The organism is Streptomyces sp. NPDC005576 (assembly GCF_042871745.1).
Taxonomy (GTDB): Bacteria; Actinomycetota; Actinomycetes; order Streptomycetales; family Streptomycetaceae; genus Streptomyces.
The window spans coordinates 1-54,252 of the sequence record NZ_JBIAJC010000015.1 but is presented as its reverse complement, the minus strand read 5'-3'; the positions used below and the strand labels follow the sequence as shown (position 1 = coordinate 54,252).

Annotated in this window: 57 protein-coding genes and 1 riboswitch (1 of these 58 only partly in view); of the genes, 26 read left to right on the top strand and 31 right to left on the bottom strand. The window is 71.6% G+C overall.

Annotated elements, in window-relative coordinates:
- Positions 1 to 1,635: the 3' portion of a diguanylate cyclase CdgB gene (cdgB, locus tag ACFYPN_RS25690; RefSeq protein ID WP_389301327.1), read on the top strand. The gene continues 21 nt to the left of window position 1, outside the view; the window shows 1,635 of its 1,656 coding nt (coding positions 22-1,656); its start codon lies beyond the left edge, outside the window; it ends in the stop codon at positions 1,633 to 1,635.
- 142 nt (positions 1,636 to 1,777) lie between these two features.
- Entirely contained in the window at positions 1,778 to 2,794 is a 1,017-nt protein-coding gene (locus ACFYPN_RS25685; protein WP_389301324.1) for a CBM35 domain-containing protein, read from the top strand.
- 221 nt (positions 2,795 to 3,015) lie between these two features.
- Here the strand turns inward: ACFYPN_RS25685 and ACFYPN_RS25680 are convergent, their stop codons facing one another.
- From ACFYPN_RS25680 to ACFYPN_RS25665, 4 genes are all read right to left on the bottom strand, one after another.
- Complete coding sequence (locus tag ACFYPN_RS25680; protein ID WP_389301321.1) at positions 3,016 to 3,942, bottom strand: 1-phosphofructokinase family hexose kinase; 927 nt, start codon at positions 3,940 to 3,942, stop codon at positions 3,016 to 3,018.
- A 196-nt stretch (positions 3,943 to 4,138) separates the two neighbouring features.
- Positions 4,139 to 4,627 (bottom strand): GNAT family N-acetyltransferase, encoded by a 489-nt coding sequence (locus ACFYPN_RS25675; RefSeq protein ID WP_358759424.1) that lies wholly within the window; start codon positions 4,625 to 4,627, stop codon positions 4,139 to 4,141.
- 72 nt (positions 4,628 to 4,699) lie between these two features.
- On the bottom strand, positions 4,700 to 5,854 hold the full coding sequence (gene nagA / locus ACFYPN_RS25670) for an N-acetylglucosamine-6-phosphate deacetylase (RefSeq protein ID WP_389301318.1): 1,155 nt from the start codon (positions 5,852 to 5,854) through the stop codon (positions 4,700 to 4,702).
- Positions 5,854 to 6,786, bottom strand: coding sequence for an ROK family protein (locus ACFYPN_RS25665; protein ID WP_358759422.1), 933 nt, complete (start codon positions 6,784 to 6,786; stop codon positions 5,854 to 5,856). The genes nagA and ACFYPN_RS25665 overlap by 1 nt, the downstream gene beginning before the upstream one ends.
- A 132-nt stretch (positions 6,787 to 6,918) precedes the next feature.
- Here ACFYPN_RS25665 and ACFYPN_RS25660 point away from each other — a divergent pair, with 132 nt between their 5' ends.
- Positions 6,919 to 7,224: a DUF3263 domain-containing protein gene (locus ACFYPN_RS25660; RefSeq protein ID WP_358759420.1), complete on the top strand. Its 306-nt coding sequence runs from the start codon at positions 6,919 to 6,921 to the stop codon at positions 7,222 to 7,224.
- 122 nt (positions 7,225 to 7,346) lie between these two features.
- Here ACFYPN_RS25660 and ACFYPN_RS25655 read toward each other — a convergent pair whose 3' ends face one another.
- Positions 7,347 to 7,802, bottom strand: a complete 456-nt coding sequence (locus ACFYPN_RS25655) for a MarR family transcriptional regulator (RefSeq protein WP_358759418.1) — start codon at positions 7,800 to 7,802, stop codon at positions 7,347 to 7,349.
- A 132-nt stretch (positions 7,803 to 7,934) separates the two neighbouring features.
- Between ACFYPN_RS25655 and otsB the strand changes: the two genes are divergently transcribed.
- A complete protein-coding gene (gene otsB / locus ACFYPN_RS25650; protein WP_358759416.1) occupies positions 7,935 to 8,786 on the top strand; it encodes a trehalose-phosphatase in 852 nt (283 codons plus the stop codon).
- Between the two features lie 82 nt (positions 8,787 to 8,868).
- On the opposite strand, the gene ACFYPN_RS25645 is transcribed toward otsB, so the two are convergent.
- A complete protein-coding gene (locus ACFYPN_RS25645) occupies positions 8,869 to 10,254 on the bottom strand; it encodes a trehalose-6-phosphate synthase (protein WP_389301315.1) in 1,386 nt (461 codons plus the stop codon).
- A 73-nt stretch (positions 10,255 to 10,327) separates the two neighbouring features.
- Positions 10,328 to 11,302, bottom strand: coding sequence for a glucosyl-3-phosphoglycerate synthase (locus ACFYPN_RS25640; protein WP_358759522.1), 975 nt, complete (start codon positions 11,300 to 11,302; stop codon positions 10,328 to 10,330).
- Between the two features lie 154 nt (positions 11,303 to 11,456).
- Positions 11,457 to 11,584: riboswitch (SAM riboswitch) on the top strand.
- Positions 11,585 to 11,602: 18 nt separating this feature from the next.
- On the opposite strand from ACFYPN_RS25640, the gene thrC reads away from it, so the two are divergent.
- From thrC to groL, 4 genes are all read left to right on the top strand, one after another.
- Positions 11,603 to 12,895, top strand: coding sequence for a threonine synthase (gene thrC, locus ACFYPN_RS25635; RefSeq protein WP_358759413.1), 1,293 nt, complete (start codon positions 11,603 to 11,605; stop codon positions 12,893 to 12,895).
- A gap of 29 nt (positions 12,896 to 12,924) precedes the next feature.
- Positions 12,925 to 13,203, top strand: a complete 279-nt coding sequence (locus ACFYPN_RS25630; protein WP_358759411.1) for a MoaD/ThiS family protein — start codon at positions 12,925 to 12,927, stop codon at positions 13,201 to 13,203.
- Positions 13,204 to 13,631: 428 nt separating this feature from the next.
- The gene (locus ACFYPN_RS25625) at positions 13,632 to 13,838 is read left to right on the top strand and encodes a cold-shock protein (protein WP_003967346.1); all 207 of its coding nucleotides are present in this window, start codon (positions 13,632 to 13,634) and stop codon (positions 13,836 to 13,838) included.
- Positions 13,839 to 14,191: 353 nt separating this feature from the next.
- Positions 14,192 to 15,814 (top strand): chaperonin GroEL, encoded by a 1,623-nt coding sequence (gene groL / locus ACFYPN_RS25620; protein ID WP_358759409.1) that lies wholly within the window; start codon positions 14,192 to 14,194, stop codon positions 15,812 to 15,814.
- 195 nt (positions 15,815 to 16,009) lie between these two features.
- On the opposite strand, the gene ACFYPN_RS25615 is transcribed toward groL, so the two are convergent.
- On the bottom strand, positions 16,010 to 17,137 hold the full coding sequence (locus ACFYPN_RS25615) for a MerR family transcriptional regulator (protein ID WP_358759407.1): 1,128 nt from the start codon (positions 17,135 to 17,137) through the stop codon (positions 16,010 to 16,012).
- A 148-nt stretch (positions 17,138 to 17,285) separates the two neighbouring features.
- Between ACFYPN_RS25615 and ACFYPN_RS25610 the strand changes: the two genes are divergently transcribed.
- The 3 genes from ACFYPN_RS25610 to ACFYPN_RS25600 all read left to right on the top strand — a co-directional run bounded on the left by ACFYPN_RS25610 (position 17,286) and on the right by ACFYPN_RS25600 (position 20,016).
- Positions 17,286 to 17,792, top strand: a complete 507-nt coding sequence (locus tag ACFYPN_RS25610) for a hypothetical protein (protein ID WP_358759405.1) — start codon at positions 17,286 to 17,288, stop codon at positions 17,790 to 17,792.
- Positions 17,793 to 18,436: 644 nt separating this feature from the next.
- A complete protein-coding gene (locus ACFYPN_RS25605) occupies positions 18,437 to 18,844 on the top strand; it encodes a YciI family protein (RefSeq protein ID WP_358759403.1) in 408 nt (135 codons plus the stop codon).
- A gap of 20 nt (positions 18,845 to 18,864) precedes the next feature.
- Positions 18,865 to 20,016 (top strand): DUF6596 domain-containing protein, encoded by a 1,152-nt coding sequence (locus ACFYPN_RS25600; RefSeq protein WP_358759520.1) that lies wholly within the window; start codon positions 18,865 to 18,867, stop codon positions 20,014 to 20,016.
- A 76-nt stretch (positions 20,017 to 20,092) separates the two neighbouring features.
- Here ACFYPN_RS25600 and ACFYPN_RS25595 read toward each other — a convergent pair whose 3' ends face one another.
- The 4 genes from ACFYPN_RS25595 to ACFYPN_RS25580 all read right to left on the bottom strand — a co-directional run bounded on the left by ACFYPN_RS25595 (position 20,093) and on the right by ACFYPN_RS25580 (position 24,523).
- Positions 20,093 to 21,388: an MFS transporter gene (locus tag ACFYPN_RS25595; protein ID WP_358759401.1), complete on the bottom strand. Its 1,296-nt coding sequence runs from the start codon at positions 21,386 to 21,388 to the stop codon at positions 20,093 to 20,095.
- The gene (locus ACFYPN_RS25590; RefSeq protein ID WP_358759400.1) at positions 21,385 to 21,924 is read right to left on the bottom strand and encodes a winged helix-turn-helix domain-containing protein; all 540 of its coding nucleotides are present in this window, start codon (positions 21,922 to 21,924) and stop codon (positions 21,385 to 21,387) included. The genes ACFYPN_RS25595 and ACFYPN_RS25590 overlap by 4 nt, the downstream gene beginning before the upstream one ends.
- A 73-nt stretch (positions 21,925 to 21,997) precedes the next feature.
- Positions 21,998 to 22,891, bottom strand: coding sequence for a hypothetical protein (locus ACFYPN_RS25585; protein ID WP_389301307.1), 894 nt, complete (start codon positions 22,889 to 22,891; stop codon positions 21,998 to 22,000).
- A gap of 726 nt (positions 22,892 to 23,617) precedes the next feature.
- A complete protein-coding gene (locus ACFYPN_RS25580) occupies positions 23,618 to 24,523 on the bottom strand; it encodes a helix-turn-helix transcriptional regulator (RefSeq protein WP_389301304.1) in 906 nt (301 codons plus the stop codon).
- A 158-nt stretch (positions 24,524 to 24,681) separates the two neighbouring features.
- On the opposite strand from ACFYPN_RS25580, the gene ACFYPN_RS25575 reads away from it, so the two are divergent.
- A complete protein-coding gene (locus ACFYPN_RS25575) occupies positions 24,682 to 25,464 on the top strand; it encodes an SDR family oxidoreductase (protein WP_358759394.1) in 783 nt (260 codons plus the stop codon).
- A gap of 247 nt (positions 25,465 to 25,711) precedes the next feature.
- Positions 25,712 to 25,942 (top strand): tautomerase family protein, encoded by a 231-nt coding sequence (locus ACFYPN_RS25570; protein WP_389301300.1) that lies wholly within the window; start codon positions 25,712 to 25,714, stop codon positions 25,940 to 25,942.
- Positions 25,943 to 26,304: 362 nt separating this feature from the next.
- Here ACFYPN_RS25570 and ACFYPN_RS25565 read toward each other — a convergent pair whose 3' ends face one another.
- The 8 genes from ACFYPN_RS25565 to ACFYPN_RS25530 form a co-directional block, all read right to left on the bottom strand.
- Positions 26,305 to 27,039, bottom strand: coding sequence for a hypothetical protein (locus tag ACFYPN_RS25565; RefSeq protein ID WP_358759391.1), 735 nt, complete (start codon positions 27,037 to 27,039; stop codon positions 26,305 to 26,307).
- 326 nt (positions 27,040 to 27,365) lie between these two features.
- Positions 27,366 to 28,112, bottom strand: a complete 747-nt coding sequence (locus ACFYPN_RS25560) for an SDR family oxidoreductase (protein WP_389301297.1) — start codon at positions 28,110 to 28,112, stop codon at positions 27,366 to 27,368.
- Positions 28,113 to 28,504: 392 nt separating this feature from the next.
- Positions 28,505 to 28,993 carry a GNAT family N-acetyltransferase gene (locus ACFYPN_RS25555; protein ID WP_389301294.1) on the bottom strand — a complete coding sequence of 163 codons (489 nt, stop codon included), beginning with the start codon at positions 28,991 to 28,993 and terminating at the stop codon, positions 28,505 to 28,507.
- A gap of 143 nt (positions 28,994 to 29,136) precedes the next feature.
- Positions 29,137 to 30,195 carry a threonine/serine dehydratase gene (locus ACFYPN_RS25550; protein WP_389301291.1) on the bottom strand — a complete coding sequence of 353 codons (1,059 nt, stop codon included), beginning with the start codon at positions 30,193 to 30,195 and terminating at the stop codon, positions 29,137 to 29,139.
- Positions 30,196 to 30,698: 503 nt separating this feature from the next.
- Entirely contained in the window at positions 30,699 to 31,175 is a 477-nt protein-coding gene (aac(6'), locus tag ACFYPN_RS25545; protein WP_358759383.1) for an aminoglycoside 6'-N-acetyltransferase, read from the bottom strand.
- A gap of 27 nt (positions 31,176 to 31,202) precedes the next feature.
- Positions 31,203 to 32,138 (bottom strand): hydroxymethylbilane synthase, encoded by a 936-nt coding sequence (gene hemC / locus ACFYPN_RS25540; protein ID WP_358759381.1) that lies wholly within the window; start codon positions 32,136 to 32,138, stop codon positions 31,203 to 31,205.
- A 166-nt stretch (positions 32,139 to 32,304) separates the two neighbouring features.
- A complete protein-coding gene (locus tag ACFYPN_RS25535) occupies positions 32,305 to 32,517 on the bottom strand; it encodes a DUF397 domain-containing protein (protein WP_358759379.1) in 213 nt (70 codons plus the stop codon).
- On the bottom strand, positions 32,492 to 33,340 hold the full coding sequence (locus ACFYPN_RS25530) for a Scr1 family TA system antitoxin-like transcriptional regulator (protein ID WP_389301288.1): 849 nt from the start codon (positions 33,338 to 33,340) through the stop codon (positions 32,492 to 32,494). Before ACFYPN_RS25530 ends, ACFYPN_RS25535 begins: the two co-directional genes overlap by 26 nt.
- Positions 33,341 to 33,454: 114 nt before the next feature.
- Here ACFYPN_RS25530 and ACFYPN_RS25525 point away from each other — a divergent pair, with 114 nt between their 5' ends.
- Positions 33,455 to 33,745: a hypothetical protein gene (locus ACFYPN_RS25525; RefSeq protein WP_389301285.1), complete on the top strand. Its 291-nt coding sequence runs from the start codon at positions 33,455 to 33,457 to the stop codon at positions 33,743 to 33,745.
- Positions 33,726 to 33,962: a hypothetical protein gene (locus tag ACFYPN_RS25520; RefSeq protein WP_358759373.1), complete on the top strand. Its 237-nt coding sequence runs from the start codon at positions 33,726 to 33,728 to the stop codon at positions 33,960 to 33,962. The genes ACFYPN_RS25525 and ACFYPN_RS25520 overlap by 20 nt, the downstream gene beginning before the upstream one ends.
- 343 nt (positions 33,963 to 34,305) lie before the next feature.
- Here ACFYPN_RS25520 and ACFYPN_RS25515 read toward each other — a convergent pair whose 3' ends face one another.
- A complete protein-coding gene (locus ACFYPN_RS25515; protein ID WP_389301282.1) occupies positions 34,306 to 34,659 on the bottom strand; it encodes a PRC-barrel domain containing protein in 354 nt (117 codons plus the stop codon).
- 264 nt (positions 34,660 to 34,923) lie between these two features.
- Complete coding sequence (locus ACFYPN_RS25510) at positions 34,924 to 36,009, bottom strand: protein kinase family protein (protein WP_389301543.1); 1,086 nt, start codon at positions 36,007 to 36,009, stop codon at positions 34,924 to 34,926.
- Between the two features lie 357 nt (positions 36,010 to 36,366).
- On the opposite strand from ACFYPN_RS25510, the gene ACFYPN_RS25505 reads away from it, so the two are divergent.
- Entirely contained in the window at positions 36,367 to 36,828 is a 462-nt protein-coding gene (locus tag ACFYPN_RS25505) for a GNAT family N-acetyltransferase (protein WP_389301279.1), read from the top strand.
- A gap of 147 nt (positions 36,829 to 36,975) precedes the next feature.
- Entirely contained in the window at positions 36,976 to 37,431 is a 456-nt protein-coding gene (locus tag ACFYPN_RS25500) for a DUF5707 domain-containing protein (protein WP_358759367.1), read from the top strand.
- Positions 37,432 to 37,535: 104 nt separating this feature from the next.
- On the opposite strand, the gene ACFYPN_RS25495 is transcribed toward ACFYPN_RS25500, so the two are convergent.
- The 5 genes from ACFYPN_RS25495 to ACFYPN_RS25475 all read right to left on the bottom strand — a co-directional run bounded on the left by ACFYPN_RS25495 (position 37,536) and on the right by ACFYPN_RS25475 (position 42,127).
- Positions 37,536 to 39,128 carry a PTS transporter subunit EIIC gene (locus ACFYPN_RS25495; protein WP_389301277.1) on the bottom strand — a complete coding sequence of 531 codons (1,593 nt, stop codon included), beginning with the start codon at positions 39,126 to 39,128 and terminating at the stop codon, positions 37,536 to 37,538.
- Between the two features lie 91 nt (positions 39,129 to 39,219).
- Positions 39,220 to 40,161 carry an N-acetylmuramic acid 6-phosphate etherase gene (gene murQ, locus ACFYPN_RS25490; RefSeq protein WP_389301274.1) on the bottom strand — a complete coding sequence of 314 codons (942 nt, stop codon included), beginning with the start codon at positions 40,159 to 40,161 and terminating at the stop codon, positions 39,220 to 39,222.
- A gap of 142 nt (positions 40,162 to 40,303) precedes the next feature.
- The gene (locus tag ACFYPN_RS25485) at positions 40,304 to 41,221 is read right to left on the bottom strand and encodes a MurR/RpiR family transcriptional regulator (RefSeq protein WP_358759361.1); all 918 of its coding nucleotides are present in this window, start codon (positions 41,219 to 41,221) and stop codon (positions 40,304 to 40,306) included.
- A 195-nt stretch (positions 41,222 to 41,416) separates the two neighbouring features.
- The gene (locus tag ACFYPN_RS25480) at positions 41,417 to 41,695 is read right to left on the bottom strand and encodes a GlsB/YeaQ/YmgE family stress response membrane protein (RefSeq protein WP_358759360.1); all 279 of its coding nucleotides are present in this window, start codon (positions 41,693 to 41,695) and stop codon (positions 41,417 to 41,419) included.
- Between the two features lie 228 nt (positions 41,696 to 41,923).
- Complete coding sequence (locus tag ACFYPN_RS25475) at positions 41,924 to 42,127, bottom strand: cold-shock protein (protein WP_358759358.1); 204 nt, start codon at positions 42,125 to 42,127, stop codon at positions 41,924 to 41,926.
- A gap of 306 nt (positions 42,128 to 42,433) precedes the next feature.
- Between ACFYPN_RS25475 and ACFYPN_RS25470 the strand changes: the two genes are divergently transcribed.
- Positions 42,434 to 42,802, top strand: coding sequence for a hypothetical protein (locus tag ACFYPN_RS25470; protein WP_358759356.1), 369 nt, complete (start codon positions 42,434 to 42,436; stop codon positions 42,800 to 42,802).
- Entirely contained in the window at positions 42,799 to 43,086 is a 288-nt protein-coding gene (locus ACFYPN_RS25465) for a DUF4031 domain-containing protein (RefSeq protein WP_358759355.1), read from the top strand. The genes ACFYPN_RS25470 and ACFYPN_RS25465 overlap by 4 nt, the downstream gene beginning before the upstream one ends.
- 16 nt (positions 43,087 to 43,102) lie before the next feature.
- On the opposite strand, the gene ACFYPN_RS25460 is transcribed toward ACFYPN_RS25465, so the two are convergent.
- Positions 43,103 to 44,374: a Cmx/CmrA family chloramphenicol efflux MFS transporter gene (locus tag ACFYPN_RS25460; protein WP_358759353.1), complete on the bottom strand. Its 1,272-nt coding sequence runs from the start codon at positions 44,372 to 44,374 to the stop codon at positions 43,103 to 43,105.
- A gap of 273 nt (positions 44,375 to 44,647) precedes the next feature.
- Here ACFYPN_RS25460 and ACFYPN_RS25455 point away from each other — a divergent pair, with 273 nt between their 5' ends.
- From ACFYPN_RS25455 to ACFYPN_RS25435, 5 genes are all read left to right on the top strand, one after another.
- Positions 44,648 to 44,821, top strand: coding sequence for a CsbD family protein (locus ACFYPN_RS25455; protein WP_358759351.1), 174 nt, complete (start codon positions 44,648 to 44,650; stop codon positions 44,819 to 44,821).
- A 181-nt stretch (positions 44,822 to 45,002) separates the two neighbouring features.
- On the top strand, positions 45,003 to 46,055 hold the full coding sequence (locus ACFYPN_RS25450) for an acyl-CoA dehydrogenase (protein ID WP_389301268.1): 1,053 nt from the start codon (positions 45,003 to 45,005) through the stop codon (positions 46,053 to 46,055).
- Positions 46,052 to 46,906, top strand: a complete 855-nt coding sequence (locus ACFYPN_RS25445; RefSeq protein WP_389301265.1) for a PIG-L deacetylase family protein — start codon at positions 46,052 to 46,054, stop codon at positions 46,904 to 46,906. Before ACFYPN_RS25450 ends, ACFYPN_RS25445 begins: the two co-directional genes overlap by 4 nt.
- A 65-nt stretch (positions 46,907 to 46,971) precedes the next feature.
- Positions 46,972 to 47,559: a methyltransferase domain-containing protein gene (locus tag ACFYPN_RS25440; protein ID WP_389301541.1), complete on the top strand. Its 588-nt coding sequence runs from the start codon at positions 46,972 to 46,974 to the stop codon at positions 47,557 to 47,559.
- Positions 47,556 to 48,332 (top strand): glycosyltransferase, encoded by a 777-nt coding sequence (locus tag ACFYPN_RS25435; RefSeq protein WP_358759345.1) that lies wholly within the window; start codon positions 47,556 to 47,558, stop codon positions 48,330 to 48,332. Before ACFYPN_RS25440 ends, ACFYPN_RS25435 begins: the two co-directional genes overlap by 4 nt.
- Positions 48,333 to 48,381: 49 nt before the next feature.
- Here ACFYPN_RS25435 and ACFYPN_RS25430 read toward each other — a convergent pair whose 3' ends face one another.
- A complete protein-coding gene (locus tag ACFYPN_RS25430; RefSeq protein WP_358759343.1) occupies positions 48,382 to 49,245 on the bottom strand; it encodes a hypothetical protein in 864 nt (287 codons plus the stop codon).
- Positions 49,246 to 49,412: 167 nt separating this feature from the next.
- On the bottom strand, positions 49,413 to 50,084 hold the full coding sequence (locus ACFYPN_RS25425) for a helix-turn-helix domain-containing protein (protein WP_358759341.1): 672 nt from the start codon (positions 50,082 to 50,084) through the stop codon (positions 49,413 to 49,415).
- A 350-nt stretch (positions 50,085 to 50,434) separates the two neighbouring features.
- Here ACFYPN_RS25425 and ACFYPN_RS25420 point away from each other — a divergent pair, with 350 nt between their 5' ends.
- Positions 50,435 to 52,087, top strand: a complete 1,653-nt coding sequence (locus ACFYPN_RS25420) for an MDR family MFS transporter (protein ID WP_389301539.1) — start codon at positions 50,435 to 50,437, stop codon at positions 52,085 to 52,087.
- Between the two features lie 96 nt (positions 52,088 to 52,183).
- Here ACFYPN_RS25420 and ACFYPN_RS25415 read toward each other — a convergent pair whose 3' ends face one another.
- The gene (locus ACFYPN_RS25415) at positions 52,184 to 52,846 is read right to left on the bottom strand and encodes a hypothetical protein (protein ID WP_389301262.1); all 663 of its coding nucleotides are present in this window, start codon (positions 52,844 to 52,846) and stop codon (positions 52,184 to 52,186) included.
- Positions 52,847 to 53,166: 320 nt separating this feature from the next.
- On the opposite strand from ACFYPN_RS25415, the gene ACFYPN_RS25410 reads away from it, so the two are divergent.
- Complete coding sequence (locus tag ACFYPN_RS25410; RefSeq protein WP_358766335.1) at positions 53,167 to 53,607, top strand: SsgA family sporulation/cell division regulator; 441 nt, start codon at positions 53,167 to 53,169, stop codon at positions 53,605 to 53,607.
- The last annotated feature ends 645 nt before the right edge of the window (positions 53,608 to 54,252 follow it).

Below are 54,252 nucleotides of genomic sequence, written 5' to 3'. Positions count from 1 at the left end.
TACGTCCGTCTTGCGACCATGCGGCAGCTGCACCAGGCCGTCGCTGATCTCAATTCGGCGCGCAGTCTTGCCGACACGCTGCAGACCGTGGCGGACGGAATCGTCACCGGTCTCGGCTACGAGCTGGGCTGCGTCAATCTCGTCCAGCCGGACGGTGAACTCGTCGTGGCCGCGTTCGCGGGCAACAACGCGGCCGAGGCGCTGATCACCGGTCGTACCGGTTCCCGCGATGCCTGGGAGCGCCGGCTGTCCATGGGCGAGGCATGGGAGGACCTGCGGTTCATACCGCACACCGAGGGCTGGGTCCTCCTCGACGACGACGTGCCGCAGTGGCACACCGAGGGCCCCGAGCCCCGCTTCGAGGACGAGTGGCACCCGCTGGACCGGCTCTACGCCCCGATGTACACGAACAACACGGGCCGCGACCGCCACGACCGCCGGGACCTGCTCGGCGTGCTCTCCGTGGACCGCCCGCGCAACGGCCGCCGACCCGGCGCCTGGGGCCGTGAAGCGCTCCAGATGTACGCCTCGCAGGCCGCGATAGCGATAGGCAACGCCCGGCTCCGCGCCAACATGCAGCGTGCGCTGGTCCGTCTCGAACGCGAGCAGCAGGCGCTGCGGGCCAGTGAGGAGTCCTTCCGCCAGGCCTTCGAGTACGCCCCCAGCGGCATGGCCATCGCGGAGGTGGGCGGTGAGCAGCACGGACGGCTGCTCCGTACCAATGACGCGCTCTGCCGGCTGCTGGGCCGCCCGGCCTCGGTGCTGCGCCGCCACTCCTTCGCCGATCTGGTCCACCCCGAGGACCTCGGCACCCTGCTCCGCACGTCCGCCGAGGGTGGCCGGGCCGAGCTGCGGCTCGGGCGGCGCGACGGTACGTACCTCTGGGTCTCGCTCCGGAACTCGGTGGTCGCGGACACCACGGACGGGCCGCGCTTCCTCCTCACGCACGTCGAGGACATTGAGGAGCGCAAGCGGCACGAGCTGAACCTCGCGCACCGTGCCTCGCACGACGCCCTCACCGGACTGCCCAACAGCGCGGAGCTGCGTTCCCGGCTCAGCGACCGGCTCTGCGAGCGCCCGCACGCCACGGCGGCCACCGCCATCGAGGCGCTGGACGCGGCGTACGGGGACGTGGAGGTCCGGGGGCACGGGTACGACGTCGATCCGGGGCTCGGCGGCATCCCCTACGACCACCACGTCCACACGGCGGCGCCGGACCCTGCGCGCGACGACGGAGCGAAGGGGCTCGCGGTCCTCTTCTGCGATCTCGACGGCTTCAAGTCCATCAACGACCGGTTCGGTCACACGACGGGTGACGCGGTGCTGATCGAGGTGGCCCGCCGCCTCAGCCAGTGCGTGCGGGACGGGGACACCGTCGCCCGTCTCGGGGGTGACGAATTCGTCGTGCTCGCGGACGGGCTCGGCGCGGCGGACGCCGCCGACCTCGCGGTACGCCTGCGGAACGCGATCATCCCGCCCATCAGGGTGGACGGCCGGGCGGTCCGGGTCGGCGCGAGCTTCGGCATCGGCTGGGCCGAGTGCGGGATGAGCGTGGAGGAGATCCTTGCCTCGGCGGACCAGCGGATGTACGTGGAGAAGCGGTCGCGGGCGAAGGTTCACCGCAGAGCCGGATGACGTTTACTGGATGGTTCGCCGTCCGTTCCCGAACCGGGGAGGGCGGGGGAGCGGGCCCCGGGATCCATTCGGCGGTTGCTCCGTACGAGGTAGGCTCGCCCGGTCGGCGACGGCTGGCGACATGGTGAGGAGTGACCCAGGGATGACGGCCGGACACAACGGCGAGAGCAAGCCCGAGGACGACGATCCGTTCGGCTACCTGTACGAGGACGGGCAGGCGGCGGGCGCACAGCCGCCACGCGGTGGCGGCTACGGCTACCCCGGACCGGCAGCTCAGCCCGGCATCCCCCGGACCTCCTACAACCAGGTGCGGGCCGTCGGAGAGCGCCAGTACGGGCAGGTTCCGCAGCAGTACGGCCAGCCCCAGCAGCCCTACGGTCAGCAGCCGCAGCAGTACGGGCAGCAGTCCTACGGTCAGTCCACCGCCCAGTACGCGGCCCCCGAGACCTACCCCGGCGGCGGCGTCACGACGGCGTCCGGTTCGGTCGGACACGGTGGCGGCGGTGCCGGGCGGGGCAGCAACGGCGGCAGCAGCGGCCGGGGCGGTCCCAACACCAAGGCCATCCTCGGTGGCGCCATCGCGGTCGTCGCGGTCGTGCTGATCGGTATCGCCGCCGCCCTGACCACGGGCGACGACAGTGGCAAGAACGACAAGAAGAACGATGCCTCGGCCTCGGCCGCGCCCAGCGGCGACACCGGCAAGTCGGCGTCGCCCGAGCCCTCCGGCTCGGACGAGCCGGCCGAACTGCCGAAGCAGGACGCGGCGGTGCTCGCCCTCGGCGGTACGGCCACCGTGGAGAGCTCCGTCAAGGGTGCCGAGGGTGCGAACGAGTCGTACGTCGCCGGGTTCAATCAGGTCGGCTCGTCGGTGACCTGGCAGGCGAGCATGGAGAGCGGGGGCTCGTATCGTCTGACCGTGCGGTACGCGATCCCTGCCGTGGACGCCAATGCCACGCTGACGGTGAACGGGAAGAAGAATACCCAGCCCATCGGGCTGAAGAATTTCATCAACTCGTCCGACACGGACTTGGCGAAGAACTGGCAGACCACATGGGCTCCGGTCACCTTGCAAAAGGGCCAGAACGAGATCAAGTTGTCGTGCGAGACTGGAAACCAGTGCAACGTCATTCTTGACTGGGTCGAGGTCGTTGCGTCCTGAAGCGTCCGTGAAAGACCGAGCGGGCCAGGCCGGCGCGCAGGGCGCTCTGGTGGGGGTCGGTCGGGTTTGCCCACACCCCGCAGAACCGGCGATGGGCCGGACGCGTCTCGGAGCGGGCAACGGCGTCCAGGCAGCGCGTAAGACGCTCAGAGCCGCGGACGCATGATGTGCAGCCGGGCAGCAGCAGTAGGCGCGGGCTTCATGGGCGCCGCGTCGGCGGTTCAGAGCTCCGGTGCGAGCGGTTCCACGGTGACGCGGGGCAGCAGCTCCGCGTAGGCGTCCGCGTCGAACTCCCCGGCCGCCGGGGCCAGTACGGTCGCGGCGGACAGGGCCACCGCGCGGGCCAGCCGGTCCGGCCAGCTCAGCCCCTCGGCGAGCCCGGACAGCAGTCCGGCCACCGCCGAGTCGCCCGCACCCGTCGCGTTTCCCCGTACGGCGGACGGTGGCGCGGCGCGCCAGGTACCGGCTTCGGTGGCGGCGATCAGGCCGTCCGCGCCGAGCGAGGCGACCACCGAGCGGGCACCGCGGCGGCGGGCGTCGCGGGCGGCGCGCAGGGGTTCCCGGGAGCCGGTGAGGCGGGCGAGTTCGTCGGCGTTCGGCTTCGCGAGGTCGGGGCGGGCGGCCATCCCCCGGCGCAGCGGTTCCCCTCCGGTGTCCAGGAGCACGGGCGTCCCGGCGGCGCGGGCGCGGCGGACGAGTTCGGCGTAGGCACCGACGTGGATGCCCGGCGGCAGGCTGCCGCAGAGGGCCACGGCCGTGGCTTCGCCGAGGAGCGCGTCGTACGTGCGCAGCAGGGCGGCCCAGTCGTCGGGGCCGACCTCGGGGCCCGGTTCGTCGAGCCGGGTGACGCGGCCGGTGGAGCGTTCGACGACGGTCACGGTGCGGCGGGTCTCGCCGGCGACGGGTATGAGCGCGTCGTGCGGTCCCAGCGGCGCGAGCAGTTCGCGCACCACTGTGCCGGTACGGCCTCCGGCGAACCCCGTGACGACGGTGGGGTGTCCGAGCGCGGCGAGCACCCGGGCGACGTTGACGCCCTTGCCGCCGGGCCGCTCCAGGACCTCGCTCACCCGGTGGTGGCCGTGCGGGACGAGGTCCGCGACGGTGTAGGTCACGTCGAGTGCGGTGTTCAGCGTGACGGTCAGGATCATCTGGACTCGCCCCCCGTCCCTTCTCTCGTCGCCGGGCCGCTTGCCGGTCCCGCGGAGTGGAATGCGGCGTTCCGGCGGTGGGGCGTGTCGTGCCGGGGGAGCGCCGTTCCCGTGATCATGCCAAAGAGAAGGCCGTGGGCCCAGAGGGCGTCCGGAAAGCCTCACGCGGGGCCGCAGGGGCCGCACGTCGGGCCGCTCAGAGCCGCAGGTGCATGATGTGGAGCCCGACGTACCCGTCCCTCGGGTGCAGGAAGCCCTCGGGCAGGGTGCCTATGACCTCGAATCCGAGTGATTCGTAGAGCTTCACGGCGTGGACGTTCGTCTCCACCACCGCGTTGAACTGCATGGCGCGGTACCCCTGTTCGCGCGCCCACTCCACGGTGTACGCGCACAGCGCCCGCCCCACGCCCTGCCCGGAGTGCGCCGGGTCGACCATGTAGCTGGCGCCCGCGATGTGCGAGCCGTTGCCCTGGTGGTTGCGGTTCATCTTCGCGGTGCCGAGGACGGTCCCCGTGTCGTCCACGGCGACGACCGTGCGGTTCGGGTGGGACAGCAACCACCAGCCGCTGCCCTGTTCTTCGTCGAGGTCGGTGGGAAAGGTGAAGGTCTCGCCGGCGGCGACGATCGTGTGGAAGAAGGGCCAGATGGCGGGCCAGTCCTCCGCGGTGGCTTCCCTGATCAGCATGGGTACAGCGTGTCCCAGGGGGACGGCGGTGACAACGCCGTTTCGCCGTCCCCGTTGGGAGGACCACAGGTTTCAGACGCTCTTGGGCTCGACGATCCACTCGCCCTTGCGCATGACTCCCTTGAGGGCGAACTCCTCGTCGAGTACCACCAGGTCGGCGTCCTTGCCGGTCTCCAGCGAGCCGATCCGGTCGTAGAGGCCGAGCAGCCGGGCGGGGTTGACGGAGAGGGACCGGACGACGTCCTCGACCGGGATGCGGTCGATCGTCACGGACCGTCGGAACGCGGTGTCCAGGGTGAGGGTGGACCCGGCGATCGAGCCGCCCTCCACCAGCCGGGCGACGCCGTCCTCGACCTCGACCGCGAGCGGACCGAGCTGGTACGTGCCGTCGCCGAAGCCGGCCGCGTCCATGGCGTCGGTGATCAGCGCGACCCGGGCGGCGCCCGCGTGGTGGTACGCCATCTCCAGGGCTGCCGGGTGCAGATGCGTACCGTCGTTGATCAGTTCGACGGTGATCCGCTCGTCCTCCAGCAGCGCCGCGATCGGGCCGGGCGTGCGGTGGCCGAGGGCGGGCATCGCGTTGTACAGGTGGGTCGCGACGGTGGCGCCCGCGTCGATCGCCTCGACGGTCTGCTCGTAGGTCGCGTCGGTGTGGCCGATCGCCGCGATGACACCGTGCTCGGCGAGGAGCCGCACCGATGCGAGCCCGCCGGGCAGTTCGGTGGCGAGCGTCATCATCTTCGCGGTGCCGCGCGCGGCCTTCAGCAGGGCGAGGACGGCGGCGGGGTCGGGGTCGCGCAGCAGCGCCTCGCTGTGCGCGCCCTTGCGGCAGGGCGAGATGAACGGCCCCTCGAAGTGGATGCCCGCGAGCTCGCCCTGTTCGACCAGCTCGGAGAGGACCCCGGCCCACCGGCCGAGGAAGTCCAGGCTGTCGGTCACCGTGGAGGCGACGACGGTGGTGGTGCCGTGCTCGCGGTGCGTGCGTACGCCCGTCAGCACCTGGTCCACCGAGCCCGCGGTGAAGGAGGCGCCGCCGCCGCCGTGGTTGTGCATGTCCACGAACCCGGGGACGACCCAGTGGCCGGTCAGGTCGATGGTCCGGGCGTCCTCGCGGGCCCCGTCGGCGATCCGCGTGCCCTCGACGGCCAACCGGCCGCTCTCCTCGGTGCCACCGGGCCGTACGACCCGGGCACCGGTGAGAACTGTGCTGTGTGCGCGTCCGGCCATCAGACGGATACCTCCGTGGCGAGTAGATCCCAGGCGAGCAGCCCCGCGCCCAGGCATCCGGCGGTGTCCCCGAGGGCCGCGGGGACGATGTGGGGCAGCGTCTGGAACGTGATGCGGTCCTCGACGGCCGCACGCAGTGGTGTGAACAAGGTTTCCCCCGCCTCGGCGAGACCGCCACCGATGATGAGCGTGCGCGGGTCCAGCAGGGTGATCGCGGTGACCAGCCCGGCGGCGAGTGCGTCGACGGCGTCCGCCCAGACGCTCAGGGCGGCCGGATCGCCCGCCTCGACGGCCCGCGCGCAGTCCGCCGCGTCCTGGGAGGGGTCGCCGCAGGCGGCGGCCCAGGCGCGGGTGACGGCGGCCGCGGAGGCGAGCATCTCCAGGCAGCCGCGCTGTCCGCAGCCGCACTCGGGGCCGTCCGGCCGGACCACGACGTGCCCTATCTCCCCCGCGCTGCCGTGCGCGCCCGCCTCGACGACCCCGTCGATGCCGATGGCGCCGGCGATGCCGGTGCCGAGGGCGACGAAGAGGAAGCGGTCGGCACCGCGTCCGGCCCCGCCGCGGCCCTCGGCCAGCCCTCCGGTGCGGACGTCGTGGCCGAGCGCGACGGGGACGGAGCCGAGCCGTTCGGCGAGCAGGTCGCGCAGCGGCAGGTCGCGCCAGCCGAGGTTGGAGGCGTAGACAGCGATCCCCCGCTCGACGTCCACGATGCCCGGAACGGCCACGCCGGCGGCGACGGCCGGCTCCCCGAAGTGCTTCTCGCCGTACGCCCGCAGATCGGTGGCGAACCCGAGGATGGTCTCCACCACCGCGTCGGGACCGCGCTCCCGTCCGGTGGCCCGTCGCTCCTCGTGCAGGAGGGTGCCGTCGGCTCCGACCAGCGCGGCCTTCATTCCCGTGCCGCCCACATCGAGGGCGATGACATGTCTCACGGGGGACAGTTTCGCCTCCCGGCCTCAAAAGGTCTAGTCCACTATTCCGCTTTGTTTCCTGTGCATACAAAAATCCCCAACCGGTGGGACGCCCGGGTGGCACTGTCCGGGGCGCGCGTTACGTTGGTCGGCATGACCGCCCCCGAGAACGGAAACGGAACCCCCGGCTCAGAGGAAACCCCCGCCACCAGCCCCGATGCGGCCGCAAGCGGGGGAGCGCTCTCTGCCCGGGACCGTGCGCTGCTCGCCCTCGAACGGCGGTCCTGGGCGAGTCCCGGCGCGAAGGAACGCGCCATCCGCGAGGAACTGGGCCTCTCCCCGGTCCGGTACTACCAACTGGTGAACGCCCTGATCGAGGACCGCCGCGCCCTGGAGGCGGACCCCGTGACGGTCAACCGCCTGCGCCGCGTGCGGGACGCCAAGCGACACCGGCGCTGAGGAGGGGCCGCCGCGCCCCCGGCTCACCCGCACGAGCGACCCGCACGAGCGACCTGGACGAGCGACCCGCACGAGCGACCCGCCCGACCCGGACCGGAGCGGAGAGAGCGCCCCCGGCTCCCCTACGGTCGCGGCCAGGGCCGTCCCGACAGGCGCTCGATGTCGGTGTTGAACCGCTTGAGGTAGCCGGCGAACGTCTCCACGTCCTTCTGGGACCACTTCTCCAGCACGAGGCCGAGCCCGCTCGCGTTCTTCTCGCGCTCCAGGTCGAGCCGCTGCGCGCCTTCCGCCGTGATCCGGAACTTGCGGGCCATCCCGCCGGAGGGGTCCGGGATGCGCTCCACCAACCCGGCCTGCATCGCCGCGGCCGTCTGCCGGTTGAGGGTGGACGAGTCGAGCCCGAAGGCGTCGCTCAGCTCCTTGATGGACATGGGCCCCTGCACGCGGATGCGGCTGAGCAGGACGTACGCGCTCCGCTCCAGCACGTCGTCCTTGCGCCGCCCGTTGGCGGTGCGCAGGAAGATGTGTCGGCTGAGCAGCATCTGCTCGTACTCGACCTGCTCGATGGGGTCGTCCATGGGTCTCGCTCCTTGCTGCTGTCCCGCGCTCCCTCCTTCCCGAGCGTACGGGGCGCGCGCCGGGCCCCCGCCCCTCGGTCTGCGGGGGGTGCGGTCTCGGCACACGAACCCGTCCCTCGCTAATGTCGGAGCATGGGCACCCACCTGGACCACCTGCCGACTCCGACCACCGAAGCGGGCCGTGAAGGGCTCGCCGCGCTCCTGGCCCGCCCGGACCGGGCCGTGGTGGCGCTCGACTTCGACGGCACCCTCGCCGAGATCGTCGCCGACCCCGAGCAGGCGCGGGCCCACGCCGACGTGCTGCCCGCGCTCGCCGCGCTCGCGCCGAAGATCGCGTCCGTCGTCGTGATCACCGGCCGCCCGGCCGCCGTCGCGGTCGCGCACGGCGGGTTCGCCGGGGTCCCCGGCCTGGAGCACCTGGTGGTCCTCGGCCATTACGGCGCCGAGCGCTGGGACGCCGCCTCCGGCGAGGTGGCTGCCCCGCCGCCGCACCCCGGCCTCGCCGCCGTCCGCGCGGAGCTGCCCGCCCTGCTCGACGGGCCCGAGGCGCTGAGCGGTACCTGGGTCGAGGAGAAGGGGCAGGCGATCGCCGTCCACACCCGCCGCGCCGCCGATCCGCAGGCCGCCTTCGAGCTGCTGCGGGAGCCCCTCGGCGGGCTCGCCGCGCGTCACGGGCTGATCGTCGAGCCGGGCCGCCAGGTCCTGGAGCTGCGCCCGCCCGGGGTCGACAAGGGCGTCGCGCTCACCGCGTACGCGGCCGAGGTGGGGGCCGGGTCGCTGCTCTACGCGGGCGACGACCTCGGCGACATCGCCGCCTTCGTGGCGGTGGAGAAGCTGCGTTCCGGCGGTCCGGAGCGGGTGCCGGGCCTCCTGGTGTGCAGCGGGGGCACCGAGGTTCCCGAGCTGGCCGGCCGGGCCGACGTGATCGTGCCGGGCCCGGCGGACGTCGCCGCGCTGCTGGCGGCCGTGGCCGACACCGTCTGAGAGCGAAGAGCGCCTGAGAGCGAGGAGCGTCTGACGCCGGGAAGCGTCCGGGGGCGGGGAGCGTCCGAGGGCGGGGCGGACCTCACCCCTCCCGCAGTGCCTCCAGCTGCTGGAGGAACCACGCCTGCGGCGGCAGCGCGGTCGCGGCCTCCGCGAGCCGCGCCGACCGGTCGGCGCGCTCCGCATCGTCCATGCTCAGTGCCTCGTGCAGCGCCTCGGCCGTCGCGCTGACGTCGTACGGGTTGACCACCAGCGAGTCGGCGCCCAGCTCCTCGTACGCCCCGGCCTCGCGGGACAGCACCAGCGCGACCCCGTGGTCGGAGACGACCGGGACCTCCTTGGCGACCAGGTTCATGCCGTCCCGGATGGGGTTGACCAGCGCCACGTCGGCCAGCCGGTAGGCGGCGAGCGAGCGGGCGAAGTCGTCCCGCACGTGCAGGACGACCGGGGTCCACGTGTCGGAGCCGTACGCCTTGTTGATCTCGTCGGCCAGCTCCCGCACGGACGCCGTGTACTCGCGGTAGACGGCGAGGTCCTGGCGGGAGGGGTAGGCGAAGGCGACGTGCACGACGCGGTCGCGCCACTCGGGGTGGTTGTCGAGGAGGGTGCGGAAGGCGTGCAGCCCGCGCACGATGTTCTTGGACAGCTCGGTCCGGTCCACCCGGACGATCGTCTTCCGGCTGCCGTCGCCGCCGATCTCCTTGCGCAGCGCGGCCATCCGCTCGTCCACGTCCGCCTCGTGCGAGCGGGCGAGCAGGAAGTCGCCGTCCGCGCCGAGCCCGTGCACCCCGATGCGCGTGCCGCTCGTGCCGCCGAGGATCTCGGTGCAGCAGCCGATGAACGCGTCCGCCCAGCGGCGGGTGAGGAACGCCGCCCGGTCGGCACCGAGGATGCCGCGCAGCAGCTGCTCGCCGATGTCGTCCGGCAGCAGTCGGAAGTAGTCCACCGGCGCCCACGGGGTGTGCGAGAAGTGGCCGATGCGCAGGTCGGGGCGGAGCTCGCGGAGCATCCCGGGGACCAGTGCGAGGTGGTAGTCCTGCACCAGCACGGCGGCGCCCTCGCCCGCCTCCTCGGCCAGTGCCTCGGCGAAGGCCCGGTTGTACGTCTCGTACGCGGCCCACTGGCGCCGGAACTCGTCGTCGAAGACCGGCTCCACCGGCGTCTGGTAGAGCAGGTGGTGGACGAACCAGAGCACGGAGTTGGCGATGCCGTTGTACGCGTCGGCGTGCACGGCGGCGTCGATGTCGAGCATCCGGACGCCCTCTTCGCCGACCCCGCGCCGGACCGCCTCGCGGTCACCGTCACTGAGCGCGGCGCAGACCCAGACCTTGTCGTCCACCGCGCTCAGCCCGGAGACGAGCCCGCCCCCACCTCGGCGCGCGTCGAGGGAACCGTCCTCGTTGAGGGTGTACGAAACGGGGCCGCGGTTGGACGCGACGAGAACCTGGGCAGCGTGCTCGGAGACCATGTAGCGGAACCTAGCCCGATACGTAACCCCCCAAACGTGTTCGAGATCCCGAGCGGGACTTTCGAAACGCTGCCTACGCGGCGCGCCGGTCCGTGTACTCGGCGATCTCCTGGGCCGGCGGCCGTTCCTCGGTGTCCACCGCATAGGTGCGTGGCTGGAAACCGTTCTCGTCCCGTTCGAACTGGGTCAGCACCGGACGCACGAGATGCCCTCGGGAGAGCCGCAGCTGCGCGGTCCGGTAGATCGTGGCGGCCATCCGCCCGAGTGCCTGCCCGTCCTGGTGGCGGTGGCGGCGGACCCCGACGTCCACCTGGGCCAGCGCATCGAGGCCCACGGCGTGCAGCGCGTCCACGAGGAGGCCGAGCTCCACGCCGTATCCGACCGGGAAGGGCAGCTGTTCCAGGAGCCGGCGACGGACGGCGTACTCGCCGCCCAGCGGCTGGACGAATCCGGCGAGTTTCGGCCAGTGCAGATTGAGCAAGGGGCGTGCGACCAGTTCGGTGACGCGGCCGCCCTGCGCGGGGGTTCCGGAGGGGACCTGGCCGTCCGCCGTCTCCAGCGGCCGGTCGTACATCGCCTTGACGAACTGGATGCCCGGGTCGGTGAGGAGCGGGCCGATGGTGCCGGAGACGAAGTCGGCGGAGAAGTCCTTGAGGTCGGCGTCGACGAAGCAGACGATCTCGCCGCTGGTCACGAAGAGCGACCGCCAGAGCACCTCGCCCTTGCCGGGGACGGCGGGTATCCGCGGGAGTATCTCGTCGCGGTGCACCACCCGGGCTCCGGCCGCGCGGGCGACGGCGGAGGTGGCGTCGGTGGAACCGGAGTCGATCACCACCACTTCGTCGACCAGCGGGACCTTCTCCATCAGCTCGCGGCGGATGGTGCGGACGATGTCGCCGACCGTCGCCTGCTCGTTCAGCGCGGGCAGGACGACGCTCACGGAGGTGCCCCGCGGGTCCCGGTCCCGGGCGGCCAGCAGCCGCCCCAAGGGACGGTCGGAGGCGGCCCAGGAACGGCGGTCCAGCCAGCTGTCGACCTCTTCCAGCACGGGCGATACTCCCTGTGTGTGATCCATCTCGCGGTTCGGACGACTGCTTCAACCGTCGGGTGCTTCGGTTACAGTCTTGAACAACGTTCGCTGCCTTCGCATGTCGGGGTCAGAGGGCGGACAAACGCCTGGATCGCACGGTCCAGTGCCATAGCGCTCATCCAGAGGGACTGAGGGAACGGCCCGTTGAAGTCCCGGCAACCCTCCCGCCGGCCGCGAGGCCACGGTGGGGAAGGTGCCAATTCCGTCTTGCGGCGAAATGCGTCGCAAGGAAGATGAGGAGAAAGGGCCTCCGCCATCATGGCTGTTCAGACTGTCGCAGCGAGCTCCGGAACTTCCGTGGACCTCGGTCCCGCCACCGCACTCTCCTGCCGCGAATGCGGTGAACGCTTCGCACTTGGCCCCATTTTCGCCTGCGTGTCCTGTTTCGGGCCGCTCGAAGTGGCCTACGACCTGCCGAGCGGCTCCCCGGACGAGCTGAAGAAGCGCATCGAAGCGGGCCCGGACAACATCTGGCGCTACGCGCCGCTGCTGCCGGTCCCCGCCGACGTCGCCGACAAGCCCAACATCAACCCCGGCTTCACCAAGCTGGTCAAGGCCGACAACCTCGCCCGTGAGCTGGGCGTCACCGGCGCCCTGTACGTCAAGGACGACTCCGGCAACCCGACGCACTCCTTCAAGGACCGCGTCGTCGCGATCGCCGTCGAGGCCGCCCGCGCCTTCCACTTCACCACCCTCTCCTGCTCCTCCACCGGCAACCTCGCCGGCGCGGTCGGTGCCGCCGCCGCGCGGGCCGGCTTCCGCTCCTGCGTGTTCATCCCGCACGACCTCGAAGAGGGCAAGGTCGTCATGGCCGCGGTGTACGGCGGCGAGCTGATCGGCATCGACGGCAACTACGACGACGTCAACCGCTTCTGCTCCGAGCTGATCGGCGACCCGCTGGGTGAGGGCTGGGGCTTCGTCAACGTCAACCTCCGCCCGTACTACGGCGAGGGCTCCAAGACGCTCGCGTACGAGATCTGCGAGCAGCTCGGCTGGCAGCTGCCCGACCAGCTGGTCATCCCGATCGCGTCCGGATCCCAGCTCACCAAGATCGACAAGGGGCTCCAGGAGCTGATCAAGCTCGGTCTCGTCGAGGACAAGCCGTACAAGATCTTCGGCGCCCAGGCCGAGGGCTGCTCCCCGGTCTCGACCGCCTTCAAGGCCGGTCACGACGTGGTCCGCCCGCAGAAGCCGAACACGATCGCCAAGTCCCTCGCGATCGGCAACCCGGCCGACGGCCCGTACGTCCTGGACATCGCCCGCCGCACCGGTGGCGCGGTGGAGGACGTCAACGACGAGCAGATCGTCGACGCGATCAAGCTCCTGGCCCGCACCGAGGGCATCTTCGCGGAGACCGCGGGCGGCGTGACCGTCGGCGTGACGCAGAAGCTGATCGAGGCCGGTCTGCTGGACCCGACGCTCACCACCGTCGTCCTGAACACCGGCGACGGCCTCAAGACCCTGGACGCGGTCTCCCCGACCACCGGCCTGACGGCGACCATCCGCCCGAGCCTGGACGCGTTCCGCGACGCGGGCCTCGCGGCCCACTGACCACTCCAGAACCGAGGAAGGCACTCCCCATGAGCGTCAAGGTCCGCATCCCCACCATCCTGCGCACGTACACCGGCGGCCAGGCCGAGGTCTCCGCCGAGGGCACCGTCCTCTCCGAGGTCATCGAGTCCCTGGAGAATGACCACCCGGGCATCGCCGCGCGCGTCCTGGACGACCAGGGCAAGCTGCGCCGCTTCGTCAACGTGTACGTCAACGACGACGACGTCCGCTTCGAGGGCGGCCTCCAGGCGGCCACCCCGGACGGCGCAGGCGTCTCGATCATCCCCGCCGTCGCCGGCGGCTGCTGACCGGACAGGACCGGACGGCCTTTCTCCGGAGCACCGTTGCCCCCTTCGCGTACGATGCGGAGGGGGCAATTCCGTAGGGTTGAGCGCGGTACAGTTGGGGAAGCCCCCTCCGCCGCTCGCGTCGAGCATGTGCGAGATCGAGCCGCTGCGCGACTAGAAGCAGCCAAAGTCCGGATGCCCTCTGTGCCTTAAGTGGCCTTTGTCTGGACCGACTTGCCCAAAATTCTCAGTAAATCCTCATGTTCGGGCGTTCCGTCGCGTCCAGATTTTCCGTCCGATTGACCTGTTGCAGAGGGCAGTTGGGCAGATACATTCGGCCGCGGTCGAGCGTTCCGGCGCACGCACCCTCTCCTGTCGGAGGGTGTGAGGTCTGACCCGGGTCCGCGAAGTGCGGTCCTGTGCAGGGGCCAGAAATAGGGGAGTTAGGCATGGCTCAGGGCACCGTCAAGTGGTTCAACGCGGAGAAGGGGTACGGCTTCATCGCGGTCGACGGTGGTGCGGATGTTTTCGTCCACTACAGCGCGATCCAGATGGACGGATACCGCACCCTCGAAGAGGGTCAGCGAGTTGAATTCGAGATCTCGCAAGGCCAGAAGGGGCCGCAGGCGGACATGGTCAAGCTCGCCGTGGGCTGAGATCGGACGCGGTCGGCAACGACGTTTCTCCACCACGCAGGGCCCGTACCCCCAGGGGTGCGGGCCCTGCGTGCGTGCGCGTTCCTCCGTGCCAGGACAGGGCTGTGAGGGCCCGTGGGCCGCCCGTACGGTGTCCGAAGCTTGTCCCCAGGACGAGGGAGACGCTTGCACTCGCAGGGGTCGAGTGCTAATCATTGGCGTTAGCACTCTCCAGGTGAGAGTGACAGAAACTTGGACCGGGCCGGTGAGGCCCGCAGGCGCGGCGGGGCAAGGAACCGTCGGGCACGCAGGCCGTCCGTCGCGGGCGCCTCTCGGTCCGGAGCAATCCACCCCGTCCGGGAGGACCACTTCACATGGCTAAGATCATCGCGTTCAACGAAGAGGCGCGGCGCGGTCTCGAGCGCGGGATGAACCAGCTCGCAGACGCCGTCAAGGTCACCCTCGGCCCGAAGGGCCGTAACGTCGTCCTCGAGAAGAAGTGGGGCGCGCCCACGATCACCAACGATGGTGTTTCCATCGCCAAGGAGATCGAGCTCGAGGACCCGTACGAGAAGATCGGTGCGGAGCTGGTCAAGGAGGTCGCCAAGAAGACGGACGACGTCGCCGGCGACGGTACGACCACCGCCACCGTTCTGGCCCAGGCACTCGTCCGCGAGGGTCTGCGCAACGTCGCCGCCGGTGCCAACCCGATGGCCCTCAAGCGGGGCATCGAGAAGGCCGTCGAGGCCGTCTCCGCCGCTCTGCTGGAGCAGGCCAAGGACGTGGAGACCAAGGAGCAGATCGCTTCGACCGCCTCCATCTCCGCCGCCGACACCGAGATCGGCGCCAAGATCGCCGAGGCGATGGACAAGGTCGGCAAGGAAGGCGTCATCACCGTCGAGGAGTCCCAGACCTTCGGTCTGGAGCTGGAACTCACCGAGGGCATGCGCTTCGACAAGGGCTACATCTCGGCGTACTTCGCGACCGACATGGAGCGTATGGAGACGTCCTTCGACGACCCGTACATCCTCATCGTCAACTCGAAGATCTCCAACGTGAAGGACCTCCTTCCGCTGCTGGAGAAGGTCATGCAGTCGGGCAAGCCGCTGCTGATCATCGCCGAGGACGTCGAGGGCGAGGCCCTGTCGACCCTGGTCGTCAACAAGATCCGTGGCACCTTCAAGTCCGTCGCCGTCAAGGCTCCGGGCTTCGGTGACCGCCGCAAGGCCATGCTCGGTGACATCGCCATCCTCACCGGTGGCACCGTCATCTCCGAGGAGGTCGGCCTCAAGCTGGAGAACGCGGGTCTCGACCTGCTCGGCTCCGCGCGCAAGGTCGTCATCACCAAGGACGAGACCACGATCGTCGACGGAGCCGGCGAGAGCGACCAGGTCCAGGGTCGCGTCAAGCAGATCCGTGCCGAGATCGAGAACTCCGACTCGGACTACGACCGCGAGAAGCTCCAGGAGCGTCTGGCGAAGCTGGCCGGCGGCGTGGCCGTCATCAAGGCCGGTGCCGCCACGGAGGTCGAGCTCAAGGAGCGCAAGCACCGCATCGAGGACGCGGTGCGCAACGCCAAGGCCGCCGTCGAGGAGGGCATCGTCGCCGGTGGTGGCGTGGCTCTGCTCCAGGCGTCCGTCGTCTTCGACAAGCTCGACCTGACCGGCGACGAGGCCACTGGTGCCAACGCCGTCAAGCTCGCGCTGGAGGCCCCGCTCAAGCAGATCGCCGTCAACGGTGGTCTTGAGGGTGGCGTCGTCGTGGAGAAGGTCCGCAACCTGCCGATCGGTCACGGTCTCAACGCCGCGACCGGCGAGTACGTCGACATGATCGCCGAGGGCATCATCGACCCGGCGAAGGTCACGCGCTCCGCTCTGCAGAACGCCGCGTCCATCGCCGCGCTCTTCCTCACCACCGAGGCCGTCATCGCCGACAAGCCCGAGAAGGCCGGCGCGGCCGCCCCGGGTGGCATGCCGGGCGGTGACATGGACTTCTGATCCCCTCCAGGGATCGGCGGTTCCACCCCCGCAGCGCATCGCTGTAGCTTCGGCCCCCGGGATTCTTCCCGGGGGCCGAAGTGCTGTGTACGGACGGGTGCGGCGGTGCGGCGGCTGGGGCGGGTCCGGCGGGTCCGGTCAGCCGGGACGGCCGGACGCGTACGTCTCCACGGACCGACTTCCCCACCCGGCCGGTCAGTTCTCCAGGCGGACCGGCATCAGCAGCGAGAAGCTCTCCTCGGTGTCGGTCCGGCGGATCGCCACGGGCGCCGTGGGGGCGCCGAATTCCAGGATCAGCCGGTCCTGGGCCCCGGCGTCGAGGGCGTGCAGCAGGAACTCGCGGTTGACGGCGATGGTGTCCTGGCCGCCGTCCCGGGTCTCCCCGTCCTTCCCGCCGTCCCGGCCACTCCCGTCGTCACTCTCCTCCCAGACGCGCACCGTGCCGTCGTCGCCCACCTTGAGCACAGTGAGGGCGAAGGCCACGCCGTCCTGCTCGCGCACCTCGCTGACACGTACGGCGCCGGTTTCCACCTCCGCGCGGAAGGCCGGGACATCGACGAAGGCACGGCGCCCTGCCGGCAGGCGGACGAGGCGACGGTAGTCGGGGAAGTCGTGCCCGAGACGGGAGCCGGCCGCCTGACGGTCTCCTGCCTCCAGGGCCACCCGGTCACCGTCCACGGTGAGTCGCACGGACACGTCGTCCGCCAGCAGTGCTCGCATCGCGTCGGCGAGCGGGGACGCCACGACGACCTGCACACGGGGCCCGTCATGCCCGGTGGTTCGCGTCTGGGCGACTGCCATCCGGTACCGGTCGGTGGCGACGACGCGGAGCGTCTCGCCCTCGACGTCGAAGAGGACACCGCCGAGCATCGGCAGCTGCGGGTCGGTACTGGCGGCAAAACGGACCGCGTCCAACGCGGCCGCCAACTCCGGCGCGGCGACGGTCAACCGAACGGTGGTGGTGCGGAGCGAGGTCATGGGATTCTCCCTGCGTTCGAGTAGCGCTCGGACCGTGGAGAACTCGCCCCGGGCATCGGACAGCCCTCGTTCCAGACGGCACAGATGCGCGTCGAGCAGCTTCCGTACGAGGTCGGTGTCCTCGCTGGACCAGCCGGCCAGCACGAGCCGGATGTCCGCCAAGGGCATGGCCGACCGGCGCAGCCGGGTCAACAGCCGGGCCTCTTCGAGTTGCTCGGGGGCGTACCAGCGGTAGCCGCTCACCGGATCCACCCACGCCGGGACCAGCACGCCGGCGCCGTCGTAGAACCGCAGGGCGCTCACGCTCAGTCCACTGTCCCGAGCCATCTCACCAATGCTGCGCATCTCGCTCTCCACCCCCGGAACTCTGTGCCCTCCACCAGGTCGAGGGTCAACCCCGGCCGGTCGGCTCGCGTCGTCGGGGGCGCGCTCGCGTCGGCGGGGGCGCCCCCTCGGCCGGAGGGCCAGGTCCAGTTCCTTACGCTGGGCTCCCGTGACGACATCGAGCGGTTTCGCGCATCCCCGCTGGGGTCTTCAGTTCCATTGGTGGGCCGTGGACCCGTCCGGGGAGGTGGGACTGTTCTACTCCGCCTTCGGTCCCGTCCCGACTGCGGCCCATGCGCACGGTGCGGCGATGGACGAGGCGACCGCCCGGGCAAGGGCGTGGCATCCCGAGTGGTTCGACCGGGTCTGCCACGACGAGCCGGAGGAGTGCCCGCAGACGCACTGCCCGGTCGCACTGGACCGAGGGCCCTACCTGTTCACATGGGACGAAGAGACCGACGACCGGTACACACGCTTCGGCGTCCCGAAGAAGCCGCTGCGCGCCGTCGACATGCCACGAACGCTGGCAGAGGCGGCCCTGTTGGTCGCGACCGACTTCGTCTTCGAACGGGCCGTCCGGGTCGATCTGCGTCGTCCCGCAGGACGGGAGCTTCTGTCGGGCAGCGATTCGCACGGGCACCGGGATGCCGAACCCACCGGCGCAATCCGCAGCTGACCCCGTTCCGATCGCTGCCATGCGGGTTCCGACCTCCGTGACGAGCTGCGCGCGGGCGTCGTCGGCCGGTCGGTGCGGTGGGTCGGAGCCCGCACAAGATGTCCTCGAACCTCTTCCTGGCGGACGGCACGGTCGTCGGGCGCGCGCTCACCCAGTTCGGCGACTCCGCCGCGACGGCTTCACCGCCGGCCTGACGGCCTACGTGCCCACCACATGCCCGCCGGAGGTACTGGAGCACCACCTCCAGCACTACGCCGTCGAGTTCAGGGACTGGATCGTCACCGCCGCAGCCGCCCGCGCCTGAGGTCCGGGGTCTCTCCGTACGAGACCATGCCGGACGGGACGCACCCGTTTCCGGCGCGGCACGTTGGACAGGGCAGGGCCCCGCGCAAGAGGCTGGGGGAGGGGCCGCCCCACCGTCCCCGAGGGGCGGGGTGGCCGACCGGGGACCGACCGGAAACCGACCCGAAACCGACCGGAGACCGGCGGGGAAACCGGCGCGGAAACCGGCCGGGAAAGGTGGTCCCGGTGATGTCGAGAAACCGTGACCGGCTCCGTCCCGGCAGTGAAAGCGACGCACGCGACCCGCACACGTCGAACGTGACGCGACCGCCAACCCGGTCGCCGCAGCGAGGAGAGACACCATGGCCAAGTACCTGATGCTCAAGCACTACCGAGGCGCCCCGGCTCCGGTCAACAACGTGCCCATGAACAAGTGGACCCGGGAGGAGATCTCGGCCCACGTCCAGTACATGAACGACCTCGCGGCCCGGCTGGAGAAGACCGGCGAGTTCGTCGAGGGCGAGGCGCTCGCCCCGCAGGGAGAGTGGGTCCAGTACGGCGGGGAGGGGCGTCCGCCGGTCACCGACGGTCCGTTCGCCGAGACCAAGGACCTCATCGCGGGGTGGATGGTGATCGACGTCGACAGCCATGACCGGGCCGTGGAGCTGGCCGGGGAGCTGTCGGCCGCCCCCGGAGCGGGCGGCGAACCGATCCACGAGTGGATCGAACTCCGCCCGTTCCTGGGCGCGCGCCCCACCGTCACGGAGTGACCCCACCAGGGGGCGGGACGGTGGACGAGGCACTGATCCTGAGCCTCACCCCGGGCGTACTCGCGGTCCTCGTCCGCCGCGGAGCCGACTTCGCGGCGGCCGAGGACGCCGCGCAGGAAGCGCTGCTCCAGGCGGTTCGCGTCTGGCCGGCCGACCCGCCGCGGGACGCGAAGGGCTGGCTGATCACCGTGGCCTGGCACAGATTCCTCGACGCGACCAGGGCGGACAGCGCCCGCCGCCACCGTGAGGTCCGGGTGGACGAGGAGCCGGCACCCGGGGCCGCCCGCGCGGTGGACGACACGCTCCAGCTCTACTTCCTCTGCGCACACCCCTCGTTGACCCCCGCGTCGGCGGTCGCGCTGACCCTGCGCGCGGTCGGGGGGCTCACCACACGCCAGATCGCCCAGGCATACCTGGTGCCCGAGGCGACCATGGCGCAACGCATCAGCCGGGCGAAGCGCACGGTCTCCGGCGTGCGGTTCGACCGGCCCGGCGATGTCGGAACCGTGCTGCGCGTCCTCTACCTGGTCTTCAACGAGGGGTACTCCGGTGACATCGACCTCGCCGCCGAGGCCATCCGCCTCACCCGGCAACTCGCCGCCCGTGTCGACCACCCCGAGGTCTCCGGGCTGCTCGCCCTCATGCTGCTCCACCACGCCCGGCGGGCCGCCCGGACCGCGCCGGACGGCAGTCTGGTGCCGCTGGTCGAGCAGGATCGCGGCCGGTGGGACACGGTGGCGATCGCCGAGGGCATCGGGATTCTCCAGGCGGCCCTGGCCCGCGACCGGTTGGGCGAGTACCAGGCCCAGGCAGCCGTCGCGGCGCTCCACGCCGACGCGCCCACCGCCGAGGAGACCGACTGGCCGCAGATCGTGGAGTGGTACGACGAGTTGACGCGCCTGACCGACAGCCCGGTCGTACGGCTGAACCGTGCGGTCGCGGTGGGGGAGGCGGACGGCCCGCGCGCGGGTTTGGCCGAACTCGCGGCGCTGGACGACGGGTTGCCCCGCCACACCGCCGTGGCGGCGTACCTCCACGAGCGCGACGGCGACCCGGTGACGGCAGCACGGCTGTACGCCGAGGCCGCGCACCGGGCGACCAACCTCGCCGAGCGCGACCACCTGACGCGCCAGGCCGCCCGCCTCAACGCGCGCAGGACCGCTGACGGTTGACGGTTCAGGGTCGCGTCCGACGGTTCCCGTCGCAGGGCGAACTTCGCGGCCGGTGTGTGCGCCGCCCGTGCACGGGTCAGGCACCCCGCTGGGGAGCCGGGATGTCCGGGCCCGGGTCCGGTGCGCACTCCGTTCCGCCGTCCGGGGCGGCGGCACGGAGGGCTGCTTCGACCCGGCGGTTGCTGGTCATGGATGCCGTGATGGCCGTCATCGTGAGGAGAAGGGCGGCGGCGGCGAAGAGCGGGGTGCGGAGGGAGTAGGTGGTGGCCAACCAGCCGCCGAGGAAGGCCCCGACGGGGGCGGCGCACATGGCGAGCATGCGGGAGGTGGAGGCGACCCGGCCCATGAGGTGGGCCGGGACGATCGCCTGCCGCAGGGAGGGTGTGAGCACCATCGTGGCGCCCATTCCGGCCCCGCAGACGGCGAGTGCAACCCCGGCCACGTACGGGTTCGAGGCAGTGGCCAGGCCCAGGACGGCGAGTCCTTCGATGGCGGCCGTGCAGGTCAGGGCGGTGCCGGTGCCGAGCCGTCGGCCGAGGGAGGAAGCGATACCCGCACCGAGCAGGCCGCCGGTGGCCTCCGCCGTGAGGAGCAGGCCGAAGCCGTAGGTGTCGATGCCGAGGCGGTCGTGCGCGAAGAGGGCGAGGACGGTCTCCACGGCGAGGAAGGCGACGTTCCCGACCGCCGGGCGGAGCGCGAGGCCGAGCAGCAGCCGGTCCCTGAAGACGTACGAGGCGCCGGCCCGTGCCTGGCGGAGCAGCGACTCGCGGACTTTTGGCTCGGACCGGGGTGTGGCGGGCAGGGTGCGCACGAGCAGCGCGGAGAGCAGGAACGAGACCGCGTCGGTGAGCAGCGGAACCGCCCGCCCGAGCGCGAGCAGCGCACTGCCGGCGGGTGGCCCGGCGAAGCCGGACATGGCGGTCTGGGCGCCGCGCAGACGGGAGTTGGCGAGCGCCAGGAGTGCGGGATCGCGGCGGAGAAGGCCCGGCAGGTAGGCCGTGGCGGCGGTGTCGAAAAAGAGCCCGCCGAGGCCGAGCAGGAAGGCGACGGCCGCGAGCAGCGGAACGCTCAGCACGTCGAACAGGGCCGCCGCCGCGGGTATCCCGAGCAGCAGCGCACGGGCCGCGTCCGCGACCCACATCGTGCGCCGGTGGTCCCAGCGGTCCACCAGCGCGCCGCCGAGTACCCCGAAGAGCAGCCACGGCAGTGTCCCGGCGGAGGTGACGACGGCGAGCGCCATCGGATCGCGCGTCAGCGTCAACGCGAGCAGCGGCATCGCGGCGTGCGTGACCCCGTCGCCGAGCGAGGACACCGTCTGCGCGGTCCACAGTCGTCCGAATCCGGTCGGTAACGCCGAGGCTCCTGAGGTCACTCGGTGCCTCCGTCCACCTGATCGCGCGGGGTCGGACGGAACAGCGCGAAGGCGAGCGACACGTCCGGCAACGACGGATCGGACAGCTTCTGGTACTCGTCCGCCAGAGCATCCAGCCGTGCCCCCAGCTGCGCGAACTGCTCCTCGGTGAGCCGCAGATGGGCCATGCGCACGTGTTGGCCGCCGACCCCCGAAGACGCTTCCAGATCCGCCACCGCATGCCGCATCACCACATTCGGCTGCCCGGCCCCCGCATCCGGCAGCACGATCGCCCGCGCGGCCATCGCGTAGTACCGCTCGGTGACGCCCCGCACCTTCCGCGTCCGCACCACCTTCACCAGCCCGGACCGCTCCAGCAGACGTAGGTGGTAGCTGGAACTCCCCTTCGCCAGGCCGATCTTCTCGGCGATCTGGGTGATCGTCGCGGGCTCGTGGCGGAGCGCGGCCATGATCCGGTGGCGCGTGAGATTGGAGACGGCGCGCAGCTGCTCGTCGGTGGTGACGTGAAACGTCTCGGGTGGGTCAGCGGTAGTCATGCGAGCAATGGTCAACGATCCTTGACCATTGCGCAAGGGTGTGCGGCGTGCGAACCCGCCGCAGGCGCGTCGCTCAACTCGCCCCGGTGGACGGGTCGGTGCGGTTCTGGGCGCCCCGTCGTCGGATGGTCACACCGGCCCGGCCCCGGGGGCGGTCCTGCCGGGGGATCATGCTCGCGCGGACCTGGGACACGCGGCTGCGTACGTCGTCGCGGGCGACCGTTCCGGGTGGGCTCGCCGGGGGTGCGTGTTCGCCGCGGCAGGGGCGGCAGAGGCCGTCGAGCAGGGCGGCCTCGGGTCCGGGGGCCTTGCATTCGCGGCACTCGGCGGTGCGCGGGCCGGGGTGTGCGGACCCGGTCGGCGGCGGGGTGGCGGTCCGGACCGGTGGCAACTTGTCCGTCAGGCGGCGTCGGGCGAGCGAGGCCGCGTGGTGGACGGTGGACGGCAGTCCGGCGGTGAGCGCGTGGAGCAGCTCGGCCTCGCCGGCGCCGCGCTCGAACCATTCGCTGACCTGCGGTTCCAGCAGGGCGCAGTCGGCGGCCGACAGTGACAGCGACGGGTTGGTCCGACCGAGCGCGGCCAGCAGGATGAACGCCCGTGAGCGCGTCGGCCGTTGGGTTTCCGCCGGTACGTCGCCCCGGGCGAACGTGGCCCACCAGTCGGCGTCGCGGGCGGTACGGGAGAAGGTCGTACGGGTCACCCAGAGCAGCTGCGTCTCGTTGGCCACGACGATCTCGTCCCAAAGCAGATGCCCGGCCGCCTCGAGCCTCCTGAGCACGGTGCCCATCGCGCACTGGCCGTAGGGGAGGACCTTGGCGAGGGTCTTCACCGAGATGTCGGAGCCGTCCGGCAGCCGGTCGATGTACGCGGCGATGGCCGCTTCGCGCGGCGGTAGATGGTCGAAGTCGCGTGCGGAGGGCGGCTTCTGGTTCGGGGCCGAGCGCTTGCCGTACCCGGGGTTGGACATCGGGTGCGGGGTGCGGGGCAGGGAGCCGTGCGGGGGGAAGGGGGCAGCACTAAGCTGGGTCGCAGCCATGGGGATCGGTCCTCTTCGACTTGTCGATCTTGATGGTCAGACCCCTGTCCGGTGTTGGCTCACCGGCAGGGGTCGACTCTTTGGTGGTCTGGTTGAGGCGAACGCTAGATCGTCGGCACCCTGCGTGGCAAGCCGGTCACGAATTGTCAACTCTGGGGGATTAAACGGACGCGCGAGGGTGACGCGGGGGCGGTCGCGGCGCGGGCCCGGTGGTGGCGTCGGGGGCGGGCCTGCGGCGGGCCGGGGGCTGGTCCGGGGTGGCCCGGTTGCCCGGAGTGGCCCGGGGTGGGTCTTCTGTGGCGGTCCTGGGGGGCGCCTGTTCGCTGCGACCGTTCGCTGTGGCCGTTCCTGCGACCGTTCGCGGCGGTCTTCCGCCAACGGCTCTCGTGGCCAGGGTGGGTGGGTGGGAAAACAGCCCCCTCCGCCCATTCCCATAGAAGAGCGCTCGGATCCCGTCGCTTGAGACCCGGGTGAGGGAGCGACGGGAGGGCGTCCCTCGATCGAGTGAGCGCACTCCGTGGCAGAGGGGGAGTGCGGGTGTGGCTGACGCGCCCCCTCGTTGCGAACCGCCGTTCGGCAAGGCCGCATCGCCGCCAGCGCCCTGCGGTCGAGTGCGGGACCAATCGCCTCGCGTCCCGTCGGCCGCGGCCGCGCGGGTCAGTGCCGCGATCGCGATTCCGCCGCGGACGACCCCTCCGGTGTCGTGCCCCCGGTGACGCTCAGGTCCTGGGTGCCTATGACGGAGAGCAGTTCCAGTTGCTCGGCTCCCGGGCTTCCGGGCGGCGCGGTGAACCACAGCAGGCGTTGGCTTCCGTCCTCGCTGAGGAGGTTGTAGCAGTCCAGTTCGATGATGCCCAGCGTGGGGTGGACGATCTTCTTGTGGTCCATGCGGCGCACCGCGACGTCGTGGGTGTCCCAGAGCGCTGCGAATTCCTGGCTACGGCGGCGTAGCACGGCGACCATCTTCGTGACCTCCGCGTCCCGGCCCCGCCGGGCAGCCGCTGCCTGGAGGTCGGCCACGAACACCCGGGAGTGGTGCGGGTGATCTTCGGGCGGGTAGATCTCGCGCGCCTGCGGGTCGGTGAACCAGCGGTACACGAAGCTCGCCGTCGGGCCGCGGTGTGCCGGGGACTTGCCGAGCAGGGTCAGAGCCAGCTCGTTCTCCACCAGGGTTTCGTGCAGGTCGGTGATGATGCGCGCGGGAGTGGTGGACAGCCGGTCCAGCAGCCCGAGGAGCGCGGGCTGCACGTGTGCGGACGGCCCGTGTGCCGACCGGGGGATCGGCCGTTCGGCCAGGTGGAACAGGTGGTCGCGCTCGTCGCCGTTGAGGCGCAGGGCTCGCGCGAGGGCGGCCAGCGTCTGGGCCGAGGGCTGCACGCCGTTCTTTCCGCTGCCGCGTTCCAACTCGGTGTAGTAGTCGGCCGACAGCCCGGCCAACTGGGCGACCTCCTCTCGGCGCAGCCCGGGGACGCGCCGACGCGGGCCGTGGGGGAGACCGACCTCGGCGGGGCGGATGCGGTCGCGGCGCGACCTCAGGAAGGCGCCGAGTTCGGATAGGTTCACCCCTCCATCGTCGCCTGCGCGCCGGACCGTAGCCAGGGGGTGGCATCCCCTGGGTAGACGCAGCCCTGGCTGGGAGCGGGGGACCGGTCGATCCTGGAGGAAGCAGCAGGGCGACGGCGAGTCCGCGGCCCGACCCACATCCATCACAGGAGCCAGTCATGCCCATTCCCACCCTCCCCGACGGGACCGCTGCCCCGGCCCAGCCCTCCGCCTCGCCCCGCGTCGCGATCATCACCGGCGGCTCGCGCGGCATCGGCCGTCAGAGCGTCAGCCGACTGGCCGCCGACGGGTACGCCGTCGTGGTCGGCTACGCCGGCAACCAGGACGAGGCCGAAGCCGCCGTGAAGGATGCCGTCACCAGGGGTTCCCGGGCGATCGCAGTGCGCGCGGACGTCGCCGACGAACACGCGGTGGCAGCGCTTTTCGACGCGGCCGAGGCAGAGTTCGGCGGTGTCGACGTCGTCGTGCACGCGGCCGGGCGGATGCACCTGGCGCCGATCGCCGAACTGGACCTGGCCGTCCTGGACGACCTGCACCGCACCAACATTCGCGGCACGTTCGTCGTCGTCCAGCAGGCCGCCCGTCGGGTGCGCCCCGGCGGCGCGATCGTGACGTTCTCCACGTCCGTGGTGGGGCTCGCCTTCCCGGGCTACGGGGCGTACGCCGCCAGCAAGGGCGCCGTCGAGGCGCTGACCCTGATCCTGGCCCGGGAGCTGCGGGGCCGGGACGTCACCGCCAACGCCGTCGCACCCGGCCCCACGGCCACCGACCTGTTCCTGGACGGCAAGGACGCGGAGGCCATCGCCCGCCTGGCCGCCCAGCCCCCACTGGAGCGACTCGGCACCCCGGCCGACATCGCCGAGGTCGTCGCGTTCCTGGCCTCCCCGGCCGGCCACTGGATCAACGGACAGGTCGTCCGAGCCAACGGCGGAATCATCTGAAGGAAGCGCACCCTGATCGCTGGAGTTCCAGTGACGAACCGGCGCGCTGTCCGTGCCCGCGCGCCGGGACGGCAGCGAAGTCCGCTCCGCGGTCGCCGACCGTGCCCGCCGACCGCGTCCGAGCCGACTTCTTCCGACGCCTCGGTCTGGACAGCCCGCTCACCGCAGACGCCTCCCCATGACGCCCTCCCCATGACGCCGCACGACACCCCTTGTCACGCCCGACGGAGAAAAGGAACGGCCAGCCATGCCTTTCGCGAACTTCAAGGTCCCCGAGAAGACCCTCACCCCGAAGCAGAAGGAGGAGATCGTCACCCGCACCACCGAGCTGTACGTCGAGATATACGGCGAGCGGGCCCGCAACAACACCATGGTCCTGGTCGAAGAGGTCGCCGACGGCGGCTGGGGCATCGCCGGCAACGTGCTGACCCTCGCCATGCTCGGTGAGGCGACACCGAGCGACACCGGCGTCGCCTGACCGCACCGGCCGTCAAGCGGCCCACACGCCCCTTGTGAGGCCGGGGGCCCGCCGCCGATCGCGCCCGGCGGCCCTCGGCCCCGGTGAGCTGGCGTGGAGGACGCCCACGCCAGGTTGAGAGGAAAACCCGGAATCACCCGATGGTGGCGACTTCACGGAAAGCCATGGTCACGCAGGGTACTCGATTGCTACGTTCTGTCACATTGGGCCGCTGGCGGGCGGGTCGACAGTGAGTCGGTGGGGGGTTGGTCATGTCGATGGAGCGCGGTATCCAGAGGGCGAGGAGCGGGTGCGGACGGGGCCCGGATCTCGGGTGCGGCCGGGACTCGGGTCCCGGGTCTCGGATCTCCGGGATGGCGATGTCAGAGCCCCGCCTTGCCGGTGGCCCAGAACGGCTTGGTGGTGATGGCGCGGCGCGGCAGTATCCGACTGTCGACCAGTGCCGCCCGCTGACGCTGGATGGACTGGGCGTGCCCCAGCAGCATCGCTCCGTCGAGCCGCGCGAACTCGCCCTCACCGGCGGCGCGTTCGAGCCAGAAGAAGAGTGCGTCGCCAGGGGCCTTGGTGATCGGCAGGAAGTGGTAGCGGGGCCAGCGAGCTTCCAGGGCCTCGACTGCGGGCTCCGGTACCTCGATGGCGACGAGCGACTGTTCGTCCACCCGCGCATAGGCGTCGATGGTGCCGAGGGTGGAACCGTCGCCGAGGTAGAGGCGCCGGGACCCGGTCTCGCGCAGCGGCCGGTGCCGGGCGGCCAGCATCACGGTTTCGGTGCCGGGCCGTAGGCGGCTGACCCAGGTGGAGCCGGGGCCCTGTGACGTGGTGGTGGCAAGGATGCTGATGAGCTCGGGCTCGGGCCCGCCGCTCACGCCGGTGTTGGTGCCGGTCGTACCCACGGTCCGTACCGTGTAGCGGCGGCTCAGGGTGGGGGTGACCCGGAATTGGATCTCGTGGCCGGGTTGCCAGCCGCCGGGTGGAGCCGAGGCGCGCAGGGTGAGTTCGAGGAAGCCGGGCGCCGGCTGCTGTACATCGAGTACGCGCGCACGGCGTCCCATGGCGGATTCCGCGAGCTTGCCTATGAGGGCGGGCGCTTGGGGCATGGGGCTCTCTTCTCGGGGAGGGCTGCGGGGCTCGACCAGTGGTGCGGGAAGGCCGATGACACCGACCGGGGGCGCGGCGCGGTGCGCGGGACGAGTCCCGTACGACGGGTGTGACCTGCGACCAGCACAGTAGGGCCTGTACGGGTCGTACGCCCATGGTGGACGTCATCATCCGTCACATATCACCAGGCCCCCGTCCCTCAACCGCCCCGTCCCTCAACCGCCCCGTCTCGACCGCCCCGTCTCGACCGCCCCGTCTCGACCGCCCGTCCCTCAACGGCCCCGTCTCGACCGCCCGTCCCTCGACCGCCCCGTCCAAAGTCCGGTCAGCCCAGACCGCCGGTGGCCCGGATGTTCTGGCCGGTGATCCAGCGGCCCTCCTCACCCGAGAGGAAGGCGACCACGGCCGCGATGTCGGCGGGCGTCCCGAGGCGCCCGAGCGGGGTCATCGCCGGGATCGTGGCCAGCGCCTCGGCCGGGTTGGTGCTCCGGAGCAGGTCGGTGTCGGTGGCGCCGGGGGAGACGGTGTTGACGGTGATCCCGCGCGCACCCAGCTCGACCGCCGCCCCGACGGTGAGCTGCTCCAGAGCACCCTTGCTGACCAGGTACGGCACGATGCCAGGGGCCGGCCGCAGGGTGTTGAGCGTGGAGATGTTGATGATCCGGCCGCCGTCCGGCATGTGCCGGGCCGCGTACCGCAGGGTGAGGAACGCGGCCTTCGTGTTCACCGCGAATGTCTGCTCGAAGGCTTCTTCCTCGATCGCGGCGAGCGGGATCGGGGCGAAGCTCGACGCCGCGTTGTTCACCAGGATGCTCACACCGCCGACCGCATGCTCCTCGGCCGCCTCCATCAGCTTCTCGGCGGCCCCGGACTCCGCCAGATCCACCTTCAACGCCCATGCCCGACCGCCGGATTCCTCGACGGTGCGGACGACCTCCTCGGCCGCCTCGGTGTTCCGTGCGTAGGTGAACACGACCTCGGCGCCCTCACGGGCGAGCCGCTCCACGATGCCCCGACCGATTCCCCGGGAGCCGCCCGTCACCACGGCGGTTCTGCCTTCCAGCGTTCCCATGGTGCTCCCCTGCCTTCCGTACACTTCGCCCACTCCGGACACTTCGGTTCAGCGGTCCGAAGCTACGGACGCCCCGATCGCCGGGCGCCACGTCTCGCCGACAGCGAAAAGCCGCATAAGGCACCGCAGAACCTGATTCCGTACCCGTGAACCGGAACCCGGCGCCCCGGAAGAACTCCCTCACCGGCACCGCTGGGGCGAGGGGAAATGGCAGGGTCGGGAGGGGCGGCGCAGAAGGCCGACGTCGCGGACCGTGAGCCTCGATCGTCGCGGCACGGAAGGGCGGGTCGCCCGCCGGGATTCACTCTTTCGTGCCATGCGTCGACGGCGAGTCCGATGGCCCGATCGGGCTGTCCGGACGACTCCCGGCCAGGTGCCGCCGACCGCCGAATCTACGACAGAACCTTGCGCATCAGCGTGCACATCGTCTCGTAGCGGTGCAACGTCCCGTCCGGAGCCCGCACGTCCCACGAATCCGGCTGACGGTCGTACGCCACATAACCCAGCCGTGCGTAGAGTGCCCGCGCCCGCGGGTTGCTCTCCTCCACACCGAGCTCCGCCAGCCCCAGACCACGATTTCTGATGCGCCGCTCCGCGGCCCCCACGAGGAACGTGCCGATCCCGCACGACTGCAACGCGGGATGGACCGCAAGCTGCCACAACGTGCCGACGCCCTCCTTGACCCGGTAGTCGATTCCACCCTTCGCCACGGGAATGTCCGTCGTGGGGCACACCGCGAGGTAGTCGACCTCACCCAGCCGGGCACGCTCCAACTGCCGTGCGACGCTCTCCAGGTGGAGATCGGAACCCGCCCACCCGAGCGCCGGCAGGTCTCCCTGCACCAAGTCGCGCGCCGACAGCTTCAACTCAACGCTGCTCATCTCCACCGCCCCTTCGTCGCCCCTCTTCGCCGCTCCGATCAGGCGCTCTGATGTACCGCTCCGATTCCTCGCGTCCGGCCGACAGCATCCACGCCGGCCGCACACGGCGCAACGCAGTTGCGGGCCGGACCGGACACGCCGTCTCAGAGTCCGGTGGCTCGTTGGACGAGCCCGCTGGGGTCGGTGTTGGCTCCACAGAGGACGACGGCGACCCTCTCGCCGTTGGCGGGGCGGTAGTTGCGCGACGACCCGGTGGGCCTGGTGGTCAGGTCCCGGTCGGGCACGTGGTGCGGCGCGGCAATGAGAGCGGCCAGTGCGGTCGCCGCCCCGTGTTCGACGGCGATGCGCCGGTGGTCCCAGAGGCTCTGGCGGGCGCGAACGATCTCGTCGTCCCCTACGAGTACGGAGTGGACGCGGTCCTGCTGGGCCGAGTGCAGGGCCATGGCGGAGGTGCGGCGGGCCCCGAGGGAGTCGGAGGCGATCGAGTCGACCGGTACGTCGACGGGACGGCCGGCCTGGAGGGCGGCGTTCAGCGCGCGGCAGTTCTCCGGTTCGACCGCGACGGTGCGGATGCCATGGTGCTGGGCGGCGGTGGCGATACCGGCGAACAGCCCGCCGCCCCCGACGGCGACGACCACGGTGTCCAGTCCGGGGACACGGGCCCGGATCTCTTCGAGGAGGGTGCCGGCCCCGGCGGCGATCAGCGGGTGGTCGTAGGCGTGGGAGGGGAGCGCGCCCGTCGCCTTCGCGAAGTCCTCGCAGGCGGCGAGCGCTTCGGCGTACTCCGTCCCTACGAGGCGTACGTCCGCGCCGTAGCCTCGGAGCTTGGCGACCTTGACTTTCGGCGCGGTCGTCGGGAGGAACACGGTGGCCGAGATGCCCTGCTGCTGGGCCGCCCACGCGCACGCGAGTCCGGCGTTGCCGCCGGAGGCGATGGTGACCCCGTGGTCGGGCAGGGTGCCGGCGTCGCGGTGCGCCTGGATGAAGTTCTGGGCACCGCGGGCTTTGAAGGACCCGGTGTGCTGCATGTACTCCAGCGCCAGCCACACCTCGCAGGCGGCATCGGGGCGGTCGTCCAAGGGGTCGCGGTGGGCGGTGGGGATCGCCCCGGCGTCGACCGGCGCGATCGCGACGGGAAGGACGCGCCCGGAGATCCGGTCGGTGGCGGCCTCGATGTCACCGTAGGTGAGGTGGTGCTGCACGGGGTTGGCTCCCTTGGCTGTGCGGTGGTGAGCGCCGGGCGGCGGGCTGCCCGGCGGTGGTGAGGACGGCGAAGAAGACGGAGAGGGAGTCGGAGGCTGCCGAGAGCCATGGACTCACCGGCCGCCGGTACCGTCTCCGGTCGTCCTGGCCCGTAGCTGTACGCCGTGCCGGTGCCTCCCGTCGGCCGACTCTCAACGGCGGCGCCACACCGTCGTCACACCGTCGTCGCGACCATCGAGGAGAGAGAACACACCCTATGACGCCACCGGAGTCCGTCGTGATCGAGCGCATGAACGGATCGACCGCCCTGCGGGCCGCGAGCCAGCCCTGTACCGGCCGGCCCCAGGCCGCCTACCGGGCGCGGGGGTGCCGCGCAAGCTCGGCGAGGCACATCCCGGGGGCGCAGGGGCGCAGCTCCACGACGTGATGCTGCTCGACCGTACGGGCCGCGGGTGCCCCGGGCGCGGGTGCCCCGGGCGGGGCTGAGGCGGGCGTGGCCCACTCAGGTCAGTTCGTCCGCCAGCAGGTCCATCAGCAGACCGTCCTCCCAGAGACCCGAGCGTTCGTTGTGCCAGTACGCCCGCATGATCCCGACCGGCTTGAACCCGACCTTGGCGTAGCAGCGGATCGCCGCGGTGTTGGCCGCCGCGGGGTCGATGGTCAGCCGGTGATGGCCGCGTTCCCGCACCAGCCACCGGGCCAGCGCGCGTACCGCGTCTGCGCCCAGCCCGCGCCCGCGGTACCGGGCCGACAGAAAGATGTCGATGCCTGCCCGGCGGAACTGGGGGTCGGTCTCCTCGCTGCACTGGATGGCACCGATGACCTCGCCCTGGAACACGATGGCCAGCTTGTCCCGATAAGTGGTCGGGGGTGGAGACCACCACGCCGCAACGGCCGGCTCCCGGGCCACCCTGTGAAGGATCTCGGCGTCATGGTCGGTCGCCGACCGCAGTAAGACCTTGTCCCCGTTCAGCTCCATGCGTCGTCCCTCCCGGATGGGCCCTCGTCAGTGCGCGATGGAGTCGATCAGCTCGCGGGCGCCCTGACGGAGGAGGGTGACCGCGACCGACGTGCCGAGGGTGGCCGGGTCGAGCGGACCGGCCCACTCGTGGGCGTTCAGGACCGTCTTGCCGTCCGGGGTGAAGACGCAGGCGCGCAACGAGAGCTCGCCGGTGCCCCGGTAGGTGGCGTAACCGGCGATCGGACTGTTGCAGTGGCCCTGGAGCACGTGCAGGAACATCCGCTCGGCGGACATCTCACGGTAGGTGCCCGCGTGGTTGAGGCCGCTCACCGTGCCGATGGTCGCGGTGTCGTCCTCGCGGCACTGGAGCGCGAGCACCCCGGCCCCGATCGGCGGGCACATCGCCTCCGTGGACAGCACCTCGGAGATGGCATCGGTACGCCCGATACGAGCCAGCCCGGCCGCCGCGAGCAACAGCGCGTCCGCCTCGCCCGCCGCGAGCTTCTCCAGCCGCCGGTTGGCGTTGCCCCGGAACGGTACGCACTCCAGATGCGGGTGCGAGGCCGCCAACTGCGCGATCCGGCGCACCGACGAGGTCCCGATACGGGCCCCGTCCGGCAGTTCGTCCAGCGTCAGCCCACCGGGGTGCACGAGGGCGTCCCGTACGTCGTCGCGCTTCAGGAACGCCGCGAACACCGTCCCGGCCGGCAGCGGCCGGTCCGCCGGTACGTCCTTCACGCAGTGCACCGCGAGATCGGCCTCGCCGGCGAGCAGCGCCGCGTCCACCTCCTTGGTGAACGCCCCCTTCCCCTCGACCTGGGAGAGGTCACCCAACCACTTGTCCCCGGTCGTCTTCACCGGCACGACCTCGGTGGCGATACCGGGGTGCAGCACCGCCAGTTCAGCCCGTACGCGTTCCACTTGGGCCAGGGCCATCGGCGAGTCGCGGGAGACGATACGGATGAGTTCTGGAGTGGCCATGCGTTCACGATAGACCTGCGGGACGTGGCCGCGGGGCAGGACGCGTAGGGGGGCGGCGCCGAAGCACGGACCGCCGAGGCCGGGCCCCAGCGGCCTGTACGGCCTGAGTCCTGGGCCTCGAATCGGCGGACGTCGGTCGGTGTCGGCCGTCTTCGGCCGTCTTCGGTCAGCCGGCCTTGAGGTCGCTGACGAACGCGGCCCACGCCTCGGTACGGAAGACGAGGACGGGGCTGTCGCTCCGGAGCTTGGAGTCGCGGACGGGGACGACGCCGGGGTGGTTGTCGGAGGTCTCCAGGCAGTTGCCACCATCGCCGCCGCTGAAGGAGGACTTGCGCCAGGTGGCCGTGGTCAGGTCATGGTCCGTGCTGTTCAGCTTCACGCGAGAAGTCCTTTGCCGCTGACTCGATGAAGGCCGAGGACGCCTCCGGCGACAGTGCGCTGGCCACAAGGAGATCGTAGGTCAGTTCGTACGCTCTTACGGCTGCTGGGTCGTCCAGCAGTTGGCCGGTCCCAAGGCCGTCCAGGTAGGCGAGTGGCGGTGCGTCGTCGAAGGACATCAGTTTCAGCGAGCCGTCCATGGCCGCATGGCTACCTGCGCTGAACGGCAGTACCTGCACGATGACTCGGCGCTGTCGAGCCAATGTCCCGAGGTGCGACAGCGACTCGGACATCACAGCAGCCCCGCCCGTGTCCCTCCTGATGACTGCCTCGTCCAGGACGAGCCAAACAAGTGGCCGTGTTGGACGGGCCAAGAGCTCCACCCGCTCCAACCGCGCCGCGACAAGAGCGGCGATGGCTTCCTCGGTGGCGGTCGGTTGGTAGGCGAGGAACACTGCCCGCGCGTAGGCAGCCGTCTGCACGAGACCGGGAATGAGCTGCGCCGAGTACTCCCTGATCTGCGTGGCCACAGCCTCCGCCTCAGCGGCCTCCGCGAAGTGGTCCGGGTACTTCGACTTCCGCAGCGCCGCGCAGTTGCGGGCGAAGAATCCGTCCGTCGTGAGGATCTCGTCCAGGCGCTGGGCCTGGTCGAGTTGCATGCGGCGGGTGCCCGCCTCCAGTTGCCCGATGGACGAGCCGCTGACGAAGAGCGGGGCGCCCAACTCCTCCTGGGTGAGGCCCGCCTGTTCCCTCCGGTAGCGGAGTTCCGCGCCGAGGAACGCGCGCGGAGAGGAAGACGGGTCGAGTTTCTTCGGGCCGGGCATGACAACTCTCCGTTACACACGTGCGGTTGTTGGAACCGCGCCTCTTCCAGGCTAGTCGCGCGTCGGACACGCTGGGTTGCGTATCTATTACACAGCGTGGAAGGAACGAGGTGCATGAAGGTGACCGAGCAGCGCAAGGTGGCCGAGGGGAACATGCGAGCGGCGGAGGATGCTGTCGCTCGGTTGAAAGCCGCGCTCGCGGGGGTGGGGGCCACCTTGCCGTCGCTGCGGATCGACCTGGTTTCGTGCGCGAGCGACGCGACGGCTCCGCTCGTGGATCTCGGTCGGTGCGGCGTCGGGACGGCGCTGCGGCTGAGCGAGGCGCCGGAACGCATGAAGAGGGAGCTGGAAGGGGAGAACGCCCAGGTGAAGGAGGGTGCGGAACATGCCGGTCGAAAGGTTTGAGCCGTGTGTGCCGGAGCGTGGATCGTTCGCGGTCGACGTCCGGACGGGCAAGGTCGGGCGGGTGATGGGCCAGGTGGGGCCGAACATCCAGCTGCGTCCGCCCGGTGGTGGTCTTGAGTGGGACTGTCCGCCCGAAGCGGTGCAGCCGGCGTCGCCAGGTGTGGTGCTCCGCGCGAGGGTCACGGAGATCAATCGGGAGGGGCAGCTGCCCCGTTGAGGACCGCCCGGCGGGTCCGGTACTCCCTCGGGCTCGTCAGCGGACGCCCGTCACCGCACGTGATCGTGCGGCCGGGAAGACCGGGGAGACCGGGGAGGCCGGGCCGACCGGACGTACGCGGCGGAGCTGCCGGGCACACGTCGCGGGGCGAACCCTCTTCGGGCCCGCCCCGCTCTGTGCGACGTGCGCGGTACTACGTGCTCTGTGCTACTTGCTTGGTGCGATGTGCTCTGTTCCAGGTGTTCCACGCGAGAGGCTCAGCACGGGCGCGCCACAGGGGCGTACCCAGTGGGAACCACTCCGCGCGTGGTGCTCACGGCAGGGCGCCGGAAGACGCGCGGCCTCAGATCAGGCGGTGCATCCCGTAGTGGGTGGCCAGGTCCGTGTAGTAGGCCGGGTCGCCCGAATGCGTCGGCCGTTCGAACTCCGGCGCGTCCTTGATCTGTTCCTTCGTGAGGTCCACGTGAACCGTGCGCCCCTCCGTGTCGATCCGGGAGACCGTACCTGCGGGCAACAGGATCTCCCGCCCGAAGATCCACTCGCCGGTGTCCACCAAGAGGTGGGCGGAACCCACCTCGTCGGAGTGACTGTCGACCTTGCCGACGTGCCCGTCGACGGCTTCGACCGCGAATCCGGTCAGGTCGATCCCGGAAATGTGGCCGCTGCCAGAGTGGTAACCCCACGGGTCGTTGCTCATGGGTTTCTCCTTCCTCGGCGGTCCTTCGGTGACGCTTCCCGTCCGGCGGATCGAGCGGCCGGTGAGATGCGCTCAGAAGTTCGCGTGCCCGCATCCCTCGGCTTCACACACATGCATCAGCGGAGCGCGGCGGCGACCCGCTCCCATGGCTCGGCAGATCGGCGAGCTGCTGGGAGCGGACGTAACGTCCGGGCTGAGCTGGAACCGCTGTCGTGGAAGCCTGGTCAGGGTGACAGCCCTTAGGGAAGCTACCCAACGGCCGGTTCACCACCCGCCTGTGACCGACTGCTGCTGTTCACGTACTTCGCCCTGCAGACAGATCGTTGCCAGCGGATGGGGAGCTGCTCGGCTCTCCTGCTGAAATGCGCGATAGAAGTTGCCCATCACCGCGGCGATCGGCGCGTAACGGACAAAGAGCGCCGCGATCGACGCGGGAATCCCCTCCGGGGGCTCCCCTTGGGCGCACGCGTTCACGAACGCCTTGCGTTCTTCCGGTTTGTATCCGTAGAAAGCCACGGCCAGCCAATTCACCAGGTGGGTGACGGCGTAGCACCGGTCGTAGGTGCGGTGCTGGTCGAAGAAGTCGTGCTCGTCCTGTGTGAGGTCGAAGCGTGAGGAGATCGTGAGGCCGTAGTCGGTGAAGAAGAGCTGTCGGCCATCGGTGAGGATGTTCTCGAAGTGGGCGTCGAAGTGCAGAAGCCCGCGGGCGTTCATGAACGAGAGGCCGGCTTCCAGCTTCTCGTCGACCATGGCGCAGGCCCGTTCGGCGGCCTCGTCGCCGGCCCCGATCTGGATGCCCAGCCAGTCGTGCAGGTTCTGTGGGACGTACTCCAAGAACAGTACGAGGCTCGCCGTGGACTGCTGGAGAGCTTCAATTCGACGGCGTACCGCCGGTTTGCCTCCCCAGTAGGCGACAGCTCGATCCACATCGGCCAGTTCCTCGGGCAACGGCTGGACTGAGTGTGGGATCACCCGCCAGTGGTACATCAGAGGAAAGCCCTCGTACTCACCCGCGACCACCCAGTTCGTTGTCATGGTGTGCGCGGCCAGCTCCCGCCAGGCCCCGAACCCGGGGCCACCGATGGTACCGATGCCGTAGTGACAGAAGGTCGGGAGTCCGAACAGATTCGCGGTGGAGTGAACATGCTCCGACCGTCGCTCCCTATCGGTCAGCCGTACCTGCTTGACGAAGACCCGGGTTCCCTCTACCTCCAGTAGGACCGTCTTCCCGCCGATGCCCGTCCTCAGTGGCGCGCCGGCGTCCACCAACTCGCGCAGACTGCGGTCACTGCGCAGCGCCAGCGATGTAGAAACGATGCCGTGAGCGGCCAGGCGAGCACTGCGGGGCATTTCAGAAGCCTGCACTCATGCCTCCAGCTATGCCCCGCCTCTTGTTCAACGGACTCAGCGGACACCGGGACGGCGGCCAAAGGCCACCCTCCCACGCCAGAGCCGATGAGGTGCGGCATAACTCATGTCTCGGCGGCTGCCGTTGGGGCTGTGTGGCGAAATCCGAAGAGCGCGCCGGGAACTCTGCGCACTTGCTTACCAGTGACGTTTACCGCTGTCCGTGCCGTCACCACCTTGCCGGTCTGCTGCGGTGCCATCTGAAGGTGATCCGGTCCAGGTGTCGAATCTGCACGTCCTCGCCCTGACCGACGAGACCTGAGAAACGGTCACACCAGCCCTTTGACCTGAGGTTTCAGGTTGGCGGAGGCTCACGGTCACACCCCCGCCACGTGCAGCCCCTTCACGTGCGAGTGGCGGGACGTCCACAACAGGGTCGTCCCGACCGCGCCCCTCACCGCCGACGAGGTGCGGGAACGGCGCACCCGTAACCGGCTGTTCGTCGCGCGGGTGGGGGACGTGCTGGTCGGCTGCTCCACGGTGCGCCCGCCGGTCGGCGGCGAGGGGGCGGCGGCCACGGTGATCGCGCGCATTCTCCCCGAGTACCGGAAGCGTGGGTACGGCGCCGGGCTGTACGGGCACGGGCTGCGTGTCGCACGGGAGTTGGGAGCCGGGGCGATCGAGACGGTGGTGCTGGGCAGTAACACGGAGGGGCTCGGGTTCGCGGTGCGGCGGGGGTTCGTGGAGGTGGAGACGTATCTGCTGCCGGGGGACACGGTTCCGTTCATCGACCTCCGCCTGGCGGGGTGGACGGCCGACTGACGCAGGTACCCATGGTGGCGGGCGTGCTTACTCAGGGGGAGGTGAGTCCCGGGGCTCAGGACCGGGGTTTCCCCGCGCGGCGAGTATCGGTGCAGCGGCGCACAACTGGAGGCGCCGGTCCCGCCACACGATTCAGGAGAACCTCTCATGTCCCGACGTATCGCTCTGTCCGTGGTCGCCGGTGTGGTCGTCCTCGGGGGTGCCGGAGCTTTCGCCCTCGCGTACGCCGGTGAGCCGCAGCCGACCACGCTGACGCACAGCACCGCCCGGTACACCGCCCCGGCCGCCGGCCACGACGGCTCGCTGAGATTCACCACGGACGTCTCGTCGGGGGAGAAGGTCAAGAACGTGAAGGTGCTGGCGTGGCCGGAGGACTCGGCCTTCGCCGGACAGGGCCTGACCGAGAAGGACATGGCCTCCGTCGAGTCGGCCGTCTGCAAGCCCTCCGGCAAGGACACGGTGCGCTGCTCCTACGAGGTCGCGGTCACCCGCGAGGAGGCCGAGGGCTCCCCGCGCGGTCTCTGGCACGTCGCGGTCATGGCCACCACGGCGGACGGCGCCAGGACCCTGGACACCAAGGCCGCCGACTTCACGACCGGCTGACTCCGGCACTCGCCCCCGGGCACCCGCCCCCGGGCACCCGCCCCGCACACCACGAGCCGCCCCTCACGGAGAGGGGCGGCTCGCGGTGCGTGGTGGTGAGTCCCTCAGACCTTCGCGGGCGCGGGTTGCTGCCCCGGGTCTGTGGCATCCGGGGCGCCCGGTGCGGTGGTGCCCGGTGAACCGGCCACCACCGTGGTCGTCCCGGCGGTCGCCGCCTCCTGGTCCACGTTGAACTCGGCCAGCAGCTCCTTGCTGAAGCCGAAGCAGTACGTGGCGACGAAGCCGGCGACGTACCCGACGAGCAGTCCGCCCGCGTAGATCGCGATCGTGCCGCCGAGGCCGTGGTTGCCGTCAAGGAGCGGGAAGAGGGCCCAGCCGGACGGGCCGATCGCGGTGGAGCCGACCGAGGTGCCGAGCTGGTTGAAGAGGCCGACGAAGGCTCCGCCGAACGCGCCGCCGACGCAGGCCGTGACGAACGGGCGGCCCAGCGGCAGCGAGACGCCGTAGATCAGCGGTTCGCCGACGCCCAGCAGACCGGCGGGCAGGGCCGACCGGATGGTGCGGCGGATCGACTCGTTGCGGGGGAGGCGTACGTACACGGCCACCGCCGCGCCGACCTGTCCGGCGCCCGCCATGGCGAGGATCGGCAGCAGCACGGTGTAGCCCTGCTGCTCGATGAGGGTGGTGTGGATCGGGATCAGCGCCTGGTGCAGACCCAGCATCACCAGCGGCAGGAAGAACCCGCCGAGCAGCAGACCCGCGCCCGCGCCGCCGTGCGAGAGCAGCCAGTCGGCGGCCGTACCGATGGCGGAGGAGACCTCACCGGCCACGTACATCAGGCCGAAGATCGTGACCAGTCCGGAGATCAGCACCGTGAGCGTCGGCGTGACCAGCACGTCCAGCGCCTCGGGAACCCAGCGGCGGCACCACTTCTCCACGTACACCGCGAGCACCGCCGCGCCGAGCGCGCCGAGCACACCGCCCTGGCCGGGCGAGAGCTTCTGCCCGAACGCCTCGATGTTGGCGACCCCCGGGAACACGATGATCGCGGCGACCGCCCCGCCGAGGATCGGGGTGCCGCCGAACTCCTTCGCGGTGTTGTAGCCGACGAACACCGCGATCAGCGCCATGAACCCGGACGCGACGGCCGCGAGCGCGGGGGTCACGCCGGTCAGCCAACCCAGGTTGACCAGCAGGCCGTTGAGCCCGGCGATGATGCCGCAGCCGATGAGGGCGGGGATCAGGGGGACGAAGACGTCCGCGATCTTCCGCAGGAAGAGCTTGAACGGCGTGGCGTTCTTCGCCTTGCGGGTCGCCCGCAACTCGGCTCCCTGCGCGGCGAGTTCCTCGGCCGTGGCGGTGGTACCGCCGGGCGTCGGGGGTGGGGGTGCGGGCGCTGCGGCGGGTGCGGGCGTGGTCGCCGGGGCCGAGGCCCGCGCCTCCTCCACCAGCGCCTCGAACTCCGGGGTGACCCGGGCGACGGTGCCCGGGCCGAGGACGATCTGGTACGTGTCGTCCTCGACCACGCCCATCACGGCGGGCAGCGCCTTCAGCGCCTCGTCGTCCACGAGGGACGGGTCGAGCAGGCCCAGCCGGAGCCGGGTCATGCAGTGGGCGACGGTACGGACGTTGGAGGCGCCACCGACGAGCGGAAGAATCGCGGCGGCGGTGGCGCGGTGCTTGTCATCTGTTGCCATGGTGCGTGGTGCCTTGCTGTGCGGGGGGTGGGGGACCGTGCCCCGGGAGGGGGTGGGGCGGGGAGCCCGGGGCACGGGTCGTACGGGTGGGTCAGGGAGCGGGGACGGCCGCGAGCGCGGCGCGCAGATGACCGTCCGATGCGGCCAGCAGGCCGGTGGCGGTGGGGCCGTCGACCCGGCCGAGGATCGTGAGGATCGCGGGCTTCACCTCACCGCCGGTGGCGGCGAGGGCGGCTTCGATCTCCTCGTCGGGGGCGCCGGTCGCCAGGGCGACGATCCGGTGGGAACGGGCGTGCAGCTTCTCGTTGGAGGCCCGCACGTCGACCATCAGGTTCCCGTACGTCTTGCCGAGCCGGATCATCGTGATGGTCGAGATCATGTTGAGCACCAGCTTCTGCGCCGTGCCCGCCTTCAGCCGGGTCGAGCCGGTCAGCAGCTCCGGGCCCGTGACGACCTCGACACCGTGTTCGGCGGCGGCGGCCAGTTCCGAGCCCGCGTTGCAGGAGAGCCCCACGGTGAGCGCGCCCCGGGCGCGGGCGTGTTCGACGGCGCCGATCGCGTACGGGGTGCGGCCGGAGGCGGAGATGCCGATGACGGTGTCCTCGGCGGTGAGGCCCAGCCCGTCCAGGTCGGCGGCGGCCAGTTCCCGGCTGTCCTCGGCACCCTCCACCGCCGTCACCATCGCGGACGGGCCGCCCGCGATCACCCCGACGACCTGGGACGGGGCGGTGTTGAAGGTGGGCGGGCACTCGCTGGCGTCCAGCACCCCGAGGCGCCCGGCGGTCCCCGCGCCCAGGTAGATCAGCCGGCCGCCGCGCGCCATGCGCTCCGCGATGGCGTCGATCGCGGCGGAGATCTGCGGCAGCTGCGCGGCGACGGCGTCGGGGACGGACCGGTCCTCGCCGTTCATGACCCGGGCGATCTCCAGGGTGGGCAGCCGGTCGATCTCGGCCAGCTCGGGGCGGAACTGCTCGGTGGTGAGGGTGGCGAGCTGGGCGAGGAGGTCGTCGCGGCCGGTCGTGGAGGAGGACATGAGGCGTGGCTCTGCTTTCTCGTGGTGCTCGTACGGGGTGCGGGTGCGGGTTCTCTGGTGAGCGCGGGAGCGCGGGAGCGCGGGAGCGCGGGAGCGCGGGAGTGCGGATGTACGGGAATGCTGGTGTGCGGGGGTGCGCCGGTCAGCGGCGGCGGTGCGGGTGCCGGTGCGCGAGCGCCTCGTACGAGGCGGCGAGCGCGGGGGCCGCCGTCTCGTAGGTGCGCTGCGCGACGCCTATGAAGAGGCAGTCCACGACGAGCAGTTGGCTGGTCCGGCTGGACATGGCGGCCGGTCGCAGCTCGCTCTCGCGGGAGGTCGACGTGGTCAGCACGTGGTCCGCGTACTGGGTGACGGCGCCGCCGGGGCGGCCGGTGATGGCGACGGTGGTGGCGCCCCGGTCGAAGGCGGCCCGCAGTGGCTCGATCACGTCGCTGGTCGAACCGGAGTGGGTGATCGCGATGGCGAGGTCCCCCGGGCGCAACTGCACGGCGTTGGTGACCGCGAGGTGCGGGTCGGCGTGGGCGTGCGCGATGAGGCCGATCCGGAGCAGCTTCTGCGCAAGGTCCTGGCCGACGAGCGAGGAGGCGCCCGCGCCGTAGATGTCGATCCGGCGGGCGGTGGCGGCGGCGGTCACGACGGCGGAGAGCTGTCCGGTGTCGAGCCCGGCGGCGGTGTCCGCGAGGGTCTGCTGCTCGTCCTGGGCGAGCTTGGCGACGACATCGGCGATCGGGTCGTCCACGGCTATGTCGGCGGTGACCGCGGGAGCACGCCCGGACTGCTGGTGGGCGGCGAGCCCGGCGAGGGCGAGGCGCAGGTCGCGGTAGCCCGGGTAGCCGAGGAGCCGCGCGGTGCGGACCACGGTCGCCTCGCTCGTACCCGTGCGCTCGGCGAGACCGGTGACGGTGAGCGCGGCGCACCCGGCGGGGTCCCCGGCGACCGCCTCGGCGACGCGCTGCATGGAGCGGGTCATGGAGGGGGCGAGCGTACGGACCTTGGCGGCGAGGGCCGCCGGAGCCGGTGGGGAGTCGCTGCTGAAACTTTCCTTCAGTTCACTGGTCACTCCTGAAAGGTATTTTCATCACACTCGCCCGTCAACCCCCCATTGATCCCGCTTGTGCGCCTCCCCGCGCACCTCCCCGCGCGACGCCCCGTGCGCCGCCCGTGAGGGGGCCGGAACGCGACAACGGCTCCCCCTCCGCGTGGAGGGGGAGCCGTTCGTGGTGCATTCGCGATCCGTGGCCCGGAGGCCGCCGGATCAGGCGTGACGGTGCGAGTGACGGTTACCGGTGACCAGTCGGTAGATGGCGAGCAGGATCACCGAACCGATGATCGCGGCGATCCAGGTGGACAGGTCGAAGAAACCGTCGATCGAGTCGACGCCGAAGAGGACCTTGCCGAGCCAGCCGCCGAGGAGGCCACCCGCGATACCGATGAGCATCGTGATGATGATGCCGCCCGGGTCCTTCCCCGGCATGAGTGCCTTGGCGATGAGGCCAGCGAGCAACCCTATGAGGATCCAAGCGATGATGCCCATGATGCGTCTCCTACCTCGTCGTATATAAAGCCGGTGTCAAAGCTTCGTCTTTACCGGTTCGCGCGGTCCAAACGTGCTTGTTCCGAAAGAAGTTCGGACCGGATGCGGGCGCGCTGCGAACGACGGGCGAAAGTCTCGTGAGCGGCATAAGGACGTGAAGGCGGGGCATACGACGCGCCCCGCACACCCGGGCGGGCGTGCGGGGCGCGTCGTGGACGGCCCGGGGTGTCAGAGGGGGCGGACCTGTTCCGCCTGCGGGCCCTTGGGGCCCTGCGTGGTCGAGAACTCCACCCGCTGGTTCTCCTCCAGCGACCGGTACCCCGAGGAGTCGATGGCGGAGAAGTGCACGAAGACGTCCGGTGTGCCGTCGTCCGGTGCGATGAACCCGAACCCCTTCTCCGAGTTGAACCACTTCACGGTGCCCTGAGCCATGCCATGCCTTTCCGGTGGGCGCGCCGGACACATGATCGTGCCGGCGATGCGGCGATCCTCTCCCGGTCGCCGGGAGGAGAAACGGATCGGCGCGCACCGCACACGGACGAGTGACGAGCCCCGGGCTCCGGCCGCTGTCCGGCCGTGATCCCGCCCCGATCCGGCCCCGATCCGGTCCCGGTCCCGCCCCGGTCCCGCCCCGATCCGGCCCCGGTCCGGTCGCGGTCCGGCCCCCGGCGCGCGGAGTCACGGCCGGAAGTCCGGGCGCCGGGGGAGCGGCGGGAAGCGTGGGGGGACAATGGAGCCATGGAGCTGAACCCCCTGGAGCAGGCACTGCACACCGCCCGTGCCCTCGTCGTGGCCGACCTCGCGGCGGGCGACGTCGCGGACGCCGACATCGTGTCCCTCGTCGAGGACGCGGTGACCCAACGTCGGTGGTGGGTGGAGCAGTGGCCGGACGGCCTGGACTTCCTCGTCGGGCTGGTCGCCCAGGACGTCCAGGACGCCCTGCTCGAACGGTACGGCCGGTGGCCGCTCTGCCCGGTCTGCGACGAGGGCGGCCCGCACGCGCTCGACGTCGAACCCGAACTCGGCGCCGACCCGCACTGGGTCTGCACCCGCGCCACCGTGTCGGTGGCACCGGTCGGGGCGCTCGCCGGAGTGCTGCGGCGGTGACGGTCTGGATAGACCCGCCGACCTGGCCGGGTCACGGCCGCCTCTGGTCGCACCTCGTCAGCGACGAGTCCTTCGACGAACTCCACGCCTTCGCCGCCGCGATCGGCTGCCCGCCGCGCGCGTTCGAGCGGGACCACTACGACGTACCGCAGGCGCGCTACGCCGACGCGGTACGCGCCGGGGCGCGGGAGATCGGCTCCAAGGAGCTGGTCCGCCGGCTGACCGAAGCCGGCCTGCGCCGCCCGAAGGGCCGCCCGGCCCCCGGCGGCACGGCCGGCCGCTGAGCCTGCGCCCGCGAGGTCAGGCCGAGGGCGTGTCCGCCCGCTCGTTCGCCAACGCGGCCCGGGGGCGCACGACCGTCGCGCCCTCCACCGGTGCCGCACCCGTGGGCACTCCCGCCGTGGCGACCATCCGGGACCGGGAGGTGGTGGAGCGCTGGACCCGGAGCGCCAGGGCCACCGCCGCCAGACCGACGACCAGCATGGCGGCGCCGCCCCACGCGGGGGAGGCGTAACCGAGGTCGGCGTCGATCACCGCGCCGCCGAGCCAGGGGCCGGCGGTGTTGCCCAGGTTGAACGCGGCGGTCGCCGTCGCACCGGCGAGCGTCGGCGCGGCACCGGCCACGTCGAACATCCGGGCGTTGAGTGCGGGGGCCGTGTAGAACGCCGAGAAGCCCAGCAGGAAGGCGATGAGGACCACGGCGACCGGGCTCGACGCGAACAGCGCGAGCGCCACCAGGAAGATCGTGGAAGCGGCGATGCCGCTGAGCAGCACCCCGAAGAGGTGGGCGTCGGCGACCCGGCCGCCGATCGTCGTACCGACCAGCGCGCCGGCCCCGAAGAGCGCCAGCACCCACGGCACCCACCCCGAACTCAGCCCGGCGACATCGGTCAGCAGCGGGGAGAGGTAGCTGAACGCGCAGAACACGCCCCCCGCCGCCAGCGCGGTGATCACGATCGCCAGCCAGACCTGCCGGTCGCGGTAGATGGAGAGCTCCTGGCGCAGCTCCGGGCGCTGCTCCGGCACCGGGATGCGGGGGATCTTCAGGACCACGCCGACCAGGGCCACGGCGGACGCGGCGCCCACCGCCCAGAACGCCGACCGCCACCCGAGGCCCTCACCGAGGAACGCGCCGAGCGGTACGCCCATCACGTTGGCGATCGACAGACCGCCGATCATCACGGCCATCGCCCGGGCACGGGCGTTCCGCGGCACCATCGCGATGGCGACCGCCGCGCCCACCGCCCAGAACCCGGCGCAGGCGAGCGCGCTCACCACCCGGGAGACGAAGAGGATCTCGTACGTCGGTGCCAGCGCACCCGCGACCTGGCCGAGGCCGAAGACCGAGATCAGCGCGATGAGGGTGGTCCGGCGCGGCAGCCGGAGCGTGGCCACGGCGAGCAGCGGGGCGCCGACGACCATGCCGATCGCGAACGCGGATATGAGCAGTCCGGCGCGCGGAATCGATACGCCCATGTCGTCGGCGATCGGCGGCAGCAGGCCGGAGAGCATGAACTCGCTGGTGCCGAGCGCGAAGACCGAGAGGCCCAGGATGTAAACGGCCAAGGGCATACGGAGTCGACCGGTGTCGGTTTCAGGCATGACTGTGCCCAACGGACGCCACGCTCACCACATTCCCGGTCGCGGTGAATGACCCCGGTTTGTTATCGCGGTGTTCACGCCGGACGCTGGAGGTGACACGGGAAATGTGACGCCGGAAATGTGCCGCGATGTACTCGTGGGGCCCCGGGTGGTGCGAAAGACGGCCGATGGGGTTTGAGACGACGCTGGGCGGTCACACGAACCACTGTTCCTGAAGTCGAGCACAGCAAGGTGGGAGTGATCATGGCTGCCGATGAGAAGACCCAGGCCAAGGTGGAGCAGACCAAGGGCAAGGTCAAGGAGACTGCCGGCCGGACCGTGGGCAACGAACGCCTCACCGCCGCGGGCCACGCCGAGAAGGCCAAGGGCGACGCCCGCGAGGCCAAGGAGAAGACGAAGGACGCCTTCAAGCACTGAGCGTCCTGAGCGCACCACCGGCGGGCTCCCCGCACGCCGAGTGCCCCAGCGAGTGCCCTCCGCGCCGCACCCCTTCCCCCCTCAGGTGTGGCGCGACCGTGGCCCGGCCGATACGGCCGGGCCACACGCTTGCTCGCCGGGCGCGGTCCGTCCGCAGGTGCTGGCATGGAAGAGGACGTGCATGTCGACCGAAGGAGTACGCGTGGCCACCGCCACCACCCATCAGCAGTCCGCCCCCGGGATACCGGAGACACCGGACGCCGTCGCGCTGCGCACCGCCGTGGCCGAACGCTTCGCCTCCTGGGCGCGCGACAGCGCGGCGGACGTCCCGCTGCCGGGATCGGGGCGCACCTGGGAACGGTTCCAGGCGCTGCACCAGCTGGGGCGGGAGGACCTGGCCCTGGCCCGCCTCGCGGAGGGGCACGCCGACGCGGTGGCCATCCTCGCCGAGCTGGGCGCGACCGCCCCGGCTCCGGGCGAGCGCTGGGGCGTGTGGGCCGCCCAGCCTCCGGGCACCACCCTGACCGCCCGGCCCGGCCAGGACGGCCTGTGGTCGCTGGACGGGGTCAAGCCCTACTGCTCGGGCGCCCACAGCTGCACGCACGCGCTGGTCACCGCCGACACCGAGGAGGGGCGGCGGCTGTTCGCCCTCGCCACGGCCGTACCCGGGTACGCACCGGTGTCCGGTACCTGGCAGGCGATCGGGATGGCGGGCAGCGACACTCCGGACGTCCGGTTCACCGGGGTCCCGGCCGTGCCGGTGGGCGGGGTCGACGCGTACGTCCGCCGCCCGGGGTTCGCCCACGGGGGCATCGGGGTGGCCGCGTGCTGGCTGGGCGGAGCGCGCGGCGTCGCCGACACGCTGTTCGCCTCCGCGGTCCGGCGTGCCCCCGATCAGCTCGCCGCCGCCCATCTGGGCGCGGTGGACGTCGCCCTGCACGGAGCGGAGTGCGTGCTGAGGGTCGCCGCCGCCGAGATCGACGCCGACCCGCAGGACCGCGGCGGCGACGCCGCGCTGCGGGCGATGCGGGCCCGCGCGGCCGTGGAACGGGTCAGCGCTCTGGTGCTGGACCACGTCGGCCGCGCGCTGGGAGCCGGACCGCTCTGCCACGACGCCCGGCACGCCCGGCGCGTCGCTGACCTCACCGTCTACGTCCGCCAGCACCACGCGGACCGCGACCTCGCCGCCCTCGGCACCACCCTGGTGGCCCCGCCCGGGGGCACCGGCCGATGAGCAGCACCGGCACCGACCCCGGCCCGATACCGGCGACCTCGGAGCACCCGGCCTCCCCGCCGGCATCTGCCGCCCCCGCCTCCTCGCTCACCGCACGCGAGCGGGCCGCCGCCGTACTCCGGGCGGAGGGCACGCCCGAGGAGGCGTGGGCGCGCTGGGAAGGCTGGGACGCGGTGGCCGACGCGCCCCGGATCGAGGGGCCCGTGGTCGTGGTCGCCGCCCACCCCGACGACGAGGTGCTGGGCGTCGGCGGCACCCTCGCCCGGCTCACCGCCACCGGCACCGAGGTGCACGTCGTCACCGTCACCGACGGCGAAGCCTCCCACCCGGGCAGCCGCCGGGTATCGCCCGGCGCCCTCGCCCGGCTCCGCGCCAACGAATTGGCCGCCGCCCTCGACGACCTGGGGATCGACCGCCACCGCCGCACCCGCCTCGCGGTGCCCGACACCCGGGTGGACGCGTACGGCAGCGAGGTGGCCGGCCACCTCGCGGAGGTGCTGCGGAGCTCCGGGGCCCGGCTCTGCCTGGCGCCGTGGACCGGCGATCTGCACGCCGACCACGAGGCGGCGGGCCGGGCGGCGCGCACGGCGGCGCGGACCACCGGCACCGCGCTCTGGTACTACCCGGTGTGGACCTGGCACTGGGCCGTACCCGGCGACCCACGGGTGCCCTGGGACACGGTCCGGCGCCTGCCGCTCACCGCCGCCGAACAGGCCCGCAAGGCGGTCGCCGTCAGCCGCTTCCGTACCCAGATCGCACCCCTCGCGGACGACCCCGACGATCCCACCGTCATCCTGCCGCCCGCCGAGCTGCTCCACCACCGACGCGCTTTCGAGGTGATCCTGCTGTGAGCACCGACCAGTCCGGGCCGGTCGGGGAGGCGGGCGCCTCCACCCCCGCGTCGTACTTCGACCGGATGTACTCCGGCACCGCGGACCCCTGGGACCTCGCCGGACGCTGGTACGAGCGGCGCAAGTACGCGCTGACGCTCGCCGCCCTGCCCCGCCCCCGCTACCGCAGGGCCTTCGAGCCGGGCTGCTCGGTGGGCGTCCTCACCCGGCTGCTCGCCGAGCGGTGCGACGCGGTACTCGCCACCGACCGGGTCCCCGCCGCCGTCGCCGAGGCCGCCGCGCGCAACCGCGACCTGCCGCACGTCGACGTGGCCCGCCTCACCGTGCCGGAGGAGTGGCCCGAGGGCACGTTCGACCTGATCGTCCTCTCCGAACTGCTCTACTACTTCGACGCGACCGCACTCGCCGAGATCCTGGCGCGCGCGGCCGGCAGCCTGGAGCCGGGCGGCACGCTGGTGACCGTGCACTGGGACCACCCGGTGCCCGAGCACCGGCTCACCGGAACACAACTGGCGCCGCTGCTGAGGGACGTACCGGGCCTGGTGGCCGGGCCGGAGTTCCACGACCCCGACTTCGTCCTGAGCCTCCACCACCGCCCGCTCGCCGACGGTTCGCCGCCGCCCTCCCCCGCCCGCGCCGAGGGGCTGGTGTGAGGCGGCGGGTGGAGGGGCTGGTGGTCGCCGTGCCGGCGCACGACGAGGCCGCCACCCTGCCCGCCGCACTGGGGGCCGTGCGGGCGGCCGAACGGTTCGCCCGCGAACGGCTGCCGGAGATGCCCCCGCTGACCCTGCTGGTCGCCGCCGACGCCTGCACCGACGCCACCGAGGCGGTGGCCCGCCGGGCGGGCGCCGAGGTGGTGACGACCGGCCACCGGTCGGCGGGGGCGGCGCGGGCGGAGGCCGTCGCGCACGGACTGCGGAAGGCGGCCACCCCCGCCGCCCACACCTGGATAGCCACGACCGACGCCGACAGCCGGGTCCCCCTCGACTGGATCGCCCACCAACTGGCCTGCGCCCGGGACGGCTGGGACTGCGTGCTCGGCACGGTCCGCCTCGCCCCGGCCCACTCCCTGGAGGAAGCGGTCGTCCGGGACCTGCACCTCACGCACTACTTCGCACAGAAGCCGGCCGGGACGGGCCCGGACTGGGAGCACCCGCACGTGCACGGCGCCAACTTCGGCGTGGTGGCGGACGCCTATCTGCGCGCCGGGGGCTTCCCCTCCGTACCGCACGGCGAGGACCACGCCCTGGCCCGCGCCCTCGGCGAGAGGGGCGCCCGGGTGCTGCGGACGGACGCCTGCGCCGTGGAGACCTCCGGCCGGCTGACCCCCCGCGCCCCACACGGGTTCGGCGCGTACCTGCGCACCCTCCGCACCGGAGCACCCGCCGCGAACGGCGGGGCGGTGCGCCCCGGCGGGAGCCGCTGAGCCGCTGGGCCGGGGGCCCGTGGGGACGGCGAGGGACGCCGCCGCCCGGCTACCTCGCGCTCAGAGAGAGGGCGCCCGAGGGGTTCAGCGAGACGGCGCCCGCCGGGACCGGGGAGGTCGCGGTGGGCGGGGCCGGTGCGGTGGAGGTCGCAGGGGTGGAGGTCGCGGGGGTGGACGTGGTGGTGTCCGTCGTGGCGTCGGCCGTGGTGTCCGTCGCGTCCGCGTCGGCGCGGGCCACCGGGCGGAACGCCGGGTTCGTGACGCAGCCCAGGTTCTCGTAGATGTCCACGTTGGTCTGCGGGTTCTTGCCGGCCCAGTGGTACTGGCACGCCCCCTCGATGAAGCTGCCCTGAATCCCGCCCGGGAAGTCGATCTCCTTGTTCCACAGGTACTGCGACTGGATGCCGGTCATCCGCGCGGTGGCGTTGACGTCGATCCCGCCCGGCGCCTGGATGGCGTACACCCAGCCGTCCTTGCCGCCTCCGGTGGCGAAGCCCTGCGCCACCCAGCGGTCGCAACTGGTGCTCACGTGCGCGGAGTTCTGCCCGCCACCACCGATGATCCACTGCGAGAGCGGGGTCAGTACCGTCCCCAGCGGGGTGAAGCCGCTCCGGAAGAGCGCGCGGGGGTCCGGCCGGGTGTCGCCGCGCCACAGCGTGTTGTCGTCGTGGCGCCAGTACCAGCCCTCGCTGATCGCGGCCTTGTCCACGTCGGCCCTCAGCGCGCGGTTCGTCGTCGTCCGCTCCCAGTCCGACGACCGGTAGCCACCGGTGGGACCGCAGGGGCCCGTGTCACGGATCTGCTCCGGGGTCCCCGGCCACGGGTCGGTGTCGGCGCTCGCCGACGCGGTGAAGGTCAGCGACGTGACGACGAAGGTGGCGGCGGAAGCGATCCGCAGCGCGGTCTTGAACATGATTGGGGAAGCCCCTCGGTCGGCGGGTACGGCCCACGCTTTCTAGCGCGAAGCACCCGCGACCGGCCCACGGCGACCGCGCCGGCCACCCGTCGGCACCACAGGGTTCACCCACCCGGCGCAGACCGCCGCGACGTTCTCCGAAAGGGGCCCCGGCGCCCGACCGGTCAGGCCGCCGCGCCCGGGGCGTCCGGCATCGTCGGCGGTCCCGGAGTCTCTTCGGTACCGGCGGTGCGTGCGCCGTCCGTCGGCTCCGGATGCGGCTCCGGCTCCGGATGCGGTACGAGCCGGTGGGCGATGTCGCGGGCCACCCGGGCGACCTGGGCGTCGGACACGTCCAGCCCCTGGGAGGCGAGGAGGGCGACGTTCACACTGAGGAGGGCGGAGCGCAGGCGCAGCTTCTCCTCCACCGTGGCACCGGGGCCGCCCATCATCTCGCTCAGCTCGGCGAATCTCTCCAGGGCGCCGCCCTTGTCGGGGCGCAGCTCGCGGATCACGCGGTGGTTGGCGGTGGCGAACCGCATGGCGGGCATGCCCTCGGCGATGAAGACGTCTACCATCCGGTCCACGATCCGCGGGGCGAGACCCGGGCCGGTGGGCTGCTCCCTGGCCCACTCCACCACGGCGTCGACCGCCTCCAGGTAATTGGTGAAGAGCGAGCGGACGATGTCTTCCTTGCTCTTGAAGTGGTAGTAGAGGGCTGCCTTCGTGATGTCCAGCCGTTCGGCGATCTCCCGCAGCGAGGTCGCGTCGTACCCCTGCTCGGTGAAGAGTTCCAGGGCCACCTTGCGGATCTCGGCCCGCGTGTCGATGCCCCGTCGGCGTCCTGCGGCTGTCATGGCTGTGCGCTCCTCTCGCCCCGAGCGTCTCCGCACGGGAGCGCCTGCGTCGATCGTGGTCTCCCCGCCCCCCTTTGCCAACTTACCGTACGGCAAGTAATCTACTGGCCGACCGGTAAGTGGATCCCGGGCTCAGCCTCCCCCTCCGCCGAGCCGACGACACCGCTGTCGCCGGCCTACTCGCCCTACGGGGTCAGCCGCCCAGGGCCCCGCCGCCAGGCTTCGGGTCCGTCGAGCGACCTGCGACCTTCCTTCCTGACCGAAAGGCATGCGCCGTGACGCAGACCTCCCCCGCCCCGGCCGCTGCCGGGGAAGCCCGGGAAACGCCACGCTTCACCCACCGCGAGATCATGGTCACGATGAGCGGCCTGGTCGTCGCGATGCTGCTCGCGATGCTGGACAACATGATCGTGGCGCCCGCGCTGCCCACGATCGTCGGAGACCTCGGCGGTCTCAAGCACCTCGCCTGGGTGACCACCGGCTACATCCTCGCCTCCACCGTCGCCACCCCGATCTGGGGCAAGCTCGGCGACCTGCTCGGCCGCCGCATCACCTTCATCACCTCCATCGCGATCTTCCTCATCGGCTCCGCGCTCTGCGGGCTCTCCCAGAACATGGGCGAGCTGATCGGATTCCGCGCGATCCAGGGCCTCGGCGCCGGCGGTCTGATGGTCGGCGTGATGGCGGTGCTGGCCGAGATCGTGCCGCCCCGCGACCGGAGCAAGTACCAGGGCGTGATGATGGCGGTCATGCCCGTCGCCATGATCGGCGGCCCGCTCGCCGGTGGCTTCATCACCGACAACCTGAACTGGCGCTGGGCCTTCTACGTCAACCTGCCGCTGGGCGTCGTCGCCCTGTTCGTCTGCTGGTTCGTCCTCGCCAAGCTCCCGCGCAAGACGGCCGCCAAGGTCCGCATCGACTGGACCGGGACCGCGCTGCTGAGCATCTGGATCACCACTCTGGTCCTGGTCACCAGCTGGGGCGGGAGCGAGTACGACTGGGACTCGGGCATGATCCTCGGCCTCGTCGCGGTCACGGTGATCGCCTTCGTCGCGTTCGTCCTCGTCGAGCGCCGCGTCGACGAGCCGATCATGCCGCTGTCGGTCTTCGCCGACCGCAACTTCAGCCTCGCGGGCGCCCTCAGCTTCATCGTCGGCTTCGCCATGTTCGGCGGGATCACCCTGCTGCCGCAGTTCCAGCAGTACGTCCAGGGCTCCTCCGCCACCAACAGCGGCCTGCTCCTCATGCCGATGATGCTGGCCGCGATGGTGCTCTCCCTCGCCGGCGGTACCTACATCAGCAAGACCGGCAACTACCGCATCCTGCCCATCCTCGGCACCGCCCTGATGGCAGCCGGCCTCGCCCTCTTCGCCACCATGGGACCCGACACCACCCGCTTCACCACCGGCCTCTTCATGGTGGTGCTCGGCCTCGGCATGGGCTGCCTGATGCAGACCACCATGCTCATCGCCCAGAACAGCGCCCCGCTGCGCGACATCGGCGCCGCCACCGGCGCGGCCACCTTCCTGCGCAACATGGGCGGCTCGCTCGGCGTCTCCCTGCTCGGCACCCTCTACGCCAGCACGCTCACCGACTCCTTCACCTCGGGCGGCGCGGCCGCCGCGGGTGGCGCAGACGCCGGTTCCTCCGTGTCGAGCATGACCCCGGAGGCGCTGCGGGCCCTGCCCGCCGCGGTCCGGGACGCCTTCGCGCAGGCCGTCAGTGACGGCGTCGACACCGCCTTCGCCTGGGCCGCGGGCGCCGCCGCCATCGGCATCGTCATCGCCCTCTTCGTCCGCCAGGTGCCGCTGCGCGGCTTCACCGGCGAGGAGACGAAGAAGACGGAAGAGTCGACGTCGGACGCGGCCCCGGACGCTGAGGCCCCGGTTGCCGCGGCCCCGGACGCTGAGACCCCGGTTGCCGCTCCGGCAGCTGCCGCTCCGGCCGTCGCTGCCCCCACGGCTCCGGCTCCGGCCCCGGCTGCTCCGGCTGCCGCCGAGTGACCCTTTGACGCCTTCGAGGTCGACGGCGCATGACGGTGCCCTGTACGGACGTTCCGTACAGGGCACCGTCATGCGCCGGTGGTCCTCACGACGCCCTCACGGCAGCGTGGCCTCCAGCAGCTTCAGCTCCGTCGTCAGGTTCTGCCGCGCCCTGGCCTCCCACTCCTCGGCCCCGTAGGGCGTACGGAACAGCCTCGGCAGCCCCAGCAGTTGCCGGAGCACCCCGGAGCGGCCCTCCCGGAAGAGGTCGTCCGGCACGAAGCCGTACTCCTCGCGGACCTGGGCGGTGTAGCGCGCGTACTCCTTGGGGCCCGCGGCCAGGATCGCCAGATCGGCGTCGCACAGCACCTCGCCGTCACGGTCGCCGTCCGCCGGGTCGTGCGTCACGGTGAGCCGGACCAGCCGCGCCACCTCGGCGGTCGCCCCGTCCGGAACCCCCGCCTCGGGCAGCGCGCGTTCGGCGAGGGCGGCGCTGCGCTCCTCGTTCTCGGAGCGGTCGGGCCGGTAGACCGCGTCGTGGAACCAGGCGGCCAGCCGTACGAGGTCCGGCGCCCCGGCGTGCGCCGCGAGGACGTCGATCCCGTCCAGGACCGCCGTCAGATGGGCGGTGGTGTGGTACTTGCGCTGCGGCTCGGCCCACCGCTCCAGCAGGTTCTCGGCGTACGGGAGCGGGTCGGGGCCCGCCTCGCCGCCCCGGGCGGTCACGAGAGCCTCCCGCCAGCGGATGCGGAGGTCGGGGGTGTGCGCGCTGTCGGCCATGGGACGCACTGTATGGGGTGTCCCATGGCCGGGCGGCGGACACTGGACCCTCCCGCAGCTGCCGTCACCACCCGACGCCACGCGCCCCCGGACGTCCGGCCCTCGGGGACCACGCCACCGGAGACCACGCCACCGCCACCGGACGCCGCGCCAGGCCGCGTGTGCGGTGGCCGTGTCGCACCGTGTCGCACCTCAGTCGGTGCTCCCGGGGGCTACACCCCGTGCACTTCCCGGCAATCCGCCGGCCGGTCGCGGTTCTAACGTCGGGCGGAGGAGCGCTGTCAGGCAGCCGAAGGACGAACTCGACGAACGGACAGGACATGATCCAGCCTTTTTCCGGCACCGCGGGGACCTCGATCGCGTACGCGGTGGTCGCCCACGTCCACGTGGCGGACGAGCCCGCGGTGTCGCTGCCGGCCGAACTGCGGTACGAGCGGACGGACCCCTGTGCCGTACGCCTCGCGATCGGGACGATGTCCAGCAGCACCGTCGACTGGGTCTTCGCGCGGGACCTCCTGACGGAGGGGATGGTCCGTCCGGCGGGCAGCGGAAGCATCCTGGTGACACCCCGCCGTGCGCACCAGGGGGACGTGGTGCGGATCGTCGTCCGGTCGCCGGCGGGGTCCGCCGTCCTGGACATCGCCGCCCCGGAGGTCACCGCGTTCCTGGAACGGGCCGCCCGGGTGGTGCCCCCGGGTGAGGAGGGGCTGCACCTCGACCTCGACCGGCTGGTGGCCGACCTCCTGGCCGACGCCGGCTGACAGGCGCCGGGGGTTCCGGGCGCGACGGCCCCCCACGCCCCAGGTGTGCCTTCCCGGGCCAGCTTCCGTGCGCTCCCCGGCAACACGCGCGACCACCCGGCACCGATCCTGGAATCGCGGAGGGCGGACCCGTCCGGCAGCGCGGTCCGGCCCGCCGACGCGGTGCTGCCGAAGTGGACGCGGGTGCGGCTGCGACAACAGCCACGGACGTGGAGGCGGTGCTCTCGTGCTGAGGCCGTGCCCGTGCCCGTACCTGTGCCTCTGCCTGTACCCGAGGCCGTGCCCGAGCCGGTGCCCGACGTGCCGACGCGCTGATCCGTCGTGCTCCTGACGTCCTGACGTCCTGACGTCCTGACGTCTTGGCGGCAGGCGTCCGGGGCCCCTTCGGTCCTCGGACGATCAGTCCGGGGAGCTCGCTTCACCCCTCGGCCGCACCCCGCGCACCCTCCCCGGGGGCGATCCCGGCGGTCCGGAAAAGGCCCGCCCCACCGTCTTCATCCTTCGTAAGGAGCCACGAGTGTCCCAGCACGCCAGCGCGCCCGTACCGACCCAGTTCGGGATCTTCACCGTCGGGGACGTCACCACCGATCCGACGACCGGCCGGACTCCGTCCGAGAACGAGCGGATCAAGGCGACCCTCGCGAT

Coding starts and splice junctions, on each gene's coding strand:
- ACFYPN_RS25685 (WP_389301324.1), top strand. CDS start 1,778: ATGACGGCCGGACACAACGGCGAGAGCAAGCCCGAGGACGACGATCCG.
- ACFYPN_RS25680 (WP_389301321.1), bottom strand. CDS start 3,942: ATGATCCTGACCGTCACGCTGAACACCGCACTCGACGTGACCTACACC.
- ACFYPN_RS25675 (WP_358759424.1), bottom strand. CDS start 4,627: ATGCTGATCAGGGAAGCCACCGCGGAGGACTGGCCCGCCATCTGGCCC.
- nagA (WP_389301318.1), bottom strand. CDS start 5,854: ATGGCCGGACGCGCACACAGCACAGTTCTCACCGGTGCCCGGGTCGTA.
- ACFYPN_RS25660 (WP_358759420.1), top strand. CDS start 6,919: ATGACCGCCCCCGAGAACGGAAACGGAACCCCCGGCTCAGAGGAAACC.
- ACFYPN_RS25655 (WP_358759418.1), bottom strand. CDS start 7,802: ATGGACGACCCCATCGAGCAGGTCGAGTACGAGCAGATGCTGCTCAGC.
- otsB (WP_358759416.1), top strand. CDS start 7,935: ATGGGCACCCACCTGGACCACCTGCCGACTCCGACCACCGAAGCGGGC.
- ACFYPN_RS25645 (WP_389301315.1), bottom strand. CDS start 10,254: ATGGTCTCCGAGCACGCTGCCCAGGTTCTCGTCGCGTCCAACCGCGGC.
- thrC (WP_358759413.1), top strand. CDS start 11,603: ATGGCTGTTCAGACTGTCGCAGCGAGCTCCGGAACTTCCGTGGACCTC.
- ACFYPN_RS25630 (WP_358759411.1), top strand. CDS start 12,925: ATGAGCGTCAAGGTCCGCATCCCCACCATCCTGCGCACGTACACCGGC.
- ACFYPN_RS25625 (WP_003967346.1), top strand. CDS start 13,632: ATGGCTCAGGGCACCGTCAAGTGGTTCAACGCGGAGAAGGGGTACGGC.
- groL (WP_358759409.1), top strand. CDS start 14,192: ATGGCTAAGATCATCGCGTTCAACGAAGAGGCGCGGCGCGGTCTCGAG.
- ACFYPN_RS25615 (WP_358759407.1), bottom strand. CDS start 17,137: ATGCGCAGCATTGGTGAGATGGCTCGGGACAGTGGACTGAGCGTGAGC.
- ACFYPN_RS25605 (WP_358759403.1), top strand. CDS start 18,437: ATGGCCAAGTACCTGATGCTCAAGCACTACCGAGGCGCCCCGGCTCCG.
- ACFYPN_RS25590 (WP_358759400.1), bottom strand. CDS start 21,924: ATGACTACCGCTGACCCACCCGAGACGTTTCACGTCACCACCGACGAG.
- ACFYPN_RS25585 (WP_389301307.1), bottom strand. CDS start 22,891: ATGTCCAACCCCGGGTACGGCAAGCGCTCGGCCCCGAACCAGAAGCCG.
- ACFYPN_RS25575 (WP_358759394.1), top strand. CDS start 24,682: ATGCCCATTCCCACCCTCCCCGACGGGACCGCTGCCCCGGCCCAGCCC.
- ACFYPN_RS25570 (WP_389301300.1), top strand. CDS start 25,712: ATGCCTTTCGCGAACTTCAAGGTCCCCGAGAAGACCCTCACCCCGAAG.
- ACFYPN_RS25565 (WP_358759391.1), bottom strand. CDS start 27,039: ATGCCCCAAGCGCCCGCCCTCATAGGCAAGCTCGCGGAATCCGCCATG.
- ACFYPN_RS25560 (WP_389301297.1), bottom strand. CDS start 28,112: ATGGGAACGCTGGAAGGCAGAACCGCCGTGGTGACGGGCGGCTCCCGG.
- ACFYPN_RS25555 (WP_389301294.1), bottom strand. CDS start 28,993: ATGAGCAGCGTTGAGTTGAAGCTGTCGGCGCGCGACTTGGTGCAGGGA.
- hemC (WP_358759381.1), bottom strand. CDS start 32,138: ATGGCCACTCCAGAACTCATCCGTATCGTCTCCCGCGACTCGCCGATG.
- ACFYPN_RS25530 (WP_389301288.1), bottom strand. CDS start 33,340: ATGCCCGGCCCGAAGAAACTCGACCCGTCTTCCTCTCCGCGCGCGTTC.
- ACFYPN_RS25525 (WP_389301285.1), top strand. CDS start 33,455: ATGAAGGTGACCGAGCAGCGCAAGGTGGCCGAGGGGAACATGCGAGCG.
- ACFYPN_RS25520 (WP_358759373.1), top strand. CDS start 33,726: ATGCCGGTCGAAAGGTTTGAGCCGTGTGTGCCGGAGCGTGGATCGTTC.
- ACFYPN_RS25515 (WP_389301282.1), bottom strand. CDS start 34,659: ATGAGCAACGACCCGTGGGGTTACCACTCTGGCAGCGGCCACATTTCC.
- ACFYPN_RS25510 (WP_389301543.1), bottom strand. CDS start 36,009: ATGCCCCGCAGTGCTCGCCTGGCCGCTCACGGCATCGTTTCTACATCG.
- ACFYPN_RS25500 (WP_358759367.1), top strand. CDS start 36,976: ATGTCCCGACGTATCGCTCTGTCCGTGGTCGCCGGTGTGGTCGTCCTC.
- ACFYPN_RS25495 (WP_389301277.1), bottom strand. CDS start 39,128: ATGGCAACAGATGACAAGCACCGCGCCACCGCCGCCGCGATTCTTCCG.
- murQ (WP_389301274.1), bottom strand. CDS start 40,161: ATGTCCTCCTCCACGACCGGCCGCGACGACCTCCTCGCCCAGCTCGCC.
- ACFYPN_RS25480 (WP_358759360.1), bottom strand. CDS start 41,695: ATGGGCATCATCGCTTGGATCCTCATAGGGTTGCTCGCTGGCCTCATC.
- ACFYPN_RS25475 (WP_358759358.1), bottom strand. CDS start 42,127: ATGGCTCAGGGCACCGTGAAGTGGTTCAACTCGGAGAAGGGGTTCGGG.
- ACFYPN_RS25470 (WP_358759356.1), top strand. CDS start 42,434: ATGGAGCTGAACCCCCTGGAGCAGGCACTGCACACCGCCCGTGCCCTC.
- ACFYPN_RS25460 (WP_358759353.1), bottom strand. CDS start 44,374: ATGCCCTTGGCCGTTTACATCCTGGGCCTCTCGGTCTTCGCGCTCGGC.
- ACFYPN_RS25455 (WP_358759351.1), top strand. CDS start 44,648: ATGGCTGCCGATGAGAAGACCCAGGCCAAGGTGGAGCAGACCAAGGGC.
- ACFYPN_RS25450 (WP_389301268.1), top strand. CDS start 45,003: ATGTCGACCGAAGGAGTACGCGTGGCCACCGCCACCACCCATCAGCAG.
- ACFYPN_RS25445 (WP_389301265.1), top strand. CDS start 46,052: ATGAGCAGCACCGGCACCGACCCCGGCCCGATACCGGCGACCTCGGAG.
- ACFYPN_RS25440 (WP_389301541.1), top strand. CDS start 46,972: ATGTACTCCGGCACCGCGGACCCCTGGGACCTCGCCGGACGCTGGTAC.
- ACFYPN_RS25430 (WP_358759343.1), bottom strand. CDS start 49,245: ATGTTCAAGACCGCGCTGCGGATCGCTTCCGCCGCCACCTTCGTCGTC.
- ACFYPN_RS25425 (WP_358759341.1), bottom strand. CDS start 50,084: ATGACAGCCGCAGGACGCCGACGGGGCATCGACACGCGGGCCGAGATC.
- ACFYPN_RS25420 (WP_389301539.1), top strand. CDS start 50,435: ATGGTCACGATGAGCGGCCTGGTCGTCGCGATGCTGCTCGCGATGCTG.
- ACFYPN_RS25415 (WP_389301262.1), bottom strand. CDS start 52,846: ATGGCCGACAGCGCGCACACCCCCGACCTCCGCATCCGCTGGCGGGAG.
- ACFYPN_RS25410 (WP_358766335.1), top strand. CDS start 53,167: ATGATCCAGCCTTTTTCCGGCACCGCGGGGACCTCGATCGCGTACGCG.